Annotated in this window: 31 protein-coding genes and 2 rRNA genes (2 of these 33 cut by a window edge); 14 read left to right on the forward strand and 19 right to left on the reverse strand. The window is 42.3% G+C overall.

Features of this window, described 5'->3' with window-relative positions:
• Together QUE86_RS07460 and QUE86_RS07465 are read left to right on the forward strand one after the other, a co-directional pair.
• On the forward strand, window positions 1-524 hold the end of the coding sequence (locus QUE86_RS07460; protein ID WP_286260204.1) for an ATP-binding protein. 661 nt of this gene lie to the left of the window's left edge; the window shows 524 of its 1,185 coding nt (coding positions 662-1,185); its start codon lies beyond the left edge, outside the window; its stop codon occupies window positions 522-524.
• Window positions 525-684: 160 nt separating this feature from the next.
• Complete coding sequence (locus QUE86_RS07465; protein WP_286260206.1) at window positions 685-5,631, forward strand: S8 family serine peptidase; 4,947 nt, start codon at window positions 685-687, stop codon at window positions 5,629-5,631.
• Between the two features lie 59 nt (window positions 5,632-5,690).
• Here QUE86_RS07465 and QUE86_RS07470 read toward each other — a convergent pair whose 3' ends face one another.
• Window positions 5,691-6,836, reverse strand: a complete 1,146-nt coding sequence (locus QUE86_RS07470; protein ID WP_286260208.1) for an acetyltransferase domain-containing protein — start codon at window positions 6,834-6,836, stop codon at window positions 5,691-5,693.
• Window positions 6,826-8,910 (reverse strand): TonB-dependent siderophore receptor, encoded by a 2,085-nt coding sequence (locus QUE86_RS07475; RefSeq protein WP_256855073.1) that lies wholly within the window; start codon window positions 8,908-8,910, stop codon window positions 6,826-6,828. The genes QUE86_RS07470 and QUE86_RS07475 overlap by 11 nt, the downstream gene beginning before the upstream one ends.
• Before the next feature lie 181 nt (window positions 8,911-9,091).
• Here QUE86_RS07475 and QUE86_RS07480 point away from each other — a divergent pair, with 181 nt between their 5' ends.
• Both QUE86_RS07480 and QUE86_RS07485 read left to right on the forward strand, forming a co-directional pair.
• Window positions 9,092-9,556: an energy transducer TonB family protein gene (locus QUE86_RS07480; RefSeq protein WP_286260212.1), complete on the forward strand. Its 465-nt coding sequence runs from the start codon at window positions 9,092-9,094 to the stop codon at window positions 9,554-9,556.
• Window positions 9,557-9,641: 85 nt separating this feature from the next.
• Window positions 9,642-9,887 (forward strand): DUF3297 family protein, encoded by a 246-nt coding sequence (locus QUE86_RS07485; protein WP_175580416.1) that lies wholly within the window; start codon window positions 9,642-9,644, stop codon window positions 9,885-9,887.
• A 60-nt stretch (window positions 9,888-9,947) separates the two neighbouring features.
• On the opposite strand, the gene QUE86_RS07490 is transcribed toward QUE86_RS07485, so the two are convergent.
• Genes QUE86_RS07490 through QUE86_RS07500 form a run of 3 tightly spaced genes read right to left on the reverse strand, consistent with a single transcriptional unit; the run spans window position 9,948 to window position 11,362 of the window.
• Window positions 9,948-10,349: a MerC domain-containing protein gene (locus QUE86_RS07490; RefSeq protein ID WP_286260214.1), complete on the reverse strand. Its 402-nt coding sequence runs from the start codon at window positions 10,347-10,349 to the stop codon at window positions 9,948-9,950.
• Between the two features lie 45 nt (window positions 10,350-10,394).
• The gene (locus QUE86_RS07495; protein ID WP_130050163.1) at window positions 10,395-10,862 is read right to left on the reverse strand and encodes a Fur family transcriptional regulator; all 468 of its coding nucleotides are present in this window, start codon (window positions 10,860-10,862) and stop codon (window positions 10,395-10,397) included.
• Entirely contained in the window at window positions 10,859-11,362 is a 504-nt protein-coding gene (locus QUE86_RS07500) for a ZrgA family zinc uptake protein (protein ID WP_286260215.1), read from the reverse strand. Before QUE86_RS07500 ends, QUE86_RS07495 begins: the two co-directional genes overlap by 4 nt.
• A 139-nt stretch (window positions 11,363-11,501) precedes the next feature.
• Between QUE86_RS07500 and QUE86_RS07505 the strand changes: the two genes are divergently transcribed.
• The 3 genes from QUE86_RS07505 (at window position 11,502) to QUE86_RS07515 (ending at window position 18,720) form a co-directional block, all read left to right on the forward strand.
• The gene (locus tag QUE86_RS07505) at window positions 11,502-13,928 is read left to right on the forward strand and encodes a TonB-dependent receptor (protein ID WP_286260216.1); all 2,427 of its coding nucleotides are present in this window, start codon (window positions 11,502-11,504) and stop codon (window positions 13,926-13,928) included.
• 28 nt (window positions 13,929-13,956) lie between these two features.
• Window positions 13,957-15,348: a 5-methyltetrahydrofolate--homocysteine methyltransferase gene (locus QUE86_RS07510; RefSeq protein ID WP_286260217.1), complete on the forward strand. Its 1,392-nt coding sequence runs from the start codon at window positions 13,957-13,959 to the stop codon at window positions 15,346-15,348.
• A gap of 156 nt (window positions 15,349-15,504) precedes the next feature.
• Complete coding sequence (locus tag QUE86_RS07515) at window positions 15,505-18,720, forward strand: S41 family peptidase (protein ID WP_286260218.1); 3,216 nt, start codon at window positions 15,505-15,507, stop codon at window positions 18,718-18,720.
• A 59-nt stretch (window positions 18,721-18,779) separates the two neighbouring features.
• Here the strand turns inward: QUE86_RS07515 and QUE86_RS07520 are convergent, their stop codons facing one another.
• From QUE86_RS07520 to QUE86_RS07545, 6 genes are all read right to left on the reverse strand, one after another.
• A complete protein-coding gene (locus QUE86_RS07520; protein WP_256855080.1) occupies window positions 18,780-20,081 on the reverse strand; it encodes a DEAD/DEAH box helicase in 1,302 nt (433 codons plus the stop codon).
• Between the two features lie 169 nt (window positions 20,082-20,250).
• Window positions 20,251-21,378, reverse strand: coding sequence for an alpha/beta hydrolase (locus QUE86_RS07525; protein ID WP_434784476.1), 1,128 nt, complete (start codon window positions 21,376-21,378; stop codon window positions 20,251-20,253).
• A gap of 169 nt (window positions 21,379-21,547) precedes the next feature.
• Window positions 21,548-23,134, reverse strand: a complete 1,587-nt coding sequence (locus tag QUE86_RS07530) for an N-acyl-D-amino-acid deacylase family protein (RefSeq protein ID WP_286260224.1) — start codon at window positions 23,132-23,134, stop codon at window positions 21,548-21,550.
• 320 nt (window positions 23,135-23,454) lie between these two features.
• Window positions 23,455-25,398, reverse strand: coding sequence for a GGDEF domain-containing protein (locus QUE86_RS07535; protein WP_286260226.1), 1,944 nt, complete (start codon window positions 25,396-25,398; stop codon window positions 23,455-23,457).
• Window positions 25,399-25,975: 577 nt separating this feature from the next.
• Window positions 25,976-27,796 carry a glutamine--fructose-6-phosphate transaminase (isomerizing) gene (glmS, locus tag QUE86_RS07540; RefSeq protein WP_130050154.1) on the reverse strand — a complete coding sequence of 607 codons (1,821 nt, stop codon included), beginning with the start codon at window positions 27,794-27,796 and terminating at the stop codon, window positions 25,976-25,978.
• Window positions 27,797-27,891: 95 nt separating this feature from the next.
• Window positions 27,892-28,662, reverse strand: a complete 771-nt coding sequence (locus QUE86_RS07545; RefSeq protein ID WP_054552250.1) for a DeoR/GlpR family DNA-binding transcription regulator — start codon at window positions 28,660-28,662, stop codon at window positions 27,892-27,894.
• Between the two features lie 154 nt (window positions 28,663-28,816).
• On the opposite strand from QUE86_RS07545, the gene QUE86_RS07550 reads away from it, so the two are divergent.
• Complete coding sequence (locus tag QUE86_RS07550; protein WP_167658308.1) at window positions 28,817-29,344, forward strand: sugar O-acetyltransferase; 528 nt, start codon at window positions 28,817-28,819, stop codon at window positions 29,342-29,344.
• Between the two features lie 62 nt (window positions 29,345-29,406).
• Here QUE86_RS07550 and QUE86_RS07555 read toward each other — a convergent pair whose 3' ends face one another.
• On the reverse strand, window positions 29,407-31,908 hold the full coding sequence (locus tag QUE86_RS07555; RefSeq protein ID WP_286260229.1) for a tetratricopeptide repeat protein: 2,502 nt from the start codon (window positions 31,906-31,908) through the stop codon (window positions 29,407-29,409).
• A 138-nt stretch (window positions 31,909-32,046) separates the two neighbouring features.
• Window positions 32,047-33,327, reverse strand: coding sequence for an acyltransferase family protein (locus QUE86_RS07560; protein ID WP_167659223.1), 1,281 nt, complete (start codon window positions 33,325-33,327; stop codon window positions 32,047-32,049).
• Window positions 33,328-33,508: 181 nt separating this feature from the next.
• Here QUE86_RS07560 and QUE86_RS07565 point away from each other — a divergent pair, with 181 nt between their 5' ends.
• The gene (locus tag QUE86_RS07565; protein WP_130052221.1) at window positions 33,509-34,372 is read left to right on the forward strand and encodes a LytR/AlgR family response regulator transcription factor; all 864 of its coding nucleotides are present in this window, start codon (window positions 33,509-33,511) and stop codon (window positions 34,370-34,372) included.
• Window positions 34,373-34,486: 114 nt separating this feature from the next.
• On the opposite strand, the gene QUE86_RS07570 is transcribed toward QUE86_RS07565, so the two are convergent.
• The 4 genes from QUE86_RS07570 to QUE86_RS07585 form a co-directional block, all read right to left on the reverse strand.
• Window positions 34,487-36,901, reverse strand: a complete 2,415-nt coding sequence (locus QUE86_RS07570; RefSeq protein ID WP_250661478.1) for an ABC transporter permease — start codon at window positions 36,899-36,901, stop codon at window positions 34,487-34,489.
• Window positions 36,902-36,986: 85 nt separating this feature from the next.
• On the reverse strand, window positions 36,987-39,383 hold the full coding sequence (locus QUE86_RS07575) for an ABC transporter permease (RefSeq protein ID WP_286260235.1): 2,397 nt from the start codon (window positions 39,381-39,383) through the stop codon (window positions 36,987-36,989).
• A 1-nt stretch (window position 39,384) separates the two neighbouring features.
• Window positions 39,385-40,086 (reverse strand): ABC transporter ATP-binding protein, encoded by a 702-nt coding sequence (locus QUE86_RS07580; RefSeq protein ID WP_063528939.1) that lies wholly within the window; start codon window positions 40,084-40,086, stop codon window positions 39,385-39,387.
• Window positions 40,087-40,097: 11 nt separating this feature from the next.
• Window positions 40,098-41,351, reverse strand: a complete 1,254-nt coding sequence (locus QUE86_RS07585) for an efflux RND transporter periplasmic adaptor subunit (protein WP_256855086.1) — start codon at window positions 41,349-41,351, stop codon at window positions 40,098-40,100.
• 230 nt (window positions 41,352-41,581) lie between these two features.
• Between QUE86_RS07585 and QUE86_RS07590 the strand changes: the two genes are divergently transcribed.
• The 5 genes from QUE86_RS07590 (at window position 41,582) to QUE86_RS07610 (ending at window position 47,122) form a co-directional block, all read left to right on the forward strand.
• Window positions 41,582-42,985 carry a sigma-54-dependent transcriptional regulator gene (locus QUE86_RS07590; RefSeq protein WP_286260243.1) on the forward strand — a complete coding sequence of 468 codons (1,404 nt, stop codon included), beginning with the start codon at window positions 41,582-41,584 and terminating at the stop codon, window positions 42,983-42,985.
• A 3-nt stretch (window positions 42,986-42,988) separates the two neighbouring features.
• Window positions 42,989-44,293: a sensor histidine kinase gene (locus tag QUE86_RS07595; RefSeq protein ID WP_286260244.1), complete on the forward strand. Its 1,305-nt coding sequence runs from the start codon at window positions 42,989-42,991 to the stop codon at window positions 44,291-44,293.
• An 85-nt stretch (window positions 44,294-44,378) separates the two neighbouring features.
• Window positions 44,379-44,918, forward strand: coding sequence for a hypothetical protein (locus tag QUE86_RS07600; RefSeq protein WP_178926430.1), 540 nt, complete (start codon window positions 44,379-44,381; stop codon window positions 44,916-44,918).
• Between the two features lie 118 nt (window positions 44,919-45,036).
• Complete coding sequence (locus QUE86_RS07605) at window positions 45,037-46,314, forward strand: LysM peptidoglycan-binding domain-containing protein (protein WP_286260246.1); 1,278 nt, start codon at window positions 45,037-45,039, stop codon at window positions 46,312-46,314.
• A gap of 91 nt (window positions 46,315-46,405) precedes the next feature.
• Window positions 46,406-47,122, forward strand: coding sequence for a hypothetical protein (locus tag QUE86_RS07610; RefSeq protein WP_178926431.1), 717 nt, complete (start codon window positions 46,406-46,408; stop codon window positions 47,120-47,122).
• A 315-nt stretch (window positions 47,123-47,437) separates the two neighbouring features.
• Here the strand turns inward: QUE86_RS07610 and rrf are convergent.
• Both rrf and QUE86_RS07620 read right to left on the reverse strand, forming a co-directional pair.
• A 5S ribosomal RNA gene (rrf, locus tag QUE86_RS07615) occupies window positions 47,438-47,552 on the reverse strand.
• Window positions 47,553-47,676: 124 nt separating this feature from the next.
• Window positions 47,677-50,032, reverse strand: a 23S ribosomal RNA gene (locus QUE86_RS07620); it runs 527 nt beyond the window's last position.

Genomic DNA, 50,032 nt, shown 5'->3' on the forward strand with positions numbered 1-50,032 from the left:
GTGTTTTGCAAGACATAATTGAACTTGAGCTATTAGTTGAAGAATTCTTAACCTATGCCGAACTTGAACAATGCGAACCCACCTTGTTGGTGAAAGACTACTGCCCAGACGAGCTATTACAGCCCTGCATTACTAAGTTTCAAAGCTATAGCCCTTTGGCTATTCGTCTTGACTGCGAATTAAAAGCTATTTGCGTTGATAAGCAAAGCTTTCAACGCTTATTACAAAACTTACTCGGAAACGCGGTTCGCTTTGCTAATACGCAAATTCATATCAGGGTTTCGCAATGCAAAGACGGCACTTTGTTAGCAATTGAAGATGATGGTTCGGGGATCCCAGAAAAAATGCGTGCCAGCCTTATGCAGCCATTTTCTAAAACTGCCTCGGTGCACCAAACAGGCTATCAGGGTGTTGGTCTTGGCTTATCAATCGTTAAGCAACTGTGCCTGTGGAATAACGCAAAGTTTAGCTTAGATAACGCACAGACCTTAAGTGGTGCAAGAGCAAGCATCTTGTTTCGATAAGCAGTTTTTCGGTAAAAATGTACCAAGCTGTAACAGTGTGTGCCAATTGTTTACATTCAATTGATGTTATAGTCACAACTCAACACTATCCCTACTGATTACAACCGTTCGCGTCTAGCGTGAGCTCATAATTATAATCCTTCGAGGGAAGTTAGATCACATGTTCAATATGAAAAAAGTATCAGTGATGGTCGCATCTGCACTTTACTTAGGTGTAGGTACGTCTGCTGCTGCGCTAAATGATCAAGCATGGCCAGAACAGCCAGCTGGTTATGCGCCAAAGCAAACAGTTACAAATGAATTTGTGTGGGAAGACAAGGTTAATAACACAGTTAAAAAACAAAGCCGAGTTTTCACACCAGAGAAAGATATTAGTGGTATTCAAACTTACATCGTGCAACTAGACGATGCACCAATTTCGACTTATCAAGGCGGTGTTAAGGGGCTTGCGAGCACAAAAGACGTTGTGATGCAAAGTCAACAAGCAGCAGTGCGCTCGACCTTGAATATGGCACAACCTGCCATTGCAACTTACGCTAATCACCTAGCAAATAAACGTCAGTCAGTGCTAAACACAGCGATGAGTCAGCAAGGCTTAAATCTGAACGTTGAGCGTACATTCAGTGTGGCATTAAACGGTTTCACCACCAAAATGACACAAGATGAAGCGAAGCGACTTGCCAAAGTTGCAGGTGTTAAGAAAATCACCCGCTCAAAAATCTACAGCCTAAATACCTTTAATACTATTGAGCAAACAGGTGCTTCTGCACTATGGAGCGCCAGTTCTAGCAACCCTAGCAGCAACAAAGGTGAAGGTACGGTTGTGGGTATCATAGATACAGGTATCAACACCGATCACCCATCATTCGCGGCAGTAGGCGGCGATGGTTACACTCACACGAATCCTTTAGGCGAAAAATACTTAGGTGACTGTGCAACTGCTGAATTTGCTGACCTTTGTAACGACAAGCTAATTGGTGTGTACTCTTACCCTGAGATCACCGCAGCTTATGTCGACTCTGTATTTGAAGAGACTCGCCCAGAAAATGGTGAAGACTATCATAGTCATGGCTCACACGTTGCAGGTACCGCTGCAGGTAATATCCTTTACGATATTCCTTACAAGCTGACTGAGTATGAAAACCAATCTTCTGGTTTAGAAACCAATGTGATTTTCCCACAAGTTTCAGGTATGGCACCCCATGCCAATATCATCTCATACCAAGTATGTTGGCCAGGTGGTTCAGGCGATCCATATGCAGGCTGTCCAACTAGCGCAATCTTAGCCGCTGTTGAGCAAGCAGCAATTGATAACGTTGATGTATTAAATGCTTCATTAGGTGGTCTTGAAGAAGATCCTTGGAGCGACCCAATTGAACAAGCATTTATGAATGCAGCCGAAACAGGTGTTTTTGTTGCAGTAGCTGCTGGTAATAATGGTCCAGAATATTCGACGGCTGATCACTCATCACCTTGGGTAACCACAGTTGCAGCACATACTCCGTCAACTACAGTAAACTTTGGTAACAAGCAACTTAAGGACTTAACTGGTGGCGATACATCAGCACCGGGTCCATTTACAGGTGCAGGTGTTAACTTTAACGAGCTATCAGGCTTAATCGTTGCTGCGACTGATTTTGAAAACCCGAATGAAAGCTCAAGCTATGCTCTGGCTAACTGTGACAAGCCATTCCCTGAAGGCACATTTGATTTAGTTGATGATCCAGCTACAGCTATCGATGAAAGCACGCAAAATGTTATTGTGGTTTGTAAACGTAGTTCGTACCCACTGTATTCTAAATCGTTAAATGTACAAGCAGGTGGTGCAGAAGGTTTAATTATTTATAACCACGTATCATTCTACGATCGTTATACAATTCCATCAGTTACGTACCCAATCCCTACTGTTCACATTAAAAACGTGGATGGTGTAAGCTTGCTTGATTGGCTAAGCACAGGCGACAGCCACATGGGGACGATTGAATCAACCGAAGGCACCGTTGAAGCGGTTGATAAAGACCGTATTGCTTTCTTCTCTGGGCGTGGTCCATCATACTTTGGCTTTGACACCTTGCTTGTAGATGTAGCGGCACCAGGTGTTGATATCTACGCGCCGTCATCAGACGATCAGCCATTTACAAGCAATCCAGCCACCTCTGACTGGCAAACGATGTCTGGGACATCAATGGCAAGTCCTCATGTTGCAGGTGCTGCAGCATTGTTAAAACAGTCTCATCCTGATTGGACCCCAATGCAAATTCAATCAGCATTGATGTTAACTGCAAACAATCAAGTAGCTTTAGCACAATACTTAAACAACTATACCGATGATGGCTTTGATGCAGCTCTTGCTGAAATGGGTTCAGGTAAAATGCAAGTTGAGCGTGCTGACAAAGCAGGCCTACTTCTTGATGAAAGCATTGCGAACATGAATGCTGCCAACCCAAGCCTAGGTGGCCGCGAAAAAGCACTAAACACGGCTTACATGGTTGATAATGACTGTGGCTTTAAGTGTACGTTTATCAGAACCTTTACAGCGACAGAAGACGCAAGCTGGACACTTCATACAGAAAACTGGATTGGAAATAGCAAAATTAGTGTTGAGCCAAGCAGTTTTGATATCAAAGCAGGTGAGACACAAAGCATTGTGGTTACTGTTGAAGCAAGGCAACAAGCAACACCACAAGAAATTGTTGATTACACAGGTAACCAAGGTCAAATAGTAATGACCTCTAGCAATCCTGAATCACCAATTCTAGAAATGCCTGTATGGACTTTCGCTGGTGATACTGGTTTACCTGAGTATATTCAAATTGATGCACACCGCCGCTCTGCGACGATGAAAGTGGGCCCATTTAATACTGATGAAATCAGCAACCTAACCACACAATCTTACGGCTTAACAAAAGGTCAGGTTGAAACAGTACATCTATTCAACGACACTACACCAGGCGACCCATTCGATAGCGTAGATGTTGAAGGTGAAGGCGACGCCGTAAACAATAACCATATTCAGTGGACGACTGTGCCAGAAGACGCAAAAATGCTTAGTGCAAGCGTAATGAACGACACTTCACGTGTGCTTGTCTTCATGGGTAAAGATAGTAACGGTGATGGCATCGCTTCATTCGAAGAAACACTTTGTATGTCAACTAGCTACACCCTAACTAACTTCTGTAACATTGTAGATCCAGAAGCGGGTGAGTACTTCACGTTATACATGAGCCTACAGACTTTATCGTATGGTGAAGTTGATCAAGGTATCGAGGTATCGTTTGCAACAGCTGTAACTACTGAAGACAATGGTTCATTAACCGTAACAGGCCCAAGCAGCGTACCAGGTTATGACGAGCTTGAACTTGATCTTGCTTATAACCTCCCTGATATGGAAGTAGGCGATATCTACTTCGGTGGCTTTGATATTGGCAGTAACCCTGAAGATGCGGGTAACCTTGGTTTTGTACCAGTGATCATCGAGCAAGTTGATAAAGACGTGACCTTTACAGCTAACAAAGACAAAGCATTTGTTGGTGACCTCGTTGACTTCGAAATCAGCGTTATTGCTAATAACGAAGATGAAGCGCGTCAGTTTGCACTAAACACTGAGTTCCCCGCAGGGGTTGAAATTGTCCCTGACAGTATTATCGCTTCTAACTCAACGCCGGTTACACCTATACTAGATAGTAATGCGTTAGCACTAGTGGGCGTACAAGAGACAACCAAAGATGTAGAGCGTAATTACAACATTACGACTAACATCACTGATGAAATGTGTTCATTAACATCTGCACATTCTCCGGATCCTTACTACCTAGAATTACGTGAATTGGGCTGGCGCACCCTTGAAGGTGTTCAAGGTCAGTACTACAACGAGTTCGAATATACATTTAAAGAAATCATGAACACTAATCTAGATGTGTCATTCCCATTCTTTAACAAATATCACTTTGACTCAATTAAACTGAATCCAGCTGGCTTAGTCACATTTGGCTCGCAAGGCCGTACAACGCCATTCCACGTTGAGCTACCACAGGGCAACACTCAGCCGCCACCGCCGCCATATCTCATTGCACCATTCTGGGTGGGTGACAATATGATCCCAGAGCGTGTAGACTCTACTAACGGTAATTATGATGCCAACGCAGGTATCACACCAACTTACACAGTATCGCGTGAGTGGTTAGTACTCGAGTGGGATAATATCCAACGTTCAAGAACTGAAGGCCAATCTGTTGACGTCGAAATGTTCATGCGCATGGGCATTGATTATGAGCCAGGTGAATACGAACTCCTATTTGCTTATGACAACCTAAGCTTAGTTGATGCTCAAGGTTCTATCGGCTTGAAAGCCGCTGATGGCCGAGGTTTCATTAGTGGTGATATTCCTATCGACTTAAACATCGGTAACAAGTACGGCTTCAATAATATGGACGAAGTACTTCACGACAAACTGGTTGTTTGTCTTGACTACACAGGCCCTGAAGTTTCTAAGTTTGATGTGAAATTCCAAGCTTACATTGGTGAACAAGCAGCGAATCAAACTCACCAACTATCACTTACAAATGGTTTAGTAGGTGCAGACGATGAAACTATCACCCTTGATCTTGAAGTTCTAGGAAACCTAGAGATTGCAGCGTTAGCTGACATGTCCGTAGCAGAAAACGAAGCAATTAGTTTTGACGTACTTTACGCTGATGAAAACCAAGTGAGCAACCAAATCGAAGTGTTAGGTGAGAACTTTGCCTATGAAGTATCTGGTCATACATCAGGTAGCACGGTGACTATCACACCAACTGCGCACTTCCATGGTGATATTGATGTAACAGTAAAAGTTAGCGACAGCGTTAACCCAACTGATGCAGCAATGAGTTCATTTGTATTATCGGTGATGTCTGATGGTGAAGAGCTTGGCTGTACTGATAGCTCAGCAACTAACTATGATGAAAACGCCAATACTGACGATGGTAGCTGTACTTTCCCTGAGGCAGTGACTCCAGAGACAGAGATTGAAAAAGACAAGAAATCATCAAGCGGTTCATTCGGCTGGTTACTACTAGCAGTTGCACCACTGATGGCACTTCGTCGTAAAAAACCTCGAATTAACTAAGGATTAGTTAATTAGGATAGTAAGTAATGCCGATATGCTTAGCATATCGGCATTTTTCGTTATAAATACTTTAACCAAGGCTTATTAGCCTTACGTTTATATTCACTAAACTTCTTGGTTGGCCAATAAAGCCCTATTGCCAACAGTAAAGTAATAAACCAAATACCGGATATATCACTTACTCCCAAATACTGTCCTTGATTTGCACCCCATATCAACATACCAATTTGATACATAATTAAAAGCACATAGAGGTGTAAAATATAAAAGAACATAGGCACAGATCCATATACACGTAGTGCATTGGTAAAGCGATTAAGCGGCCTTTCAAAGAACCATAAACCAACAAACATGCCTGCTAAAGTGATAAGCAAGAAGCTTAGTGATGGAGGGTACTTAGTCACGTTAAACACCGACATCATAGTTTCTGTTGTGGTGCTAAACGTTTGCCAAGGCAGGGTTTCACCATAAATATTAAAACCACGCAGCACAGCAAATAATCCCACACATAACAGCGCTAACATCAGCAATGCTCGTTTACGCGAATCCGCCGTTTGAGTGTGCGCATATAAAGGACCTGCACAGTAACCCAATAAAATAACGCCAATCCAAGGCAGCACTGGGTAGCTAATTTTTACGTCGATTAAACCACCTTGAGATAGATAGCCTCGGTCATGCAAAATCGTCCATAGCGAATATCCAAACTCATCAGGGGCAAAGCTGATTGGGGTCAGTAAGTTATGACCAAATACAATAACTAAGCCAAGTACCAGCAATAGATTACGTGGCAGCTTAATCAATAATGCTAACACCAGCATACAAAGGCCAATCGCCCACATCACTTGTAGCCAAATGGTGTGGTAGTAACCCATCCACGAAAAACAAATGAGGGTTACTTCTAGCGCGATTAAAAATAGCCCTCGCTTTATTAAAAAACTTCGTGCAGAGCGCGCTACACCACTTGCTGGGTGACTATAAAGCCACGCCGATAAACCGGTTAAAAAGATAAAGGTCGGCGCACAAAAGTGGGCAGCAAAGCGACTCCAAAAAAGCCCCGGCGATGTCGTATCAACCACCATAGGGTCAGCCACCTGCATGTGCAAGAAAAAGCGCTCTCGCACATGATCAAGTAACATCAGCAAAATAACGACACCACGCATGATGTCGATACTGTGAATACGGCTTTTAACGTGCTCAGAAGTCATAACTCACGCCAAGTTTAAATTGCGTAGGAGCGCCCGGGTAGGCCCACAATGCATTGTATGAGCTTGCGATGTACTCTTCATCAAACACATTATCAACATTTAATGATACCGTTGTACGTTCAGTCGCTCGCCATTTAGCAAATAAACCAACGGTTTGATAGCTCGGCAGACGAAAAGTCAAATCAGCAGGGTCGCCTAAACGGTCAGACACATATTGGTAATGACCACCAATCTTTATTTCTTGTGCAAATACACTTAAGTCATGGTTTAAACCAATTGAAAGGTTATTTTTTGGTACGTTAACAAGTGGGCTGCCTTTCGGAATTGGTACTAACCAGTCAACATTTAAACTGTCTGTTGCTGTCTCGGCATCTACATAGGCATAAGACAGGTTGTACTCGGTATTGTCACCCAATGAACCCGTTAAATCTAACTCAAAACCTGTACTATTTGCTTTACCTACCGGCGTTGAATAACCCACATTGACTGGGTCTGCCACCAGCATATTGCTCTTGCTTGCATCAAAGTAAGCAAGCGTGCCGCTGATATTGGCATAGCTAAATTTAACACCAACTTCAAACGAGTCGCTTTCTTCAAAACCGAATGGCTTACCTTCTGCGTCGGTGCCGCTAAGTGGTAAAAAGCCTTCTGAGTAGCTTGAGTAAAAGTTAATATCGTCATTAAGAGCGTAAACCACACCCAAACGTGGGCTAATGCGATTTTCTTTACTGTTAGAAGCAACACCTGACTTAGTTTCAAAGATGTCTTGCTCAATTTCATCAAAACGCAGACCTAGCATCACTTTTAGGTTATCGGTTAAATCAAGCTGGTCTTGCAAATAGATACCATAAGCATTTTGCTCTTCTTTATTCTCGTATTGCATGCCCATTTCAGGGCCTTTGCCAGTGCTGTAATCTGGCTCATAGATATCAATAGTGTAGGTACCATTACCACCACGATAGCGATATAACCCCGTGCGTAATTCATAATCATACGCATCAGCACCAACGAGTACATGGTTCGTAATACCTGCAAAATCAAAATGACCACTTAATTCAAAGCGTACAGAGGTATCTTCAGACTCATAATCACGGTAACGATGTTGACGAGTTAACGTTCTACCATCATCAAACAAAGATTGGCGAGATGGCGATAGTTCAGCATCAGATGATTCTCCTGTCAGGGTTGCTGAACGATAGTTAGCCCCTGCTAGTAATGACCACTGACTATTAAAATCATAATTATAATTAATCTGATGGCCTCTAGAGTGAACTTTAGTTGGCGCATCATTTGGGTTACCTAAAAAGCGTGACTCAGGAACGGTATCAAAATCATCATTAAGTACCACAATACCGCGATCATACATTTGCTGTTGGTCAACATATTCAAATTCATAAGTAAGCGATGACTTGTCGTTAATCTGGTAATAAAGAGAAGGCGTAATGACGAATTTGTCGTGATGTACATAGTCTCTAAAGCTGTCGCTATCTTGCCATGCACCGTTGATTCTAAATGCTAAATCATCGGTCAGACCATTGGTGTAATCACCTTGAATACGCTTGTGGTCATCACTGCCAAATTCGGCTTGAAGTTGGCCTTGCTGATAAAACTGCGGTTTTTTAGTGATGATGTTAATTGTACCACCCGGCTCTGAGCGACCATAGAGTGCTGAGCCCGGCCCTTTTAACACTTCAATATATTCAATGTTTGATACATCACGCGGACCTGCAAAACCGCGACCACCACTAAAGCCGTTAACTAAATAGCCAGATGGCATATTTTCGTTACCCGACAAGCCACGAATAGAGTAGCTGTCCCATAACGCACCGCCATTATTTTTACGACTAATACTGGCAGAAAAATCGAGTGCATCGCGAAACTTAGTGATACCGTTATCAGTCATCATGTCTTTACTTAATGTGGTGATCGATTGCGGTAAATCTTTTGTTGGAATATCACCACGAAACGCTTGTTTATGCTCGATAGTGATCGTTTCCATATCGCTGTTATCAGCTGCATGTGTATTTGCTGCAAATGCCGCAGCTAAGGCTAAACTAAGAGTTGAGTACTTCATAAGGTCTAATTGTAGAGATTAAGGGAAAACGTTTTGTTATAAAATAACACAAATAACCAAGCTGATATAGTATAACAAATCATTTAGTACCGAATTTTTACTATCTTTTTATTGTTTACATAATACAAGTTCATCATTAGTATTAATAAATGACCAAAAAACAAACAAGTTAAGGAAAACTATGTATAAATCACTTTTAGCATTAACGCTTACATGCGCATCAATCAACTCATTCGCAAACCCTGACTTATCACGTAAATTTCCATTTGTTGATATTCAAGCACAGGTACTCGATACCACTACGGATAAGCCTAGCTGGCAACGACTCCCACCAATGTCTCATGTACAATACCCGACAGGGCTGTTGAATCGACAAGGCAGTGGCTGCGCAATTGTCAACTTTCAGGTAACACCACAAGGCGATGTGAAAAATCTAAATATAGAAAATTCAGCACCTAAGCGCTTTAGTAAAGATGTTAGAAAGGCAGCAAGACAAATAGTGAGAGACTGGCATTGGCCAGAGCGTAAGGGCGAACAAGTGATTGAGTTAACCATGCGTTTTGACTACTGCTTAACACACGACTTCGACAAAAAGAGTGAAGCCGTTGCCATGTGCGTCGAACATTCAGAACAAGCCTGCGAGTAAACAATAAATTTGCCATGCAGATACTTGAGCCAATGCCAGCTATTGCCTACAATGGCGCACAATTTATTCAATGCAGATCGCAACTATGACTGATACACAAAAACCAGAATTACCAAACCAACTTTCTATCAACCCACGTAGTAAATTTTATGTGGAAGAAGTTTTCGAACATGAAATTGGTGTAAAACTTAACGGCAAAGAGCGTTTTGACGTTGAAGAATATAATATCAGCGAAGGCTGGATCAAAGTCGCTTCTCCAAAAGCGCTTGATCGCCGTGGCCAACCTTTACTATTAAAAGTAAAAGGCTCTGTAGAAGTCTTCTACAAGTAATTCAGTTATTACTGAATGAGCTTGTTGGCCAATCAATGCTTGGCCAACAAGTTTATATCTCTACGAACTAAGGCACTCATTCCCTCGTTTTTTTCCGCACAAGCGAAAGTTAAACCAATGCCCAATGACGACAAATAGCGAGCCCAATAAAGTAAGTATTTTTTCGCCCGCCTCACCAATAATATTTTCGCCAAGCAGCACTGCTGCAGACAACAACATCAGCCCTGCACCGCCTAGCATCAATAATCGGTAACGCTTATGTTTTTTACAGCCTAAAAACAGTGCTAATAAGCTACTTGGCAGTACCGCAACCAACATCCAAAAATGAAACTGTTCGTTACCTAAACCCAATGCTGCAGCACTTGGTAATAAAACCAATAACACAGGCACAGCTAAGCAGTGAATAGCACACATAGCTGATAACCCTATGGCAAATTTGTCCATCTTTTCTTGTAATTTCACTGAATAATTCCTATAAAATTGAACACATGAATTATTAAAAACGCGTCAAGCAATTTTTGCTTGGCACTCATTGCATACACCCATCATTTCAAATTGCTTTGTTTGTGAGGTAAAACCTGCATCATCAAAATGAGGGAAAAGCTTTGCAACATCACTCTGTGAAACCGCTAAAGTCTCTACTTTTTGGCAATGACGGCAAATCAAAAACAAAGAAATCTCACGCTTAAAAACCTCACTGTCGGTACCGTAAGCGATATATTTGTTAGCACTATTAAGCCTGCGAACAAGGTTTACCGATTCTAAAAAGCTCAAGATTCGATAAACAGACATGACAGATACACTCGAGCTTGTGCGCAGCTTATAACAACTGGCCAACTCGTAGGCCGATAGCGGTACGTCTGTGGTTAGTAATATTTGCAGTATTTGCTTGCGCTGAATGGTGAATTTTCTGCCATGTTCAAGGCAAACCTGCTTTGCTTTATTAAGTGTGCTGGTTAATCGCTGTTTATTCATAGCGGCCACTCAATATAAGGTTTTGTTGCTGTAAGCTCGGCTATCCCTTGCGCTTGCTCTGTAATCCACTGCGCTTCAATAACAGATATCGCTTCAGCCCATGCAAACAAAGTAACAGTGACTTTAGAGACAGGTTTATCACAGCTAAACGAGTATTCAACTTCAAGGTCTTGATGTGCATGATGAGTGTGATGCTCAAATGGGTTTTCAAAATTTGCATGAATAAGCTTACATTCGCCGTTAAATGTCACTAACTGCTCTGAATTTGCTAACTGGGCTAATGTTTGTTTGATAATTTGCTTTTGCTCAGCGGTTTCAGGCTGATGCTCAAAGCCAAAAATATCTCCAGCCGGCAAAATGAACTTAACTTGCCACTTACCTTGGTCATGAACCACAAAAAGCACTCCCTCACCATGTGAATGATGATGGTGTTGATGCCCTTGAGCTGAAAAAATACATCCAACCATCAAGCATATCACTACCAATTTTGCTGCTTTCATAACCACAATCACTCCATTTACCTCTCTTTAAGCATACTGTTACAAAAAATAATAAAACTCATTCGTCGATTCATACTTGATACATTATAACAATTAAAGCACAATTGATACATTATAACATACCAAATAGTGATGCATAATGAATAACATCTCAAGAGTCGCTGTCGTCATAGCAGCGTTATTACCAGCCAGTGTCTTGGCGCAATCAATCAAAGGCGTTGTTTTAAATAACCAAGGTAAAGCAGTTGCTAATGCAACAGTTGACCTTGAAGGCTCAGATCAAAAAGTAACAACTAATGACAAAGGTGAGTTTGAAATCAGCGGGTTAAATAACGGCTTAAAAGAGCTGCATATTTCAGCCCCAGGTTACGCTCACTTGCACCGAGATATCACACTTGCCAATGACCAAGACCACACTACAACTTTTAATCTAAAACGTTCACCCATTGAAGTTATTGATATTGAAGCAACACCGATTCATATGTCGGCAATGGAATCTGCTTCACCAGTTAGTGTGTTATCTGGCGAGCAATTAAGACGCCAACAAGCATCAACGCTTGGTGATAGCCTTGAAAAACTACCCGGCGTTAACACAAACTTCCATGCCAAGGTTGCCAGTACCCCTGTGATCCGTGGTTTAAGCGGCCCACGTGTTTTAATAACGCAAAATGGCCTAGATGTGAGTGATGTGTCACGTGTTGGTCCTGATCACTCAGTTGCATCTGAAGCATCAACGGCGCAGCAAATTGAAGTTTTACGTGGCCCAGCAACTCTTTTTTATGGCAGCGGCGCAATTGGTGGTGTCGTCAACGTGGTTGATAGCCGAGTGCCAACTGACAGCACTACACGTGGCGAGTGGAACCTAGAACATAACTCTGTAGATGAGCAAAAAATTGCTTCGTTTAATGCTACTACAGGAACAGAGTCGTTTGCCTTTTATGCTGATGCATTCTGGCGTGAATCAGACGATTACGAAGTACCTGTAGCTGCCGATATTGACGACACCGAGCGCAGCTCAAAGTACGTAGTAGAAAACAGTAATGAAGACTCAGATGGCTTTACTGTAGGCACTAGCTACTTATTTGAGCAAGGTTACGTTGGCGTTGCGGTTGAGCAGTTTAACCGCCAATACGGTATTCCTGGCCATACACATGGTGAAAAAGAGCATGAAGAACATGACCACGAAGAGGTGCACAGCGAAGAAGAAGCCGTTTTTGCAGACCTCGAGCAAACCAAAATCCAGCTACTTGGTGAATACAATATCGACAGTGAATGGCTAAGCAAAATTAACTTACGTGCTGGCCACACAGACTACGAACACGCTGAAATCGAACACGGTTCAGTAGGCACAACCTTCAAAAACGAAACCAATGAGCTTCGCGTTGACATTCTGCATAGCCAATTTGATGAGTGGAATGGTGGCGTTAGCTTTCATTACAAAAAAAGTGATGTTGAAGCACAAGGCTCTGAAGCCTTCACCCCCCCTTCTGTTACTGAAAGTATTGCCTTTGCAATTATGGAAGAAAAGCATTTTGGTGATTTTTTAGTGCAATTAGGTGGCCGTGTTGAGCGAGTCACTATTGATGCTAGCAATGTGCTGTTACCAGAAATTGACGCCCATGCTCATGATGAAGAAGGCGATGAGCACAACCATGACCACGAACATGAACACGAAGAATCAAACTACACACGTGTATTTGATGTTGCCCAAGAGTTCACACCGGTGAGTTTATCAACAGGGGTGGTATGGGATTTTACTCCGGGTTATAACCTTGGTTTATCGGTATCGCGTTCTGAGCGAGCTCCGTCTGCTTCTGAGCTGTTATCTTTCGGCCCACACATAGGCACAGCAACCTATGAAGTCGGTGCGCTTTTCGATACTCATGACGGTCATTTTGAGCTTTCACAAGAAGCTATTGATTTAGAAACTGCAAATAATATCGACCTTACATTTCGTAAAACCGAGGGTGATGTTGGTTTTATCTTCAATGCATTTTACAACCAAGTAGATAACTATTATTACCAGATCAACACAGGTTTTTACGCTGAAAGCGGTCATGACCACGACCATGGTGACGAACATAACCACGAAGATGAGCACGATCATTCATCTGAACTACCCGTTTATTTATTTAAAACAGACGATGTTGTTTTACATGGTTTTGAAGCGCAAGTTGCTTGGCAGCTAACCGACGAATTAAAAGTCGATTTATTCTCAGATTATGTACGTGCTCGCCTAAAAGACGGTGGAGATTTACCGCGTACTCCACCACTGCGTTTTGGTACCGAGTTTAGCTATCAAACAGAGAATCTAACGGCAAATATTCACGTTACACGCTACCAAGAACAAGACCGCATAGCGCATGAAGAAACCACAACTGACGGCTACACCCTCGTTGATGCCAGCATCTCTTATGACTTATCGGTACTGAACCAAGACCTATCGCTGTATTTAAAAGGCACAAATTTAACGGACACAGAAGCTCGCGTTCATAGCTCATTCTTAAAAAATATTGCACCACGTCCTGGGCGCAGTTTTGCGCTTGGTGTTCGCGGCTACTTCTAAAACAAAATTACAAATAAAGGAAACCTACATGACACACTTATTTAGATTAAAACTATTGGCACTGGCAATTAGTAGCACCCTGATCACCGCATGTGGTGACGCAGAAACAAATATTGTTGAAAAAGATCCTATCGAAGTTCCTGACGACAGTGGTGATGACCATGATCACAATCATGATGACGGTTATACCATTGACTCAATGGGCCGTTTAGCGGTTTTAGCAGCTGATAGCAACGAAGCGAATATTTTTGATTTAGATGACGACTCATTACTAGAAACGTTTTCGCTTATCCATGATTCAAGCTCACTAAATGTTTCACCAAACTACCGTTATGCCGTTATTGCTAACCGCAGCCAAGATTACTTAGGCTTTATTGATAGCGGTTTATGGCGCGAAAATCATGGCGACCATTTACATGACTATAAACAAGGCCCAGCATTTAGTAACTATGAGCTAACAACCGGCAGTCGCCCTACTCACATCGTTAAACATGATGGCCAAATGGCCGTGTTTTACGATGGTAATGCCGATACAGGTACCGTTGCCTCAGTAGAAGTATTAACCGATAACGACATTGCAAACGAAACAACAACACTTACGGGTATTCAGTACGACATCAATATGCATGGTGTTGCAGAGCCACGTGGCGAGCACCTAATTGCAACCTTGCGACGCGCTGATAGCGAAAGCACTTCTAATGCGAAAATCCTGCCGGATCAAATTGGTGTTTTCCATCTACATGATGGTGAATATGAGCTTGAACAAACAATTGAAGTTACCTGCCCTGATTTACACGGTGCAGCGCAAAACCATGATTATGTAGCATTTGGTTGTGACGACGGTGTTCTGGTAGCACACCAGCATGACGATGAATACCATGCAGAAAAAATCGCAAATATTGAAGCGGTTGGCGATTTAAGAATCGGTACTTTATATGGTCATGAATCAAGCAACAGCTTTATTGGTGTTGCATCTGGTCATGGTGGCGGAGCCGCAGTTTTTGTGAGCATCAATCCGAGCGAAGCTGAAATGGAAGCCCTAGAGTGGCAACTTGATGAAGGCGCAAGCGCTGTTTCTTACTCATTCTCAGGAAGCGGTGAGCACTTTTTGGTTCTTGATAGCTTAGGCTTTTTAAACGTGCTTGCAGCCCATGAGCACGACGGCCACATGCACTGGGAGCTTGCAGGTAAAGTAGATATTACTGAAGAAGACATAACAGCGATGCCAGAAGGCATGAACTTTAGCATGACTGTGTCACAAAATAGCGAGTTTGCTTACGTTGCTGACCCGATTGCTCAGCACGTACTAAAAGTACATATCGAAGACCTTGAAATTGAAGGTGATCTTGAACTGACTTTTGCACCAAGCGCCATCACTTGGTTAGGTATCGCAGAAGAAAGTGACGATCACGACCACTAAGAAGTTATGTTTTATGGTATGACATAGCTCGCAAAGGTTGGCATTTACTGCCAACCTTTTTTATTCATATTTTGTAACAGACTTTCATCGCATCAGCATCGCTATTTGAAACTGAATAGTTATGATGTAACAGTTCCCAAAATAGGATGTAATCCCATGAAAAAACTAACAACGTTGGCACTGGCCATGGCTGCGACACTGGCACCTTGGGCATCAGCTTACGAAACTAAAGACACGCGCTTACTGCGTTTTCCAGATATTCATAATCAAAATGTTACCTTTGTTTACGGTGGCGATATTTACATTGCTAATACGCAAACAGGCGAGAGCAAACGCTTAACTGACCATATTGGCTTTGAAACCTTTCCTAAGTTTTCACCTGACGGTAAACGCATTGCCTTTGCAGCTGAGTACAATGGCAGCCGCCAAATTTATGTCATTAACAGCGATGGCTCAGGCTTAAAACAACTGACTTACTACAACGATGTTGGCCCAATGCCACTACGCGGCGGTTTTGATTATCGTGTTCTCGATTGGACACCAGATGGCAAAAATGTGGTATTTCGTGCTAATCGCACACCGTGGGGTAAGCGTATGGGTCGTCCATACATGGTGCCTGCTGACGGTGGCCTTGAACAGCCTCTAGCTATTCCAGAAACGGGCGGTGGCATGCTTTCGCCAGATGGGAGTAAATATGTTTACACGCCAATTGATCGTGAATTTCGTACATGGAAGCGCACCCGTGGCGGTCGTGCACAAGATGTCTGGGTTTACGATTTAAAAAGCAATACCTCAGAGCAGCTAACCAGTAACCGAGCTACCGATCAGCAACCAACCTGGGTTGGCGATAACATTTACTTTGTATCTGATCGTGATTACACCCTTAACCTGTATCAATACCAAAAAGGCGCTGAGCCGAAAAAACTAACCAACCATAAAAACTTTGACGTACTGTGGCCATCAGCTGGCCCAAATGCCGTTGTCTATGAAAATGGTGGCTACCTTTATCGCTTTGACCCACAAACTCAAAAAAGCACTAAGCTGAGCATTAACATTGCTGGTGTGCGTCAATATGCCATGCCGTACACAAAAAATGTCAGCGACTTTATCGACTCAATGTCGATTTCTCATGACGGTAAACGTGCGCTCTTTACTGCCCGCGGTGAGCTATTTAGCGTACCTGTTAAACAGGGCCCAACGCGTAACTTATCTTACACAGCAAAAGGCCGCGAAATTGACGCAAGTTGGTCGCCAAATGGTCGTTATATTGCTTATATGAGCGATGAAAGTGGCGAATACGAAATTTACTTAAAAGATCGCAGTAAAAATAATGCCACCAAGCAGCTAACCAGCAATGGAACTATTTGGCGCTTTACGCCAATTTGGTCACCAGATAGCTCAAAGCTGTTATTTGCAGATAAGAACCACACACTCTGGTGGATAGACGCAAAATCGGGTAAACAACACAAAATTGATACCAGCATCTACGATGAAGAAGGCATTCGCCAATATACTTGGTCGCCAAATAGCGAAGACATTGTGTTTGTGAAAAACAATGAAAACCGCTATGCCTCACTGTGGCACTACAATATTGATAAAAAGAAAGTGACTCGCTTAACGGATGAAATGACCAATGAGCAAAACCCAACTTTCTCTCCTGATGGCCAATACCTCTACTTTAGCTCAGAGCGCGACTTTAACTTAGCCTTCAGCAGCTATGAGTTTGACTACATGTTTAATCGTGCAACGCGTATTTATGCCGCTGCCGTAAATGACAGTATCAAACCGCTTATCGCGCTACAAAGTGACGAAACAGCGATCGTCAGCGATAAACAAAAAAATGAAGACAAGAAAGCGAAAAATACCCTGCAAAGCAGCGACTTTATGCAACGTGTAACCGCTTTAAATGCACCAGCAGGGGATTATCGCAGTTTAACGGCAGTCAAAGATGGCGTGCTAACACTGGCTAATGGCGGCCTACAATTAATAGGCACAGCTCACGACAGCGAGCTTGAAACTGTGGCTAAAGGGGTAAGCAGCTACACTATTTCAAGCAACGGTGAACACCTGCTTGTGCATGCGGGTAACGATTACAGCTTAATTGAGCCAAAAGCAAAACAAGACCTAGCAGCAAATAAGCTAGATCTTAGTAAGATAACCTTAAAAATTGAGCCACAGATTGAATGGCAACAAATGTATGTTGAAGGCTGGCGTACATTGCGTGATTGGTTCTACGATGAAAACCATCACGGCCAAGATTGGGACGCAATTTTAGCCAAGTATCAACCTATGGCTGATGCTATCTCACACCGTAGTGACCTAGATTACATTCTCAGTGAAATCGCAGGTGAAATAAACTCAGGCCACATTTATGTGCAGTCGGGTGATATGCCTAAAGCAGAGCGTAAAAAGCACGGCTTATTGGGTGCAAAACTTGCCAGCGATCCATCAGGATACGTAAAAATTGAGCAAATCTTCCAAGGTGAAAACTGGCATGAAGACTTCCGCTCACCACTTGGCACAACAGGGGTAAAAGCGCATAACGGCGACTTCATCATTGCCGTAAATGGCCGCTCAGTAAAAGACGTAGCTAACTTCTACGAATTACTAGAGAACACGCAAGGCGAGCAAGTTGAGCTAGTCCTTAACAGCAAGCCGCGCAGCAAAGGTGCATGGCAAGTTACCGTTAAGCCTGTAGCCAGCGAGCAAGGCTTGCGCTATTTAGACTGGGTTAACTCTCGTGCAGCCTACGTTGATAAGCTATCAAATGGTCGTATTGGATATGTTCACTTACCAAATACAGCCTACGAAGGTAACCGCGCCATGTTTAAAAACTACATGCCGCAAACCACCAAAGACGCCATGATTATTGATGACCGATACAATGGCGGCGGCTTTATTCCTGAACACATGATCACTTGGCTTGCCCGTAAACCGCTTAACTATTGGAAACGCCGTGGAGTTGAGCCAACTAAAACCCCACAATTTGCTCATGATGGTCCAAAAGCCATGCTGATCAATGGTTACTCAAGTTCTGGCGGTGATGCTATTCCTTACTACTTCCGTCAAGCTGGGTTAGGTAAGCTCATTGGTACCCGTACTTGGGGTGGTTTAATTGGTATTTCGGGTAACCCAAGTCTTGTCGACGGCGGCCAAGTTATCGCGGCAACATTCCGCATTTTAGATAACGATGGCAACTGGATCATCGAAAACGAAGGTGTCACCCCTGATATCAAGGTAGTTGACCGCCCAGAGCTAATCTACCAAGGTAAAGATCCATCGATTGAACGTGCCGTAGAAGAGCTTTTAAAAGAGCTAAAAGACAATCCGAAAAAGCCTCTCACCGTGCCACCAGCACCGACTGACTTTTAATTCTTAACTGGTTGTTAAAAAGTAAAAACCCCGCAAAGATGCGGGGTTTTTTAGGGTTTTTAATGTTTCTTCCAGCCACTCCAAACATCGTCTTCTTGGTTGGCTTTATTTTTTTTCTTTTTCTTACCTGTTCCCGCAGGTTTCGCTACGGGCTTGTCGTTTTTAAGTGCTTGTGCGGCATCGAGGTTTGCTTGATTTACGGTAAAACCAGGGACTTCTTCGCGCTCTAAACGAAATTTATTTTTCTTTTCGATAATTTTAAAATGATGAAAGTCTTCGTAATCAATCAGTGATAACGCTAACCCAATTTCACCGGCGCGACCACTTCGGCCAATACGGTGCATGTAATCGGCAGGGCTACGGGGTAAATTGAAATTAATCACTACAGGCAATTTAGCAATATCTAAACCACGAGCAGCAATATCAGTGGCAATTAACACCTCAATTTCGCCATTTTTAAACTTTTCGATTACGCGAGTACGTTCACTTTGGCCCTTATCACCATGAAATACCTGCGCATTAATACCACGCTTTTCAAGCTTACTCGCCAAGTGCCCACAATCTTTCTTTGCATTCACAAAAATCAACACTTGGCGCCATTTATGGTTTTTTATTAAGTGCGCTAAAACAGTGGTCTTCTCACCTTTATTTACGGTAAATACACGCTGTACTAGAGTGCTTTCCTGTTTGCTTTGAACTTGTATTTCTACAGGGTCATTTAACAGCTTTTGGGTTAATAGCTTAACTTGATCTGGGAACGTCGCTGAAAACAGCATTGTTTGTTTTTTAGCGGGCATAAGTGCTAATAGCTCAGCAAGTTCTTCGGTAAAACCAAGATTCAACATGCGATCTGCTTCATCAAGCACTAAGGTGTTTACGTTATCAAGCTTAATAGCATTGCTTGAAATCAAATCAAGTAAACGCCCTGGGGTTGCCACAATAATATCGGCACCGCCTCGCAATGCTTGCATTTGCGCATTCACCGACACACCACCGAATACCGCGACAGTTTTAATCGCACCATTAAAATTTGCAGAGTACGATTTAACGCTATCGGCCACTTGCACCGCGAGTTCTCGGGTTGGCACTAAAATAAGCCCTGATACAAAGTTACCTTTGCCTTGTGCTTTTTTAAGTCCCTTATCTAAAAAGCACTTTTGCAACATAGGCAGAGCAAATGTCGCTGTTTTACCTGAACCTGTATTTGCTCCTGCAATTAAGTCACTACCCGCTAAAATGCTTGGAATTGCTTTTGCCTGAATAGGTGTTGGCTGGGTATATTCAAGATCAGCCAATCGAGCAAGTAGCTCTGGAATAAGGCCAAGTTCGTTGAAATTGCTAGAGTTTGCGGTTGAGGTCATAAAAGGTGTAGGCTCATTACTAAAATAGCCTGCAATTTTAGCGTATTTATTGGCCGTTAAGTAGGGATTAGTGATTTTAAATACCTTTTAAATAACAGCAACTGGTTTATGATAATTGCTCAATATTAAAATGAGTGCTTTAAAGCCAACATTTAAGTTGGCCATATTTTTAACTCTTGCTCAACTGTGCTTGTAACCTCGTTTTTGTCTCTTTTAAGTAATCAGGGTAAGGATAAGAGTCATCTGCAACGGCTATTGCAGCCTCGATTTGAACTAATGCTTGGCGAATATTACCTTGCATTTCATAGCCATATGACAAAGCTGACAGTGCATACGCTGATTTAGGGTAGTTTTTGATATTGTACTTAAACACCTCAATAGCCCGCTCAAATTGCTGGTTATCCGTTAAGCTGTAACCCAGTAGCCTAACAGCGCGGTCTGGTGGCGCTATTTGTTCACCCCATTGCTGAGATAAACGTTGATAATAAGCATCAATTGATGAAACATCATCGCCCAATGCACTCAGAGGCATATGTTTAGATAAAAATAAGCCATGGTACGCATTAAATGCCCCAGCAGCTGAGGTTAGGTTATGCGAAACGCCTGCAAAGGCATCGCTCTTAAAGCGCAGATTTTGCACCTTACTATTTTGCATTGTTTGCTGCATATCATCGTATCTTTCGCGCATAATGCCGGCTTCTTCGCCGATATTCATATATACATAGCTGTTAATAGTTTTGGCTTTAGTAACAAAGGTTTTTAGGCTCTTAGCCGGGGCGCCATAGTTCCACCATACCGCTGGGCTATAAGCAATATGCGCTTGAAATAGCTGAGGGTCAGCCTGCATTGCGTAAAGAGCAAATACACCCGCAGCTGAGGCGCCTGCGATAACTCTATAATCATGAGTACGATACTGTTTATTAACCAAAGGCATCAGTTCTTGCTCTACGAAAGCTAAAAACTTTGCTGCACCACCGCCTTCACCAACAGGCCCTTGTGGTTCTTTGTTCACTGTGGGATAAAAATCTCTAAGTCGATTAGTGCTTTCAATCGCAACGACAATCACCTCTGGCGCTTGATCATTTTGTTGTAAGCGTTCAAGCACAGCATTAATCAATGGTAAATTACCGGCCCCATCTAAACGGTAAATAACGGGATATCTTTTGTTTGGATCTGTTTGGTAGCTTTTTGGTAATTGCACAACGACTGTGCGCTGCTCACTAAGATTACTTGATTCGATAGTATGCGTATGTTGGCTGTAATTTGTAACCGCCTCATCAGCGGCTGGTTCAGCCATTACATGACTAGTACAGAGTAAAAAACCACTAATAAAGAGTAACTTAAATAGTCGCACGACTTATCCTTAAGAAATATTGGTAATTTTTTAAGCTAACAGAATTGCAGGTACAAACAAAGATAACTTATGAACTTTTTCGTAACAAAGTATATGTAAGTCATTATTTTAACTAAAGCGTATGACGCAATATTTGCCCAGCACTTTTACCTGTCATGCCATCTGGTGATTTAATGACTTGGCCATTAATAATGACGTATTCAATTCCTTCTGCGTACTGATGAGGTGCGCTAAACGTTGATTTATCAGCAACCGTCGCAGGGTCGAGTATGACAATGTCAGCAGCATAGCCTTGTGCTATCACTCCTCGGTCAGTTAGGCCCATTCTTGCTGCGGGTAAACTGGTCATTTTTCGTATTGCATCAGGTAATGAAATCACCCCTTGTTCACGCACATAATGACCTAGTACTCTAGGAAAGGTGCCGTATCCTCTTGGATGCGGGTTGCCTTTACCAAGTTCTGAACCACCCGCATCGGTGGCGATTGCGGTAATTGGGTAAGCCATAATGTACTTAACATCATCTTCATTAATAGCGTGGAAGATCCCCTGAGCACCGCCATTTGCTTGAATTTCCATGGCAAGTTCAGCGGCTTCATCAATACTTTGCGCTCGCCCTTCACGCTTTAATACTTCAGCAAAGGTTAGCCCATCCCATGTAGGGTTTGCCGCATAATGCGCTATTTGCAGCCTTGCGGGGTCACCACCGCCTCTATCTTCACGGATATTTTTGATCAAACCTTGTTTTATTTTTTGCCTTAGTTCTGGATCTTGTAGACGCTTTTCAACTTCAGCTTGGCCACCAGCCAATGACCACGCCGGAAATAAAATAGCAAACCGCGTAGAAGAAGCCGTGTAAGGATACTGATCGAGAGTGACATCTAAACCCGCTTTGCGAGCATCACGGATCATTTGAATAGTTTGCTTACTCTCACCCCAATTTGGATGACCAATCAGCTTATGGTGAGAGATATGCACAGGAATACCGGTCTCTTTTGCAACATCGAGCACTTCATTCATCGCCGTGACAATCTCTGCGCCTTCATCGCGCATATGAGATGCAAAAAATCCATGCTGAGCATGAGCGGTTTCGGCAAGCACCTTTACTTCAGCAAAGTTTGAGTACACACCAGGAACATATTTAAGTCCAGTCGATAAACCAAACGCCCCCTGCTGCATCGCTTTATCTACCAGCACTTGCATTGCTTTTAGCTCATCAGCGGTGGCAAGTCGTTGCTCTTCACCCATAACAGCTTTACGAACATCATTATGGCCAATTAATAAGGCTAAATTAGGTCCTAGAGGTGAACGCTCGGTTTGCGCAAAAAATTGCTTAAAGTCGACAGGTGAAAAACCACAGTTACCGCCCAAAATAGTGGTAATGCCTTGCTGTACTAAGTTATCGAGCCGAGGCAGCTCTGCAATTGAGCGCTCAGCATGGGAATGTAAATCAATAAAGCCAGGGGCAACAATCTTGCCATTGGCATCTATTACTTGTTGAGCTTTGTCAGCCGCCATATCACCAACTTTAGTGATCTTGCCGCTTTCAATGCCAACATCTGCGTGAACCGCTTTGCCACCAAGACCATCGAGCAACATAGCGTTTTTGATGATGAGATCAAAAGATTGCCCATAAGCAATGCCGGAGCTGAGCACTAATACGAACAATCCTATTGAGGTTAAAACACTGCGCTTTTTCATTGTTATTATCCTTAGCCTGAGTGTTTAACCATCCTAATCAATTGCAATACAAATTGCATCAGTGAACAGTAATCAAACAAGTTACAGTCACAAAAAAGCCGGCTAATTAGCCGATGTAGATGCTTAACAAAGTCAGAAACAAAAATAACGCGAGCATTTGAGTGAGCAAAAATCGCTCTAATTTTATATATCAAAGTTGGAAACAAAAACTCTGTTGATATATCTTACGTCAGATGATTTCAACTGAAAAAGTTAAACGTATTCTATTTTGCATTGCTAATTACGATCGATTTAAACGCCATTAACAATACAATCTATTTTTATGACTCTGTCTTTGCTCGTCCATTCGCCTTGGCTTTGTATAGTAAGCCGTCACATTGTTTAATAATACAGTCTATATTAGAAACCTGATTGATTTCGACAACACCTGCTGAAAAGCTAACATTTGTCGTAGAGTCCAATTCTTTCCAGCTATTAATACCTTCAAATTTTTCTCTAATGCCATCAACGAGCGTAACCGCTGTCTTTTTATCTAAGTTGTTTAATATTAATAAAAACTCTTCACCGCCATAACGACAAAATAAATCTGTTTCTCTAATACGTTCTGAAACTACGTTACTAAACCCTTTTAAAACTTCGTCACCGGCTAGGTGACCATAGGAGTCGTTTATTTGCTTAAAATGATCCAGATCCACTAGAACGAAACAGGTCGAGTTATTAACTTGCAGTGCCTTCTCGGCCAATTTGTACATTGCTCTTCTTGTTTTTGCACCAGTCAATGTATCTGTTTCTGCTATTCTTTTTAAGGCCCTCTTATCACGCCAAAACATAAATGTAGCTGTCGCCAGCAAAGAAAATAATAGAATAAAAATGATGAGCTGTAGGTTAAGGTTTTCCTTCTTTAGTTCTGCCTTTTCCTGCATGGATAATTCATTTCTAAACTTTGCTATTTCAATATCCCTAGTTAAAGAATCAATCGGCGTAATGTTCCCTATCCCAAAATGTTCTGAGTTGTAATTTACCCTAGCAGATTGGTATAACTTACCAAAGTAAAACGCTTTATCATAATTACCATTTAACTCATATAATCGTCTTAAGTTATGATTAATAGTTAAACTTACATCCCCCGGGTGATTACTGTTATTCATGAAAGAATTTGCCTGATCGGCATAGTCTTTAACTATACGCTCAAATTCGACTTCTTTGCTTTCCTCTATTGCCGATGCTAGAGCTCTAGCAAGCTTTAAATACATAACTAATGATTCATTTGGTTGATTACCAATGAGTTGTTCCATTTGTTTAGAAAGCTTTAAAATAGTTACCCCATCCTGCTGTTGATTTCGATGAGTTAATACAGAAATTTTCAACATCTTAGAAATAAACAGTTCGATATCATTTTTATTGCGTTCAGCTCTTCTAATTGCTTCGTCACTTAATTTAAGCGCCTCGTCAAACCGACCCAGTTTATTAAGTGCATAAATACTGGGATTGATGTATAGAGGTTTTTTTTCTTCTTCACTTAATAATGATAACAATACATTACCGTGCTCTAAAGCAGGCATATGCAGTTGCAAATCGTTATAAATGTCTGCAATCCAGTGATGAACACGGATTGATGACATTTGGGTTTCCATAGGCCTCAACGGGTCAAATTTTCTCAAATAAGGTAAAGCATATTCATATTCAGATAACGCTTTGAGCAATGAAATTTCTTCTATTTCTTCTCCTAAACGAGCACTAACAATTGCAATTGCATGCTTGTCTCCAAGTTCAATAATCTGCTGTTTCAAGTTTTGTAACTGTGGGATAGTGATGGCAACTCTTTTATTAGGAGTTGATTCGACATTAACACCATGAATATAAATGTAAAAACTTCTATTCGCAGCGTATAACTCTGTATCAATAGATTGTAAATAAGCCCAGTTTTGCTCAGATAAATTATATTGGTTGATTGTTAAAGTTGAAGATAACAGGCCCCGAGAAGCAAGAGTTTCCCTAATTATCGTTTGAAATATTTTACCAAGTATAGAATCGTCCGCTAATAAGTTTGAATTCTCTATTTTTTCAATAAGTTCAACACGTCCAGCCCCATTGACCTCTTCAATAACCTGCGATGCCAAATAAACAAGTTTGCTGTATTCCCCAGCAATTTGCTGCGGTGTTTGAGGTTGAGCTTTGCAATTCGCAAAGAATAGAGTTAGTGCAATATATGCCAACCAAATACTTATTTTTTTGATAACTTGCTGCTCCGAACGTTTAATCATTTCTATCAAAACTTATAACAATATCATTAAGCTATATAATATAAAACCACATAAAATCCCCCTTATTACTTATCAACCTTGTGATAAAAACAAGTTAACAATAAGGGTAGTAGATTGTGCTCTGAGGGGTGGGAAGTCCACTTGTTCAAATAAAAATGGCTGCCTTTATATTTGAAATTCAATTTTTTGGACTTCATCTAATGTTATTGGGCATCTTTAACTATAGCATCATCACGATTTTTATATTTTCAATATTCAGCTTTATTGGACTCTTCGTTATGTGAATCGTTAAACTTAAACTGCGTGCGCAACCAGAAATCGAATGGCATGGTAAGCCAGCAGCTTTAGCTGCTGCCATATTTTAGATAAACCATCTTCCAAAAGACAATTTAGGGCTGTTTATGACTTTCCTACAAAGAAACAAGGTAAGTCTGGAGGTGTGGGAGAGGTATACGAATACTAAATATCATTAAAGTAATAAAACGGCCATGAAATTGGCCGTTTTAATATATTTCAAACTTTGTTCTGTAGTTTCCAACTTTATTTAGAATCCACAGCCGGCTCTTTATACTTTAACTTACTCAACCGTTACCGATTTTGCTAGGTTTCGAGGTTGGTCTACGTCGGTGCCTTTAATAACCGCAACATAGTATGAAAGCAGCTGTAGTGGAATTGTATATACAACTGGGGCAATCACGTCATCGACATGATTTACGTTGATTACACGCATCGTTTCGTCAGAATTGAACGCTGAGTCTTTGTCTGCGAATACATAAATAATACCGCCACGGGCACGTACTTCTTCTACGTTTGATTTAAGCTTTTCTAGTAGTTCGTTGTTTGGTGCCACAACAATGATAGGCATGTCGGCATCAATCAACGCGAGAGGGCCATGCTTAAGCTCACCCGCTGCGTATGCTTCGGCGTGAATGTATGAAATTTCTTTCAGCTTGAGCGCACCTTCCATCGCGATTGGGTATTGTGAACCACGACCTAAGAATAGTGAGTGGTGCTTGTCAGCAAATTCTTCAGCTAAATCTTCAATCCCTTCAGCAAGTAGTAATGCTTCTTCTAACTTGTTAGGAAGTGTTTTAATTGCATTCACAATCGCACTTTGATCTAGGCCTTTTTCTTGCGCAATAGATGCCGTTAGCATTAATAAGCCAACAAGCTGTGTGGTGAAAGCTTTAGTTGATGCAACACCAATTTCAGCACCTGCTTTTGTCATAAAGGCTAAATCAGATTCACGTACTAACGATGAACCCGGTACGTTACAAATGGTCATTGACGCCATGTAACCTTGCTGTTTTGCAAGACGAAGTGCAGCAAGCGTATCGGCTGTTTCACCAGACTGTGAAATGGTCACAAGTAAGCTGTTTTCATGTACAAATGATTCACGGTAACGGAACTCAGAAGCAATCTCGACATTACAGCTTACGCCTGCAAACTGCTCAAGCCAGTAACGAGCAACCATGCCTGAGTGATATGATGTACCACAGGCAATAATTTGTACGTGTTTTACATCTTTAAAGATTTGCTGAGCACTATCGCCGAAGGCATCAATCGCTACAGTATCATTAACTAGGCGGCCATCAAGCGTGTTACGTACAGCAAGTGGCTGCTCGTAAATTTCTTTCAGCATGTAGTGACGATATTCGCCTTTACCTGATGCATCTTGCGTAATGTTTGATTCAATCACTTCGCGCTCTACTGCATCGCCGTTTGCATCAAAAATTTCAACACTGTCGCGAGTAATACGAGCAACATCGCCTTCTTCAAGGTAAATAAAGCTACGTGTAACAGGTAATAGAGCAAGTTGGTCAGAGGCAATAAAGTTTTCGCCAAGACCCAAACCAATCACCAATGGGCTACCAGAGCGCGCTACGATGATTTCGTTGTCGTTCGCTTTATCAAAAACAACGGTACCAAATGCACCTTCAAACTGCTTAACTGCAGCTTGTACTGCTGCTAAAAGCGTATCGTGCTGTTGGCGAAGTTGGTGAATAAGGTGCACCATTACTTCAGTGTCTGTTTCTGATAAAAACTCATAACCGTCGCCTTTAAGCGCATCACGTAGACTGGCATGGTTTTCGATAATACCGTTATGAACTAGGGCAATTTCGCTGTTCGAAACATGTGGGTGAGCATTCGCTTCAGTTACGCCACCATGAGTTGCCCAGCGTGTATGTGCGATACCTGTAGTACCATTTACTGCTGCATCATTCAGTGCCGCTTCAAGATTAGCAACCTTACCCACTGACTTTACAGTGTTTAGCTCAGTACCTTTAAGTAAAGCCACACCAGCCGAATCATAACCACGGTATTCAAGACGCTTTAGGCCTTCAACAAGTATTTTGTTTACTGGGCGTTCTGCAACAGCCCCAACGATTCCACACATAATTTCTCCTTTTGCACATGCCAAAGCGTTTTACTTTGGGCGGTATGTGTTGTCATAAATTTAATGTAATAAGGTGTTGTCGGTCTTATTACGGGTTATTCAATTTCTGCACAGATCAGCTGTACTCCACATGCTGTTATCGCCTCACGCTTATCTGCGCTTAGATTGTTGTCTGTGATAACAGTGGTAACACGCTGCCAAGGCAGTTCTAAATTAGGTATTCTTCGGCCAATTTTTTCTGACTCTACCAGCACCACTACCTCTCGGGCAGCTTCAGCCATCACTTGGCTAAGCCCCACTAATTCATTGAAGGTTGTGGTACCTCTATCAATATCAATGCCATCGGCACCAATAAAGAGTTGGTCAAAGTCGTAAGAGCGTAGAACATTCTCCGCAACTTGGCCTTGAAACGATTCTGAATGCGGATCCCAGGTTCCCCCAGTCATCAATAATGTTGGCTCATTTTCTAATGAAAGTAGTCGGTTAGCGACATTAATAGCATTGGTCATCACCACTAAACCGCGTTTACTCGCAAGCTCTGGGATCATCGCCGCGGTAGTGCGACCGCTATCAATGATGATGCGGTTATGATCTTTAATCAGCTTTGCAGCGGCCTGTGCGATTGCCATTTTGCGAAGCGAGTCGCTTTTCTCATTGCTATTTGCAACGATTTCTTGCGGCAGTGCAATAGCACCACCGTACCGGCGCAGTAATAAGCCACTTTTTTCAAGTGCTGTCAGATCTTTACGAATGGTCACTTCAGAAGTTTGAAACTGCTCAGCTAACGCTTCAACAGCAACTTCACCAAGTTCATTCACTTGGCTTAAGATTGTATGGCGACGTTGTTGAGTGTTTCGTTTTGTCATTTATATGATCACATAAGTTTCGTTTCGAAAGTTGTGAGATTTTAAACGAAACAATATAAATGGCAAGTGAATGATCGTTAACCTACACAGGTTTAATTTTGATCTTCACCGCTAACAAGCTAAGCTATTAACAAATATAACCATGAACAGCCCCATGAAAGAGTTTAATAGCCTCGATAAGCCCTTATTTGAACAACGAAAAAATGCCCATGAAATTTGCCGTTTATTTGCCAAAAGCCCAAGTAAAGGCAATTTAAAACGACTAAGAAGCATGTTTGCTCACTGTGGCGAACAGGTTGTTATTGAAGCTGGTTTTCATTGTGATTATGGCAGTGGTATTAAAATAGGTGATCGCACCTTCATAAATATTAACTGTACTATGCTCGATGCGCCGCTATCTGATGCGCAAATTACGATAGGCGATGACTGCTTAATAGGCTCTAACGTGCAAATACTCGCGGTATCGCATGCTGTAAACCCAACCGAGCGTTTAGCAAAAGCTAACTTTGCAGCACCGATTAGCATTGGCAACAATGTATGGATTGGTGCAGGCGCCATTATACTTGCGGGTATTAAAGTTGCTGATAATTCCGTGATTGGCGCAGGGGCAATAGTTACTAAAGATGTCGCGGCAAATACTTTAGTAGCAGGTAACCCTGCGGTGAAGGTCAAAGACCTTTAACTCTCATACCGACGCGCTAAAGCATGCCCTACATAGGGTTTATAGCAATAAAAAGGCAAAGGCTAGCTTTCAATACCTAATTCAACCCTTAATTGCTCAATATCTTTATGTTGCTCAAAATACTGCACAACAGCTTGTATTTGTTGCTGCTTTTTTCCTTCAAAATTATCGGTTAGGTAACCTTTAATCTCACTAAAGTTCCACGATAATTTTACTTCCGCTGGGATTGCGGTTAAAGCAGTAAACACCTCTTCAATCGTTTTATCGTCAAGTAAAAAGCGAATAAACTGCATCACGGCTATGTTCTCTGAGTTATTTGAGTATTGTTCTGCCTCTGCAACACGATTAAGGACTTGTTCTGGCGTTTCATAAAGTAAAGCCAGTTCAGCTATGTTTGCGCTTGAGTCAGCTATAGTTTTTTGAACCTCTTCATTCGATGAACCTTTGAACTGCTCAATCAAGGTTGCGGAGCTACTGATTGCATCCTCAAACTTGCCTTGCTGACCATAAGTAGCGCCTTGGTTACACATCGCTTTAGCTACTTGGATTTGAATCTCTTCATTCGATGAGTCTTTGAATTGATCAATCAAGGTTGCGTAGCTGTTGAGCTCCTCATCAGGCTTGCCTTGCTGACCATAGGTAACGCCTTGGTTATACATCGCTTGAGCTACTCGAATTTTAATCTCTTCATTCGATGAGTCTTTGAACTGCTCAATCAAGCTTGCGTACCTGTTGAGCTCCTCATCAAGCTTGCCTTGCTGACCATAAGTAGCGCCTTGGTTACACATCGCTTTAGCCACTTGGATTTGAATCTCTTCATTCGATGTGTCTTTGAATTGATCAATCAAGGTTGCGTAGCTGTTAAGCTCGTCATCAAATTGACCTTGCTCACCATAAGTAACGCTTTGGTTACACATCGCTTTAGCCACTTGGATTTGAATCTCTTCATTCGATGAGTCTTTGAATTGATCAATCAAGGTTGCGTAGCTGTTGAGCTCCTCATCAGGCTTGCCTTGCTGACCATAAGTAACGCCTTGGTTATACATCGCTTTAGCTACTCGAATTTTAATCTCTTCATTCGATGAGTCTTTGAACTGCTCAATCAAGGTTGCGGAGCTACTGATTGCATCCTCAAGCTTGCCTTGCTGACCATAAGTAGCGCCTTGGTTACACATCGCTTTAGCCACTTGGATTTGAATCTCTTCATTCGATGAGTCTTTGAACTGCTCAATCAAGGTTACGTAGCTGTTGAGCTCGTCATCAGGCTTACCTTGCTCACCATAAGTAACGCCTTGGTTATAAACTGCTTGAGCCACTTGGATTTGAATCTCTTCATTCGATGAGTCTTTGAATTGATCAATCAAGGTTGCGTAGCTGTTGAGCTCCTCATCAGGCTTGCCTTGCTGACCATAGGTAACGCCTTGGTTAAACATCGCTTGAGCTACTCGAATTTTAATCTCTTCATTCGATGAGTCTTTGAACTGCTCAATCAAGGTTGAGTAGCTGCTGATTGCATCCTCAAGCTTGCCCTGCTGACGATAGGCAACGCTTTGGTTACACATCGCGTTAGCCACTGGAATTTGAATTTCTTCATTCGATGAGTCTTTGAACTGCTCAATCAAGGTTGCGTAGCTGTTGAGCTCCTCATCAGCCTTGCCTAGCCTCCCATAAGTAACACCTTGGTTAACCATTGTAATGGCATACAGCTTAGACTCTTTTTCACTGTCAACTAACCCTAAAACCTTGTTCCAAGCATTGAGTGCTTCGTCATATTCATTACTTGAAAACGCCTTTAAACCCGCTTTAAACCATTCTAGAGCTGTTTGATATACTCTCGGTTTTTTATGTTTGGTCGTTGTATTGTCTTCTTTATTTCTTTTCGAGGTAACAACATCTTTGTTTTCTTCTAAGAGAGCATCCCAAGCTAGTTGCTGTTCTTGCTTGATTTTTTCCAGTGCATCCCTTGCCTCTATTTCTAATTTCTCAGCTCGCTCTTTTAACTGAAGACTCACATTTTTAAGTTCAGTTTTAGTATCTACAATTAATTTATCTTTATTATCTAATAACCACTTTTCCATATGACTTTCTGAGGCTGTATTAGCAGCCTGCTTGGCTTCGTATACCGCTCTGTTTTTTGCACTAAAACCGAGTGCGATTGCAGCAACCGTGATAATCAAACCAAATAGGGTAAATGCCATTCCCCACATATTTGTATTACTTGCTATGTCAGAAATCCGCCCATTAAACCCATTCAATTGATTAGTTTGCAGCTTTTCTTGCGTTTCGAGTTTTGTTTGTAAACTGGCTAACTGAGTTTTTAGCTCTTGTTGTGTGTTTTCTAAGGTTTTAACGTCATAACCGAGTGATTTTTGTTGCTGAAGTTTTTCATCAAGTCGAATAAGTTGGCCGTGCATACTTAATAGTTGCTGATAGATCAAATCTTGGCTATTTTGCGTTTTAGCTATAACTGAAGCAGAATTTATGGGCGTTGAATTAGGTGCTGTTTTAGCAAATGCTACGCTAGGCAAGCCCCATAAAAAAACAAGTAGTAGTAAAAAACGCATCAATCATCCCTAAAATAAGTTTGCTTTGCTGAGGTTGTAGTTATAACCACATAGTAGCCTTTTAATCTAACCGAGTTTTGTAGCACATACCACCTAAAACCAACCATTTATAAAATATTTTAAGTTATATTTTTAATGCTAAATTAACCTGATAATCAATGGGCTTACTAGGATTAGTCCACAACCAAAACCAACTTTTACTTGCCATGCTTTATATTTACCTGTGACTTTAATCCCTAAAAATGGACTTAATAAATCGACGCGACGCGCACCTATAAACACTAGCCAACAAAGAATAAAAGTAAGACTTAGTATAAGTAGTGACTCCATGAAACCACCCAATTGCAGCTTCGATAAATAAAAGGCAAGGCCAATAATCACACTTTGATGTAAGAGATAAAAAGGAAATACCGCTGAGTTCAATAAAGCCAATTTAGGGTGATCGTGATTTAAAAAACGTTGTGCTAGTGCCAGCATCATTAACACACCAACTAATCGTTGCGCGGTATACAACATATCCATGCCCGTAATTTGCCACTGACTGGCAGCTGAGTTTTGCCAAATCATGTTATAGCCCGCCACTACAATCAGGTAACCTACAATAAATACCACGCATAATGCCCTCCAATGAAGAAGTAGCCGACTATAAAATACTGAGTGCCACGCAAGTAAGTAACCATAAAGTAAAAATAAAGCACCCATGGGGTATCGAAATGTATCGCTCGGCCAGCTCAACTTTAAAATACAAAGCGGCAATAGCAATATGATAAAAATAATTAATAACGACTGTTCACATAGACGTGTAATCACTGTTTGAACATAATGGTGATGAAGCAGTGGCAGAGCAAACACGAGCAATAAGGTAAATTGCCATAACGAGCGTAAGTACCAAAGATGGTTTACATCAACATGAGGCCAAATACCTGCTTGATAATATTCAAATAGAGGGTTTGTCAAATCAAAAAACTGCAAGTAAAACTGCCAGTAACTTATCGCTAAACCGGTCTCTTGGCTCATTTGCGCATATAGCTGAACTGGCACAATAAACCAAACTCCAATTAATAATGGCAGTAATATTCTGACACTGCGTGATATTAAAAAACCACCTAAGCTAGCGCGCGCAATTATGAACCTCAGTGCAGCACCTGAGATAAACCAGATTAACCCCATCCGCCAAGGCGACAATAAGAGCATGATGTTTTCTATATTGCTGGATAAATACTGACTTTTAAAGTGAAAGCCCCAATTTTGAGTGTATAACATACCTGTGTGGTAAAAAATTAATAAGCCAAAGGCAAGTACTCTTAGCCAATCTAAATCATAACGACGCGGTGGTAACTCAACGGCTTGATTAAACGCATTTTGCCATGGCTGTAATAACGTGCGTGTTGTGTTTTTAATTATTATTTTAAGTTTCATGATTGATTATGGTTACGACAAGTTAATAACAACTATGAACAACACATAACGTTAAGCTATCAGAAAAGGTCGATAAAACAATCAGTAGGGATAAACGGTGGATATCAGGGATAGTATGTTTGGTGATTTATCACTATCTTGTTAGTCTAATTACGGTCTTCAAAGAGTAACAATAATAATGATCACCTTAATGCATTTTCAGCGTAACCGAACTTGGTATGCGACATTATTCTTATTTAGTTATATTTTTATAAATAACACTATTAATGCCAGCTCAGATATCATGGAAGCCCAACGCGATGGTGAACTGTCATTTTTGCTTTGGGAGCCCTTTGTCTGGGAATATTCAAGCGCTATCGGCACCTTATTATTATTTCCTGCTTTAGTTTGGTTATTGCAAACCCAACCCTTTAATTGGCAAAAGATCACTCGCTCATTGCTCACTTATTTATTCGCAAGCATTATTTTTTCCTTATTACACGTAGGGATCATGGTCGCTATCCGTGAGTTCATTTACACAATTCAAGACATGCAGTATGACTTCGGGTTGCTGTGGTTTGAGTTACTTTATGAATACCGTAAAGACTTATGGGGGTTTTTATCTTTAATTGTGATTATTAAAACGTATCAATACATTGTTAGCCAATTAACCGGCGAAGCCAAGCCAATCAATCATGAAGAAAACGCCCAACAGGATTTGAATTTCGACCGATTACTGGTTAAAAAACTAGGCAAAGAATTCATCATCTGTACAGATCAAATTGACTGGCTTGAATCTAGCGGCAATTACGTAAATCTACATATTGGCTCACGTATTTATCCGCTACGTACAACCATGACCCATCTTATATCTCGGTTAGAACCGCAAGGTTTTTGCCGTATTCACCGTTCTCATGCTATTAGACTCGATGTGATTGAATCAATCACGCCATTGCCAAGTGGTGATAGTGAGGTGAAACTTACAACGGGAAAAATACTTAACTTATCACGTCGTTACAAAGAGCAGTTTAAAAAACAGGTTAATTCGTCTGCCGCTCATTTTTAGCTAACTGTATATGACGTTTTTCTGCATAAAGAATTTGCTGGACTTGGTGGCCATTTAAAGGTGTAAAAAAGCCCAGCTTTATTGCTAGGCTTGGAGTGGATCATGAGTTAAGTGTTACTCATAACGAAGGATTAATGATGGACGGGTGCTGGCCGCCTTGAAGGCAAGGGTTGCGACAGTCAGCCAAGTAAAGAGTGCGACCAAAAGTGCCGCAGTGCCATACACCCACACGGCTTGCTCAATACGGTCGTTAAAACCTTGCAACCAGTCATCCATTAGCCAATAAGCTAGAGGCAAAGCAATTGCCGCTGCTGCGAATACTACGATTAAAAACTCACGGGCAAGTAGGTTAACTAAACTTAAACGGGTTGCACCCAATACTTTTCGAATGGCTAATTGCTTTTGCTGACGTTTCGCTGCAAACGCAGCAAGTCCAAATAAACCTAAGCAACTTAAAAACATGGCCAGCACAGAGAAGTTTCGAATGAGCACAAACAAATCATGCTCGACGCTATAAACCTTGGCTAAGTCTTGCTGCATCAAGCTAAATTGCGGATCGGCGGTTAAATTAAACTGCTTTAAAAGCTGGCGTAACTGATTAAATAACTGAGAAAAGTTTGCTTGTTCGGTGCTTACCACCAATCGAACGGTTGATTGCGAGCTATACCCTGCTGAAAATGACACAGGCAGCCAATCATCTTTCGCCGAACCGACTTTAATGTCTTTTACCACACCGACAATGGTTGCATTAATATTGCGATAAAGCCCCTGAACATGCAGACCTACCACCTCATCCACATTATCGTAGCCAGCACGCTTTGCCATTTGTTCGGTCACCAAAATAGCCATTGCTTGAAGGTTACCTTCGCCCTGCTGCGCCTCAGTATGCTCATCGGTAGAGTGCAGCCAATCGCTCTGAAACTGTGGTGAAAAATCTCGGCCTGCAAGTAGTGTCAGACCCAAGGTTTCAACGGCATGGAAACCTGTGCCTATGGTCGGTGGCAGTTCGCTTTCTTCGTAGCCATTGGGCCAACGGAAATAAAAGCTTTCAAGAATACTGTCGGTTAAATCTGTGTCTGTAGTGGTCACTTGCATGACACCTGGCAGCGCACGGATCTCATTAAGTATCGCGTGTTCTTTTTCCATCAATTGCTTGCTGCTTAAATCATGTATCACAATGCGATCTGTCGCATCATAACCAAGCGACAAGTTTTGCAAGAACGTTAACTGTTGTAAGCTCACCATAGTACAAACAATTAAGGCCATTGCCATGGCTGCTTGAAATACTAACAGGCCTTTACGCACCGCTTGACCTGTTTGCAATTGCCCTGCAAGTAAACTTTTTAGCGGTGCGCGTGCGACACAAAAAGCCGGATAAGCACCAGATATTAAAGCCAATAAAAACACCACGCCCAATACAGCTAGCAATTGTGACCAGTCCCAAATAAGCTGCAATGGTCGATTCGCAAAGGCACTAAAACTTGGTAATAACATCTCAACCCAACACAACGCTAACAACGTAGCAAGGATCACCAATAGCAAGGCTTCTAACAAAAATTGCAGTATTAATTGTCGCTTACTCGCCCCCAAGGTTTTGCGCATGGCAATTTCTTTGATGCGATAAAGCAATTGCGATACCGCAATATTAATGTAATTGGCTGCAGCAATAGCGAGTAGTAAGACACTTAGCACCAAGCTCAAGTTCACTAAAAAAGCCGAGCCGCCTGGTTTAAATTCAAAGGGCGAATGGGCTTTAAAGTACACCTCTCGCATCGGCACTAAACGATACTCAAGTTGGCTATTCTTTAACTGATATTTTTCGATAAGACGACTAGCTAACAGCTTTTCGATGTCTTTTAAATCAGCTCCTTGCTGAGTTTTTAGATAAACATAACTCGATATATCGTTATGTATGGTGAAATCAACAGACACTAAAGCATGGAACAAAAAGTGACTGTTATCGGGTAAATCATCAAAAACAGCACCCACAGTGACACTTTGCTCGCCCATCAATAACGTTTGTCTGAACGCTTTACTGGCGCTACCAAACAGCCTTGTGGCTTCACTGTTACTCAGAGCTATTTGATTGGGCACAGAGAGTACTTGTTCTAGGTTGCCAAGCATCACCTCTAAATGAATAAAATCGCGAATATTAGCCGATGTACCATATAAATTACGCAGCTTAAATGCTTGCCCTGCAACATTAATATGAGCGGAAAGCAAATCGCTATCAACCACATCTGCCAACACCAATAAATCGCTTACATCGCTGCGTGAAGACACTGTTTGCGCAATGCTTACAACCGTTAATGGGATCTCTTCTAAGCCGGGTACATTTACATCAACATGCAAACGATATACTTGCTGATGATCGGGCTGCATTTTATCAAACGACAATTCGTACTCTGCGAATAACGCCACTAAAAGCGCCCCAGCAAGACCTATGCTTAGTCCAAAGACATTCAAAAGCGCGTACAACTTATGCCGCTTAAATACCCTAAATGCCGTGGTAATGTGTGATACTAACATGTTTTACCTTTAGACCTTACCTGTTCTACCTAAAAATGCCCCATCAGCTACGCCGATAGAGCATAGTCTTGACTAAAAACTCAATTTACTCATAACGAAGGATTAATGATGGACGGGTGCTGGCCGCTTTAAATGCTAGGCTTGCCACCGTTGCCCACGTGATAACCGCAACGACCACAGCCGCAGCGCCATACACCCACACGGCTTGTTCAATGCGGTCGTTAAAGTTTGCTAACCAATCTCCTACTAAGAAGTAAGTAACCGGGTAAGCAATAGCAATACTCACGCCCACCAGCACTAAGAACTCTTTAGCAATGATATTTACGATACTGATGCGAGATGCACCTAGCACTTTTCGAACTGCCACTTCTTTTTGACGACGCACTGTTGCAAACGAAGCCAAACCAAAGGTACCTAAGCAAGTTAAGAACACAGCAAGAGCGGTAAAGATTAAAACTACATTCGAAATTCGCTCATCACCTTTTAACAACGTTTTGTAGTTGTCTGCGAGTAAATTAATTTTCGGCTCATAGATATTGGCTGTGCTTGCTAATACTTCAGCGATCTCAGCTTTAATATAAGGCAAGTTTTGCTGATCAATGGTTAAGATTAACTCTGATACTGGTGATAAGAAGTTAAAGCCACATAAGAACATAATATTTGAGTTGGCATCTTTAGCATTACCTACTTTTACATCTTCAACCACACCCACAACACGCATATCTACGCCGCGACCTGAGTCTTTAATTACCTTACCGATAATGTCACTCATGTTAGTGTAACCTGCTTGCCTTGCGACAGATTCAGTCACAATGGTACCCGTACTTGTTACCCCATTTTCACGGCTTGCCCAATCACCAGCAAATTCACGACTAAAGTCACGACCAGCAACCAGTTTTAATCCTAGTGTTTTTACAACATCGTAGCTTGCGCCAACAACAGGCGTTAAGCTGCCAGACGCTTCACCATTTGGCCACGTTGGCATAAGTGTATTATTGATTGAAACAGTTAAACGAGTATCAATCACTGTTGTTTGCTGTACGCCTTGAATCGCACTAATACGGTTAACTAAGGCATTTTTTTCTTTTGTGAATACTTCGCCTACAGGAAGCTCCGAAATAACCAATCTTTGTGTTGTTTCATAGCCTAAAGGTAAGCTTTGTAAGTAAGTTAATTGCTTTAACAAGGTAATAGAGGCAATGATTAAACCTATTGCTAGTGAAGCCTGTAAGGTTAGTAAGCTCTTACGAACCCATATTGCAGTATTACCACGCTGTAAGTCACCACTTAAAACGCGTTTTGCACTGAATGACGAAATAAAGAATGCAGGATAAAGCCCAGCTAATATGCCCACAGCAATTGCGACCAAAATAATGGCAATGCCAAATTCAGAGGCATAATTCACGACCAATTCGCGGTCTACTAGTTGATTAAAATTTGGTAAAAATAGCTCCACTAAAGCACATGCAATCACCATTGAAAGCATTGATACCAACACAGATTCAGATAAAAACTGCGTTACTAACTGGCCTTTACTTGCGCCAAGCGCTTTACGCACACCCACTTCTTTTGCACGTTTAGTCGATTGAGCGACGGTCATATTAATGAAGTTAAAACCTGCAATAAGAATAAGTAACACACTTAAACCAACACAGATCATGACCACTTGTTTAGCGCCACCCGCTTTCATCTCAAATGGTGATTTAGCCGTTAGGTGCAAATCAAGTAATGGATGCAGCTCTAAACTAACTTGTTCCAGCATCGAACCGCTAAAAAAGCGCTCTGTTAAAGTTTTAGCTAAAGCGTCTGTATCGGTGCCCTCAGCTAAACGCATGTAAACATAACTACTATTGATGTCTATTTTGCTTGGATCATGCTTAACATAAACAAGGTTTTTAAAAGCAAAGTGAGTGTTATCTGTTAAGTCTGCAAACACGGCACGCACTGTGTACTGTCCTTGTTCATGTGTTAGTGTTTCACCAATCACATCGGTGCGACCAAAAATGCGCAGTGCTTCTGATTCACTAAGCGCTAGGCTATCTGGTGTACTCATTGCTGTTGTTAAGTCACCTGCAAGCGTTTCTAGAGCAATAAAGTTTTCAATATTAGGAGTCGCGCCATACAAAGCATTTAACTTATAGCCTTGGTTTCGATAACTCACATCAACCATAGCTTCACGGGTCAGCTCGACCATAGTTAATCCGAACACTTCTTCAACTTGGCTGTAATCTTCGGCCTGCTTTGACTGCACAAAATTAAAAATAGGCACCACAGCTAAACCAAGTTTTGAGAAGTCCTGGCCAACGCGATAAACACGCTCAGCATGAGGCTGTTGGCTATCGTACGAAAGCTCATTTTTTGCAAACAAAGCAACTAGAATTGCCGCAGCTAAGCCCACACTCAAACCCAGAACATTTAAAATAAAGTGCTGTTTTTGGTTTTTGAACGCGCGCAGCGCGGTGATCAAATAACTTAAAATCATGTTATGCCACCTCTGCTGTTTGTTGAACACGGTTAGCCTTATCAACCATCACTTGGCCATCAAGTAAGCGCACTAAACGGTCAGCATAATTGCCTTCTTTTTCTGAGTGAGTAACCACAATTACCGTGGTACCTTCGCGATTTAGCTCACGTAGCATCGCCATGACTTCATCACCATTTTTTGAATCAAGGTTACCCGTAGGCTCATCCGCTAAGATTAGTTTTGGATTAATCACGAGAGCTCTGGCTACTGCTACACGTTGCTGCTGACCACCCGATAGCTGCTGCGGTAAGTGATCTGCTCTATGGTCGATTGCGACACGTTTTAAGATTGCGTCTACTCGCTGTTTCCGCTCACTTTTTGAGATATTTTGATACTGTAATGGCAGCTCAACGTTTTCAAATACTGTTAATTCATCAATTAAGTTAAAGCTTTGGAAAACAAAACCAATCGACGCTTTTCTAAGTGTTGCTAATTGCTTTTCACCAAACCCTGCGATGTCTTCGCCTAAAAACTCAAAACTGCCTGCTGATGGCGAATCCAACATACCTAAAATAGAGAGTAATGTTGATTTACCACAGCCAGATGGCCCCATAATGGCAAGAAATTCGCCTTCGTTTACATGTAAGTTAATATTGTTAAGCGCTGTTGTTTCAACATCTTGAGTACGGAATACGCGTGATAAGTTAGTTAATTTAATCATTGTTTTTATCCTTAAAATTGTAGTTGTTGGGCTTTATCAAAGTTGCTGTAGCTAGAGGTGATCACGCGATCTCCGGCACTTAGGCCACTTAACACTTCATAATAGTTTTGATTCTTTTTGCCAAGACGAATGTCTTTTCGTACTGCACGATTGCCATCTTTATCCATGACATAAACCCAGTTACCTCCTGAGCTGGTAAAAAATGCGCCGCGTTCAAGTAATAAAGCAGTGCCTTTGCTATCACCTAGCATCAACTGCACATCAAGACTTTGTCCGCGTTTTATGTTGCTCGTGCCGTTTGGTAAATCGACTTCAACCTGAAACTGTGATTGCTGAACACGGCTATCAATTTTGCTAACTGTTGCCGCAATTTCGCCTTGTTCATGTTCAATAAGCACTTGCATACCTGCTTGAACTTGGCTTAGGTAAAACTCATCTAGTCGCACAACTAGTTTGTATTCATTAGGAATATCAATCTGCCCTAGGCGAGCACCACGGCCTTTTGATTCACCAATTTCAACATCAAGCTCACTTAAATAACCGTCTGCTGGTGCTGTTACGAGTAAGTTTTCAAGGTTCTTTCGCGCAAACTGTAGGTTTTTCTCTAGCATGTCGGCGCTATCTTTTAACTGAGCTACTTGAACTTCACGAATGCTGTTTTCTTGCTTTTGACGCTCAAGGGTTAGTTCTTTACGAGCTTTGTAATACGCTAAGTCTTCTTGAATTTCAGATAATTGCTCTTGCGCTAACACACCCGTTTTCACTAGCGGCTGAGTTTGTTTTAAGCGACGCGATAAATGCGTAATTTTAAGATCGATTTCAAGCAAATCACGACGTAAGTTTAAACGGCTGGTTTCCATATTCATTTGCGTGTTACGTAAAAAATTAAGCTGCTCAGTCACCTGTGCTTCACGGCTCATTACATCAAGCTGCAAATTGGTATTACTTAAACGCACAAGTGGTTGGCCTTTTTTAACAAACTCACCTTGCTCAACAAGTCGCTCTTCAACTTGGCCTCCGGCAATGGTGTCGAGATAAATGGTAGTACGAGGCATAACCTGACCACGAAGACTTAAAGCATCAACAAATTCACCTTGTTGTACTGTGCTAATCGTTAAGCTTGTCGCGGTTACTTGCTGACTACGACCTGTTTGCTCAGTTTGCGTGAAACCATAAGCTGCAGCCGCAACAGCTAAGCATGCAGCTGCTATTACTGATTTCTTAAAAAATGCTTTATTATTTGAGCGTGTAATTTTCTTATCCATGTCGACGCCTTTAAGTTATCTAGGTGCTAATTACCTATAGATAAAACAACTCTTGTGCCAACTTTTATTTTTATTAAATAACAATAACTTATACAAAAATCAACAAGCATGTATATAATCAAGTGTCCGCTTATAGAACACTTCAAAACCCATATATCGTCCATAAATGGACACTTTTACTATTTTCAATTAGTCTTAGTGTTCCCATAAAGGAATAATAATAAATAGCTATGAAACAAGCAGGATCAATTCTTATCGTCGATGATAACCCCGACGTACTCATCGCCGCACGATTACTTTTAAAGCAGCATTATCAGGTTGTAAAAACCACAGATAACCCCTTTAATATCGAAGGTATCATTAACGCACAGCATGAAGCGGATCAGGCTATTGATGTAGTGTTACTCGATATGAACTTCACGCAAGACTCAATTAGTGGCAAAGAAGGATTCTACTGGCTAAAAAAAATCATGAGCCAAGACGCTAACATTGCGGTACTGCTTATGACGGCCTACAGCGATATTCAGCTAGCGGTCGAAGCAATTAAAGCCGGTGCCTCTGACTTTATTGCCAAGCCTTGGCAAAATGAGCAATTACTCGGTGCTGTAGCGGCGGCATTTTCACACGCTAAAGACAAACAGCAAGTTGGTAAGCTCACAAAACAAAAGCAGGCCTTGCAGCAGTCAATCGGCAATCAACCATTTGAGTTTTTAGGCCAAAGTGATGCCATGCAGCAGGTTTTTTCGGTTATCGACAAAGCAGCCAACACAGATGCCAACATATTGATTAGTGGCGAAAGTGGCACAGGTAAAGAACTCACCGCACATGCAATCCACAATGCAAGCCAGCGCCAAAGCCAACCCTTCATAAGCCTAGACATGGGCTCACTAGCCGAAAGCCTGTTTGAAAGCGAACTATTTGGCCATAAAAAAGGGGCGTTTACTGGCGCGAAAGAAGATCGCATTGGCCGATTTGAGCTGGCCCATGGTGGTAGTTTATTTTTAGACGAGCTAGGTAATTTACCGCTTAACCAACAAGTTAAACTACTTGCGGCACTACAAAACAGGCAAATAACACCGGTTGGTGGCTCAAAAGTCATCGATATTGATATTCGTTTGATTTGTGCAACGAATGAAAACCTCGAACAAGCAGTTACTGAAGGTAAATTTAGGCAAGACTTACTGTACCGTGTTAATACCGTAGAGATCCGTTTGCCAGCTCTGCGTGAGCGCAGTGAAGACATTCCATTACTGTGTAACTACTACTTGCAGCACTTTGCACATAAATACAAACGTGAGCTCTCGATTACGGCATCTGATATGACACGTTTAAGTCAGTATCATTGGCCAGGCAATGTCCGTGAACTTGCGCATGCAATTGAGCGAGCAGTCATCCTATCAGAAGGCTCAGAGCTCGATATAAGCTCAGTGATAAGCTCACCAAGTACCAGTGTAAGCACAAATGAACTCTCTACGAACGCTGCTGACTACGACACTTTTGATCTTGAAATCATCGAACAGAGAACCGTTCGTGCAGCTTTAAAGCATTTTCAAGGCAACGTTAGTCACGCAGCTAAAGCACTCGGCCTGACACGCGGAGCCATGTATCGTCGTTTAGAAAAATATGGACTTTAATCTATGCGAAATTTCATTAGCTTAGCTGGCCTATTAGCTGCACTAATTGGTTTCTCAATTGCTTTGTTTTGGCAAGTACAGCAAAGCGGGTTTTCTGCTATTTCGGCACTTTTAGTTATTTTAAATTTGGTATGTGCCGCGCAAATTTTTAATTTATTTAAACGCCAAACAAGGCGTGCAGATATGGTTTTTCGCGCTTTAGCGAATGGAGACAGCACATTAGGCTTTGGTGACCAACACCCTATGCAGCAGCAATTTGAGCAGGTTAAACAACAAATTCAGGCTGCACGTTTTAATGCAGAGCAACAAGCCCAGTTCTTACAAGCGCTATTAATTCATATCGATTTAGCGGTATTAGTATGTGATGAACAAGGCACTATTATTGAAAGCAATCCGGCGGTCAGTCGTTTACTTGGGCAAGCAGTAAAGCACATTGAAGATCTAGGTGTAATCGCAAACCTAGTTCAAGACGCTAAACAAAATAGCCGTAATACCGTGCCATGGCAAAATGGCGAGCAGCACGATACGTTATCTGTGCAGATCAGTATTGCCGAAATCCAAGGTAAAGTTCGTAAAGTGATCAGTTTGCAATCTATTCATGATCAGCTGCAATTAAAAGAGCAACAAGCTTATAAGCGCCTCACCAAAGTACTGACTCATGAAATTGCTAATTCGATTACGCCACTCTCTTCGTTAGCACAAACTTGTACGGCACTGCTGCCAAATGAGCTTAGTTTTGATGATCAGGAAGATAAACAAGACTTGCAACTCGCCCTAACAACACTCGCATCACGAACCGAGCATTTAGGCGAGTTTATAGCGCAATTTAAAAAGGTTAGTAGCTTACCCGCCCCACACTTACAGCCACATATTCTGGCAGATCTTGCCAAGCAAGTTGTCGCTCTGCACTCACAACAAGCTAAGCAACTTAATATTACTTTGAATTTATCGGTGCAAAGCCAACAGTTAGTAATGATAGATAGAGGCCAAGTTGAGCAAGTGATAATAAACCTGCTTAAAAATGCCCTTGATGTACTTAAACAATTAAATAATCCAGAGACAATTAAATGCATAGAGGTAAATATTGCACAAAATGCTAATCAGCAACTGTATTTAGAGGTCAGCGACAATGGTACAGGTATCAGCGATCATGTGATTGAGATGATTTTCGTGCCATTTTTTACTACCAAGCAACAAGGCTCAGGAATAGGCTTAAGTTTATCGCGCCAGATCATGCTCAATCATGGCGGCGATCTGGTATATATCAAACGCCAGCAAGGAGCCTGCTTTCGTTGCGTGTTCGGTTAGCTTACATAGTTAGAACACTTACTTACAATTTGCTAAGGCGCTGTTTGGTATCATGTACCCATTAACGTTTAATGGATTAACCAATATGAAGTACCTCGCCTTAGCACTGCTCTCATCACTTGCCTTTATTCCTACAAAAAGCTTTGCTGGTATTTATGACAGCCCTAATATGAACCTGTTTGTTAAGTCAGAGCATAATAGTACTGATTCAATCACCTCAGCCGGCATCGAATTTATGGCTAAAAATAACTACAGCAATTTCGGCGCAGCATTTACAACGGCACTAGGCTCAGCAGAAGTATTTACTAAAAAAGGTGATCGGGAGACATTTCTAACCTTAGATAGCGGCATCAAATTTGGTTATTTCAGCGACTTTTTTGTCTATGGCGAAGTGGGCTTAGATTTAATTGAACTTGCTGTATACGACGACCGCGATGACCACGACTACAGCGACCGCTATGATGACGATCACAATAATATTGATGGCTATGTTGGTGTGGGTATGGGCGTGGACTCAAAGCCATTCAGAATAGAGGTCTATGCCAGAGCCAGAGAAATAGACAGCCGCTATTGGGAAGCACAAAACCATGGTTATGCTGGGTTACAAGTTAGTATTTCGTTTTAATTTCAATTGGGTGAGTAAGTTAGTGAGCTGTTAATCTAATGGTCATTTTTAGCTCACCCTATGTTAAGCTTAGGCGCTTTAGTTTACCCGCACCTAAGTTAACGGAGTATTTTAATACGTGTTTTTAAATCGATTTTTAGGCCTTGTTGTTGTTTCTCTCATTGTAACAGGCTGTCAGACTGCCCCTGAGTCTCTTCCCGAAAAGAAGCCCACCATCAAAGCCAATCCTGGTACTGTGGTTGCAGAAGCTAAAACAAAACAAGTAGACACGGTGACACCGCTCAAACCAAGTGAGCTTGATGACGTATGGCAACGTATTCGCATTCAACTGCAGTTTAGCGATTCAAGTCACCCAGATGTACAAAAGCGCATTGCTTGGTACCTTACTCATCCAAATTACATGGAAGAAATAAGCCGCCGTGCAGCGCCGTATTTGTATCATATCGTCACAGAAGTAGAAAACCGTGACTTACCAATAGAACTCGCTCTAATGCCGCTTATAGAGAGCGATTTTGATGCCAGTGCCTATTCACACAAACATGCATCGGGTTTATGGCAACTCACCCCCTCAATCGCCAAATACTTCAAAGTAAAAATTACCCCTTGGTATGATGGTCGCCAAGATGTGGTCGACAGCACCCGTGCAGCTTTGGATTTTATGGAATACCTTTATAAACGCTTTGATGGCGATTGGTATCACGCTATTGCTGCCTACAATATTGGTGAAGGGCGAGTATTACAGGCAATTGCTCGTAATAAAAAACAAGGTAAGTCGACGGACTTCTTTAGTTTAAAACTACCATCACAAACCAAACAGTACGTACCTAAGTTACTGGCCGCAGCACAATTATTAAAACACCAAAAAATGGTATTCCCTGCGATTAAGAATGAGCAAGCTATTGCAACCTTACCAGTGACTGGTGCAGTGATCTTAGCAGATAAAGCGAAGTGGCAAGAGCTTGAAGAGCTAAACCATGGTGTTATCCGATACCCAGCGGTGATTGATGCGCCACATATTGTGGTCCCCAAAGATCAGCAAGCAAGTTATCAAACTCTATTAGCTAATCAAAAGAGCAATGATTATAGCCAGTGGCAACATTACACAGTTAAACGCGGTGATAGTTTAAGTGTGATTGCAAAGAACTATAAAGTAACAGTTAGCCAACTGAAAACCTTCAATAACCTAAAAACAAACACCATTCGTATTGGTCAAAAGCTGATATTGCCGCAATTAGCGGATCAGCAAATCGAGTATAAGGTGAAATCTGGCGATAGCCTTTGGAAGATAGCAAAGCAATACAAAGTCAGTATCACTAAGCTTAAACAATGGAATAACCTTTCAAGAGATAATTTAAGAGTAGGTGAAAAGCTCACGGTGTTTATCTCAAATAGTTAATACCAAATCAGGGAGTTTTACTCCCTGTCTCTTTTATCTATCCAATTAAAGTTGTATCTTTATTAGTCTATAAAAACAACAATCAATAATTATGGATAATCAGCAACAGGACGTAAGCTGTTCAACAGTGAAAACAGAGCAAGACTCTAACGTTGAAGAGCAAACAAAGACCACCCAGCAAAAAACTCAACCTGCTAGCAACCAGCATAAGGCATGGTTTACCAACGAGCGACTAAACCTATTTCTCGCACTCTGTGCCATTATTATCTCCGCAGCCTCCTTTTATGCCACTTACTTGCAAGCCAACGCTGCAGAACGACAAGTAAAAGCCGCCACATGGCCTTGGCTTGAAGTGATAACGGGGAATTTTGATGAAGAAAAAAACCTACCTGAAATCACCTTTGAACTCACTAATTCAGGATCAGGACCTGCGATAGTAAAGTACGTGAAGTATCACTATAACGACCAATCATATTTAGATATCTATAAAGTAATTTCTGCATGCTGTTTTGATACACAAGCATATGAAACACAGCTACAAACTCTGCAAGAAGATTCTCCCGACATAAATATTTTCGAAGCATTTGGCTGGATTATGACGAGTGCCAGTGATAACCGGTTGCTGGCATCTGGCAGCGAACTTAAACTTTTTCGTTTCAAGCGAACGGGATTTAATGAAACTCAATGGGACAAAGTAAACAAGCAGCGTAATAGCATTAAAACCGAGATCTGCTACTGCTCGTTGCTAGAACAATGCTACCTAAGCGATGGCCGCGGCGATGTGAGAGAAATACAGCAGTGTGAGTGACACCGAGCTATCAGCTTTCAGCCGCGCGGTGAAGGTGTTTGATACTGCGTCTCCCTCTGCCGGAGGCTCTAGGCTCTAGGCTCTAGGCTCTAGGCTCTAGGCAAAGTGTAGTTGTAGGAATGGCTTACCATGAATGTGTTTGTTAAGCTCTAGATACGGCACTGACGTGCCTCCTACGGGGTTTTGTTGCTGAGGGAGACTCTGTACTAAACAACTCCACCGCTCAGCTGACATTTATTATCTGACGGCTGAAAGCTGACAGCTCCAAACGCAAAAAAGCCCGACTCTTTCGAATCGGGCTTTCTTTAATTTGGAGCCTGGCAATGTCCTACTTTCACATGGCAAATGCCACACTATCATCGGCGCTGTTTCGTTTCACTACTGAGTTCGGCATGGGGTCAGGTGGGTCCAAAACGCTATTGTCACCAAGCAAATTTGGGTCGTTAATCGCCTTGGCAATCAACTAAAATTCGGAATTCTGATATCAAGTAAATGTCTACTTTAGTTTCTTAACTTCTGTCTGTTACGCTGTCATAAAACGCGTTTGGCGTTGTATGGTTAAGCCTCACGGGTAATTAGTACAGGTTAGCTTAATGGCTCGCACCACTTCCACATCCTGCCTATCAACGTTGTAGTCTTCAACGGCCCTTCAGAGACTTTAAAAGTCTAGTGAGAACTCATCTCGAGGCCTGCTTCGCGCTTAGATGCTTTCAGCGCTTATCAGTTCCGAACGTAGCTACCGGGCAGTGCCATTGGCATGACAACCCGAACACCAGCGGTTCGTTCACTCCGGTCCTCTCGTACTAGGAGCAACCCCTCTCAATTCTCAAACGCCCACGGCAGATAGGGACCGAACTGTCTCACGACGTTCTAAACCCAGCTCGCGTACCACTTTAAATGGCGAACAGCCATACCCTTGGGACCGACTTCAGCCCCAGGATGTGATGAGCCGACATCGAGGTGCCAAACACCGCCGTCGATATGAACTCTTGGGCGGTATCAGCCTGTTATCCCCGGAGTACCTTTTATCCGTTGAGCGATGGCCCTTCCATTCAGAACCACCGGATCACTATGACCTACTTTCGTACCTGCTCGACGTGTCTGTCTCGCAGTTAAGCTGGCTTCTACCATTACACTAACCGTACGATGTCCGACCGTACTTAGCCAACCTTCGTGCTCCTCCGTTACTCTTTGGGAGGAGACCGCCCCAGTCAAACTACCCACCAGGCACTGTCCGTAATCCCGATTAGGGACCAACGTTAGAACATCAAAACTACAAGGGTGGTATTTCAAGGACGGCTCCACAAAGACTAGCGTCTCTGCTTCAAAGCCTCCCACCTATCCTACACATGTAGGTTCAATGTTCAGTGCCAAGCTGTAGTAAAGGTTCACGGGGTCTTTCCGTCTAGCCGCGGGTACACAGCATCTTCACTGCGATTTCAATTTCACTGAGTCTCGGGTGGAGACAGCGTGGCCATGGTTACACCATTCGTGCAGGTCGGAACTTACCCGACAAGGAATTTCGCTACCTTAGGACCGTTATAGTTACGGCCGCCGTTTACCGGGGCTTCGATCAAGAGCTTCGTCCGAAAACTAACCCCATCAATTAACCTTCCGGCACCGGGCAGGTGTCACACCGTATACGTCATCTTGCGATTTTGCACAGTGCTGTGTTTTTAATAAACAGTCCCAGCCACCTGGTCACTGCGGCTCCCGTCCGCTTAAAGAGCAAGTCTCATCACAGATAGGAGCGTACCTTCTCCCGAAGTTACGGTACGATTTTGCCTAGTTCCTTCACCCGAGTTCTCTCAAGCGCCTTAGTATTCTCTACCTGACCACCTGTGTCGGTTTGGGGTACGATTCGGTATAATCTGAAGCTTAGAGGCTTTTCCTGGAAGTATGGCATCAACAACTTCACACCCTTGGGTGCTCGTCTCGTGTCTCAGTCTTAAGAGTCCGGATTTTCCTAAACTCTCAACCTACTCACTTTCACATGGACAACCAACGCCATGCTTGTTTAGCCTGCTCCGTCCCCCCATCGCAATTATACCAAGTACGGGAATATTAACCCGTTTCCCATCGACTACGCCTTTCGGCCTCGCCTTAGGGGTCGACTTACCCTACCCTGATTAACATGGGATAGGAACCCTTGGTCTTCCGGCGTGCGGGTTTTTCACCCGCATTATCGTTACTCATGTCAGCATTCGCACTTCTGATACCTCCAGCATACCTCCCGGTACACCTTCAACGGCTTACAGAACGCTCCCCTACCACTCAAACAAAGTTTGAATCCGCAGCTTCGGTGCATAGTTTAGCCCCGTTACATCTTCCGCGCAGACCGACTCGACCAGTGAGCTATTACGCTTTCTTTAAAGGATGGCTGCTTCTAAGCCAACCTCCTGGCTGTCTGGGCCTTTCCACATCGTTTCCCACTTAACTATGACTTTGGGACCTTAGCTGGCGGTCTGGGTTGTTTCCCTCTTCACGACGGACGTTAGCACCCGCCGTGTGTCTCCCGGATAGTACTTTACGGTATTCGGAGTTTGCAAAGGGTTGGTAAGTCGGGATGACCCCCTAGCCTTAACAGTGCTCTACCCCCGTAAGTATTCGTCCGAGGCTCTACCTAAATAGATTTCGGGGAGAACCAGCTATCTCCCGGTTTGATTAGCCTTTCACTCCTAGCCACAGGTCATCCCCTAACTTTTCAACGTTAGTGGGTTCGGTCCTCCAGTTGATGTTACTCAACCTTCAACCTGCCCATGGCTAGATCACCGGGTTTCGGGTCTATACCTTGCAACTAAACGCGCAGTTAACGCTCGCTTTCACTACGGCTACCCTAATCGGTTAACCTCGCTACAAAATATAAGTCGCTGACCCATTATACAAAAGGTACGCAGTCACCCTCGAGGG

Origin of the sequence: Pseudoalteromonas apostichopi, from assembly GCF_030297135.1 — a bacterium.
Taxonomy (GTDB): domain Bacteria; phylum Pseudomonadota; class Gammaproteobacteria; order Enterobacterales; family Alteromonadaceae; genus Pseudoalteromonas; species Pseudoalteromonas apostichopi.

Excerpts from the sequence above, each read along its gene's own strand:
- QUE86_RS07580 (WP_063528939.1), bottom strand. The coding sequence starts at position 40,086 with ATGATTAAATTAACTAACTTATCACGCGTATTCCGTACTCAAGATGTT.
- QUE86_RS07595 (WP_286260244.1), top strand. The coding sequence starts at position 42,989 with ATGCGAAATTTCATTAGCTTAGCTGGCCTATTAGCTGCACTAATTGGT.
- QUE86_RS07495 (WP_130050163.1), bottom strand. The coding sequence starts at position 10,862 with ATGAATAAACAGCGATTAACCAGCACACTTAATAAAGCAAAGCAGGTT.
- QUE86_RS07500 (WP_286260215.1), bottom strand. The coding sequence starts at position 11,362 with ATGAAAGCAGCAAAATTGGTAGTGATATGCTTGATGGTTGGATGTATT.
- QUE86_RS07570 (WP_250661478.1), bottom strand. The coding sequence starts at position 36,901 with ATGTTAGTATCACACATTACCACGGCATTTAGGGTATTTAAGCGGCAT.
- QUE86_RS07590 (WP_286260243.1), top strand. The coding sequence starts at position 41,582 with ATGAAACAAGCAGGATCAATTCTTATCGTCGATGATAACCCCGACGTA.
- QUE86_RS07505 (WP_286260216.1), top strand. The coding sequence starts at position 11,502 with ATGAATAACATCTCAAGAGTCGCTGTCGTCATAGCAGCGTTATTACCA.
- QUE86_RS07525 (WP_434784476.1), bottom strand. The coding sequence starts at position 21,378 with ATGGCTGAACCAGCCGCTGATGAGGCGGTTACAAATTACAGCCAACAT.
- QUE86_RS07510 (WP_286260217.1), top strand. The coding sequence starts at position 13,957 with ATGACACACTTATTTAGATTAAAACTATTGGCACTGGCAATTAGTAGC.
- QUE86_RS07555 (WP_286260229.1), bottom strand. The coding sequence starts at position 31,908 with ATGCGTTTTTTACTACTACTTGTTTTTTTATGGGGCTTGCCTAGCGTA.
- QUE86_RS07600 (WP_178926430.1), top strand. The coding sequence starts at position 44,379 with ATGAAGTACCTCGCCTTAGCACTGCTCTCATCACTTGCCTTTATTCCT.
- QUE86_RS07485 (WP_175580416.1), top strand. The coding sequence starts at position 9,642 with ATGACTGATACACAAAAACCAGAATTACCAAACCAACTTTCTATCAAC.
- QUE86_RS07535 (WP_286260226.1), bottom strand. The coding sequence starts at position 25,398 with ATGATTAAACGTTCGGAGCAGCAAGTTATCAAAAAAATAAGTATTTGG.
- QUE86_RS07475 (WP_256855073.1), bottom strand. The coding sequence starts at position 8,910 with ATGAAGTACTCAACTCTTAGTTTAGCCTTAGCTGCGGCATTTGCAGCA.
- QUE86_RS07515 (WP_286260218.1), top strand. The coding sequence starts at position 15,505 with ATGAAAAAACTAACAACGTTGGCACTGGCCATGGCTGCGACACTGGCA.
- QUE86_RS07575 (WP_286260235.1), bottom strand. The coding sequence starts at position 39,383 with ATGATTTTAAGTTATTTGATCACCGCGCTGCGCGCGTTCAAAAACCAA.
- QUE86_RS07550 (WP_167658308.1), top strand. The coding sequence starts at position 28,817 with ATGAAAGAGTTTAATAGCCTCGATAAGCCCTTATTTGAACAACGAAAA.
- QUE86_RS07480 (WP_286260212.1), top strand. The coding sequence starts at position 9,092 with ATGTATAAATCACTTTTAGCATTAACGCTTACATGCGCATCAATCAAC.
- QUE86_RS07470 (WP_286260208.1), bottom strand. The coding sequence starts at position 6,836 with ATGACTTCTGAGCACGTTAAAAGCCGTATTCACAGTATCGACATCATG.
- glmS (WP_130050154.1), bottom strand. The coding sequence starts at position 27,796 with ATGTGTGGAATCGTTGGGGCTGTTGCAGAACGCCCAGTAAACAAAATA.
- QUE86_RS07465 (WP_286260206.1), top strand. The coding sequence starts at position 685 with ATGTTCAATATGAAAAAAGTATCAGTGATGGTCGCATCTGCACTTTAC.
- QUE86_RS07530 (WP_286260224.1), bottom strand. The coding sequence starts at position 23,134 with ATGAAAAAGCGCAGTGTTTTAACCTCAATAGGATTGTTCGTATTAGTG.
- QUE86_RS07520 (WP_256855080.1), bottom strand. The coding sequence starts at position 20,081 with ATGACCTCAACCGCAAACTCTAGCAATTTCAACGAACTTGGCCTTATT.
- QUE86_RS07610 (WP_178926431.1), top strand. The coding sequence starts at position 46,406 with ATGGATAATCAGCAACAGGACGTAAGCTGTTCAACAGTGAAAACAGAG.
- QUE86_RS07560 (WP_167659223.1), bottom strand. The coding sequence starts at position 33,327 with ATGAAACTTAAAATAATAATTAAAAACACAACACGCACGTTATTACAG.
- QUE86_RS07545 (WP_054552250.1), bottom strand. The coding sequence starts at position 28,662 with ATGACAAAACGAAACACTCAACAACGTCGCCATACAATCTTAAGCCAA.
- QUE86_RS07585 (WP_256855086.1), bottom strand. The coding sequence starts at position 41,351 with ATGGATAAGAAAATTACACGCTCAAATAATAAAGCATTTTTTAAGAAA.